General features: G+C 35.2%; 43 protein-coding genes, 16 tRNA genes and 2 rRNA genes (2 of these 61 only partly in view). 6 read left to right on the top strand and 55 right to left on the bottom strand.

Going from position 1 to position 57,671, the window contains the following annotated elements; translation table 11 throughout:
* On the top strand, positions 1-754 hold the 3' portion of the coding sequence (locus tag F0362_RS03080; protein ID WP_149889639.1) for a HAMP domain-containing sensor histidine kinase. It extends 692 nt beyond the left edge of the window; 754 of the gene's 1,446 nt are visible here — the last part of the coding sequence; its start codon lies off the left edge, out of view; the stop codon is at positions 752-754.
* Between the two features lie 293 nt (positions 755-1,047).
* Positions 1,048-1,560: a GNAT family N-acetyltransferase gene (locus tag F0362_RS03070; protein WP_000351211.1), complete on the top strand. Its 513-nt coding sequence runs from the start codon at positions 1,048-1,050 to the stop codon at positions 1,558-1,560.
* Between the two features lie 34 nt (positions 1,561-1,594).
* Here F0362_RS03070 and F0362_RS03065 read toward each other — a convergent pair whose 3' ends face one another.
* On the bottom strand, positions 1,595-2,995 hold the full coding sequence (locus F0362_RS03065) for a MocR-like pyridoxine biosynthesis transcription factor PdxR (protein WP_000891910.1): 1,401 nt from the start codon (positions 2,993-2,995) through the stop codon (positions 1,595-1,597).
* Between the two features lie 120 nt (positions 2,996-3,115).
* On the opposite strand from F0362_RS03065, the gene F0362_RS03060 reads away from it, so the two are divergent.
* Positions 3,116-4,042 carry a DMT family transporter gene (locus F0362_RS03060; RefSeq protein WP_001039213.1) on the top strand — a complete coding sequence of 309 codons (927 nt, stop codon included), beginning with the start codon at positions 3,116-3,118 and terminating at the stop codon, positions 4,040-4,042.
* 116 nt (positions 4,043-4,158) lie between these two features.
* Positions 4,159-4,683 (top strand): DUF4871 domain-containing protein, encoded by a 525-nt coding sequence (locus F0362_RS03055; RefSeq protein ID WP_000719667.1) that lies wholly within the window; start codon positions 4,159-4,161, stop codon positions 4,681-4,683.
* A gap of 141 nt (positions 4,684-4,824) precedes the next feature.
* On the opposite strand, the gene F0362_RS03050 is transcribed toward F0362_RS03055, so the two are convergent.
* The 19 genes from F0362_RS03050 to F0362_RS02960 form a co-directional block, all read right to left on the bottom strand.
* Positions 4,825-6,027, bottom strand: a complete 1,203-nt coding sequence (locus F0362_RS03050) for an NAD(P)-dependent malic enzyme (protein WP_000892430.1) — start codon at positions 6,025-6,027, stop codon at positions 4,825-4,827.
* Between the two features lie 59 nt (positions 6,028-6,086).
* Positions 6,087-7,433, bottom strand: a complete 1,347-nt coding sequence (locus F0362_RS03045) for a 2-hydroxycarboxylate transporter family protein (RefSeq protein ID WP_149889638.1) — start codon at positions 7,431-7,433, stop codon at positions 6,087-6,089.
* Between the two features lie 122 nt (positions 7,434-7,555).
* On the bottom strand, positions 7,556-8,263 hold the full coding sequence (locus F0362_RS03040) for a response regulator (RefSeq protein ID WP_000598683.1): 708 nt from the start codon (positions 8,261-8,263) through the stop codon (positions 7,556-7,558).
* On the bottom strand, positions 8,260-9,864 hold the full coding sequence (locus tag F0362_RS03035; RefSeq protein WP_000746368.1) for a sensor histidine kinase: 1,605 nt from the start codon (positions 9,862-9,864) through the stop codon (positions 8,260-8,262). The genes F0362_RS03040 and F0362_RS03035 overlap by 4 nt, the downstream gene beginning before the upstream one ends.
* A gap of 78 nt (positions 9,865-9,942) precedes the next feature.
* Positions 9,943-11,925, bottom strand: a complete 1,983-nt coding sequence (locus tag F0362_RS03030) for a methyl-accepting chemotaxis protein (protein ID WP_001179453.1) — start codon at positions 11,923-11,925, stop codon at positions 9,943-9,945.
* A gap of 296 nt (positions 11,926-12,221) precedes the next feature.
* Positions 12,222-12,968, bottom strand: a complete 747-nt coding sequence (locus F0362_RS03025) for a C39 family peptidase (protein ID WP_000619781.1) — start codon at positions 12,966-12,968, stop codon at positions 12,222-12,224.
* Between the two features lie 13 nt (positions 12,969-12,981).
* Positions 12,982-13,803 carry a hypothetical protein gene (locus F0362_RS03020; RefSeq protein ID WP_000728558.1) on the bottom strand — a complete coding sequence of 274 codons (822 nt, stop codon included), beginning with the start codon at positions 13,801-13,803 and terminating at the stop codon, positions 12,982-12,984.
* A 354-nt stretch (positions 13,804-14,157) separates the two neighbouring features.
* A complete protein-coding gene (locus F0362_RS03015) occupies positions 14,158-15,393 on the bottom strand; it encodes a sensor histidine kinase (protein WP_033657392.1) in 1,236 nt (411 codons plus the stop codon).
* 11 nt (positions 15,394-15,404) lie between these two features.
* Positions 15,405-16,076 (bottom strand): response regulator transcription factor, encoded by a 672-nt coding sequence (locus F0362_RS03010; protein WP_001238627.1) that lies wholly within the window; start codon positions 16,074-16,076, stop codon positions 15,405-15,407.
* Positions 16,077-16,288: 212 nt separating this feature from the next.
* Positions 16,289-16,993: a metallophosphoesterase family protein gene (locus F0362_RS03005; RefSeq protein WP_001079919.1), complete on the bottom strand. Its 705-nt coding sequence runs from the start codon at positions 16,991-16,993 to the stop codon at positions 16,289-16,291.
* A gap of 418 nt (positions 16,994-17,411) precedes the next feature.
* Positions 17,412-18,788: an ABC transporter substrate-binding protein gene (locus F0362_RS03000; protein ID WP_000054808.1), complete on the bottom strand. Its 1,377-nt coding sequence runs from the start codon at positions 18,786-18,788 to the stop codon at positions 17,412-17,414.
* 27 nt (positions 18,789-18,815) lie between these two features.
* Positions 18,816-19,637, bottom strand: a complete 822-nt coding sequence (locus F0362_RS02995) for a carbohydrate ABC transporter permease (protein ID WP_000635953.1) — start codon at positions 19,635-19,637, stop codon at positions 18,816-18,818.
* Complete coding sequence (locus tag F0362_RS02990; RefSeq protein ID WP_000573572.1) at positions 19,634-20,566, bottom strand: carbohydrate ABC transporter permease; 933 nt, start codon at positions 20,564-20,566, stop codon at positions 19,634-19,636. Before F0362_RS02990 ends, F0362_RS02995 begins: the two co-directional genes overlap by 4 nt.
* Positions 20,566-21,663, bottom strand: a complete 1,098-nt coding sequence (locus tag F0362_RS02985) for an ABC transporter ATP-binding protein (RefSeq protein WP_000571195.1) — start codon at positions 21,661-21,663, stop codon at positions 20,566-20,568. Before F0362_RS02985 ends, F0362_RS02990 begins: the two co-directional genes overlap by 1 nt.
* Positions 21,660-22,226, bottom strand: coding sequence for a glycerol-3-phosphate responsive antiterminator (locus F0362_RS02980; protein ID WP_000471996.1), 567 nt, complete (start codon positions 22,224-22,226; stop codon positions 21,660-21,662). The genes F0362_RS02985 and F0362_RS02980 overlap by 4 nt, the downstream gene beginning before the upstream one ends.
* Before the next feature lie 308 nt (positions 22,227-22,534).
* Complete coding sequence (locus tag F0362_RS02975; RefSeq protein ID WP_001212342.1) at positions 22,535-23,215, bottom strand: GNAT family N-acetyltransferase; 681 nt, start codon at positions 23,213-23,215, stop codon at positions 22,535-22,537.
* 180 nt (positions 23,216-23,395) lie between these two features.
* On the bottom strand, positions 23,396-24,268 hold the full coding sequence (locus F0362_RS02970) for an ankyrin repeat domain-containing protein (RefSeq protein ID WP_149889637.1): 873 nt from the start codon (positions 24,266-24,268) through the stop codon (positions 23,396-23,398).
* 440 nt (positions 24,269-24,708) lie between these two features.
* Positions 24,709-25,212, bottom strand: coding sequence for a nitrous oxide reductase accessory protein NosL (locus F0362_RS02965; protein WP_001220934.1), 504 nt, complete (start codon positions 25,210-25,212; stop codon positions 24,709-24,711).
* Positions 25,213-25,346: 134 nt separating this feature from the next.
* Complete coding sequence (locus F0362_RS02960) at positions 25,347-25,601, bottom strand: hypothetical protein (RefSeq protein WP_000450026.1); 255 nt, start codon at positions 25,599-25,601, stop codon at positions 25,347-25,349.
* A 255-nt stretch (positions 25,602-25,856) separates the two neighbouring features.
* On the opposite strand from F0362_RS02960, the gene F0362_RS02955 reads away from it, so the two are divergent.
* Positions 25,857-27,161, top strand: a complete 1,305-nt coding sequence (locus F0362_RS02955) for a CitMHS family transporter (protein WP_000880435.1) — start codon at positions 25,857-25,859, stop codon at positions 27,159-27,161.
* 43 nt (positions 27,162-27,204) lie between these two features.
* Here the strand turns inward: F0362_RS02955 and F0362_RS02950 are convergent, their stop codons facing one another.
* From F0362_RS02950 to F0362_RS02865, 18 genes are all read right to left on the bottom strand, one after another.
* Positions 27,205-27,897 carry a response regulator gene (locus tag F0362_RS02950; RefSeq protein WP_000503458.1) on the bottom strand — a complete coding sequence of 231 codons (693 nt, stop codon included), beginning with the start codon at positions 27,895-27,897 and terminating at the stop codon, positions 27,205-27,207.
* Complete coding sequence (locus F0362_RS02945) at positions 27,897-29,501, bottom strand: ATP-binding protein (protein WP_000669467.1); 1,605 nt, start codon at positions 29,499-29,501, stop codon at positions 27,897-27,899. Before F0362_RS02945 ends, F0362_RS02950 begins: the two co-directional genes overlap by 1 nt.
* 160 nt (positions 29,502-29,661) lie before the next feature.
* Positions 29,662-31,638 (bottom strand): methyl-accepting chemotaxis protein, encoded by a 1,977-nt coding sequence (locus tag F0362_RS02940; RefSeq protein WP_000487736.1) that lies wholly within the window; start codon positions 31,636-31,638, stop codon positions 29,662-29,664.
* A gap of 254 nt (positions 31,639-31,892) precedes the next feature.
* Positions 31,893-33,467 carry a flotillin family protein gene (locus F0362_RS02935; protein WP_000155031.1) on the bottom strand — a complete coding sequence of 525 codons (1,575 nt, stop codon included), beginning with the start codon at positions 33,465-33,467 and terminating at the stop codon, positions 31,893-31,895.
* Positions 33,468-33,479: 12 nt separating this feature from the next.
* Positions 33,480-34,028 (bottom strand): NfeD family protein, encoded by a 549-nt coding sequence (locus tag F0362_RS02930; RefSeq protein WP_000478273.1) that lies wholly within the window; start codon positions 34,026-34,028, stop codon positions 33,480-33,482.
* A gap of 246 nt (positions 34,029-34,274) precedes the next feature.
* Positions 34,275-37,172, bottom strand: a complete 2,898-nt coding sequence (colA, locus tag F0362_RS02925; protein WP_149889636.1) for a collagenase ColA — start codon at positions 37,170-37,172, stop codon at positions 34,275-34,277.
* A gap of 298 nt (positions 37,173-37,470) precedes the next feature.
* On the bottom strand, positions 37,471-40,524 hold the full coding sequence (locus F0362_RS02920) for a leucine-rich repeat domain-containing protein (RefSeq protein ID WP_149889635.1): 3,054 nt from the start codon (positions 40,522-40,524) through the stop codon (positions 37,471-37,473).
* Between the two features lie 110 nt (positions 40,525-40,634).
* Entirely contained in the window at positions 40,635-41,810 is a 1,176-nt protein-coding gene (gene yhbH, locus F0362_RS02915) for a sporulation protein YhbH (protein ID WP_001288242.1), read from the bottom strand.
* 454 nt (positions 41,811-42,264) lie between these two features.
* Complete coding sequence (locus F0362_RS02910) at positions 42,265-44,160, bottom strand: PrkA family serine protein kinase (protein WP_000353271.1); 1,896 nt, start codon at positions 44,158-44,160, stop codon at positions 42,265-42,267.
* 395 nt (positions 44,161-44,555) lie between these two features.
* Positions 44,556-46,625, bottom strand: coding sequence for a sensor domain-containing protein (locus tag F0362_RS02905; RefSeq protein ID WP_000664279.1), 2,070 nt, complete (start codon positions 46,623-46,625; stop codon positions 44,556-44,558).
* A 125-nt stretch (positions 46,626-46,750) separates the two neighbouring features.
* Complete coding sequence (gene trmL, locus F0362_RS02900; protein WP_000538149.1) at positions 46,751-47,239, bottom strand: tRNA (uridine(34)/cytosine(34)/5-carboxymethylaminomethyluridine(34)-2'-O)-methyltransferase TrmL; 489 nt, start codon at positions 47,237-47,239, stop codon at positions 46,751-46,753.
* A 58-nt stretch (positions 47,240-47,297) separates the two neighbouring features.
* Positions 47,298-48,185 (bottom strand): amidase domain-containing protein, encoded by an 888-nt coding sequence (locus tag F0362_RS02895; protein ID WP_000260517.1) that lies wholly within the window; start codon positions 48,183-48,185, stop codon positions 47,298-47,300.
* Positions 48,186-48,229: 44 nt separating this feature from the next.
* A complete protein-coding gene (gene queG / locus F0362_RS02890) occupies positions 48,230-49,372 on the bottom strand; it encodes a tRNA epoxyqueuosine(34) reductase QueG (RefSeq protein WP_000345226.1) in 1,143 nt (380 codons plus the stop codon).
* Between the two features lie 200 nt (positions 49,373-49,572).
* A tRNA-Gly gene (locus F0362_RS02885) sits at positions 49,573-49,646 on the bottom strand.
* A 115-nt stretch (positions 49,647-49,761) separates the two neighbouring features.
* The gene (locus F0362_RS02880) at positions 49,762-50,412 is read right to left on the bottom strand and encodes a DsbA family protein (RefSeq protein WP_000841321.1); all 651 of its coding nucleotides are present in this window, start codon (positions 50,410-50,412) and stop codon (positions 49,762-49,764) included.
* 187 nt (positions 50,413-50,599) lie between these two features.
* The gene (locus F0362_RS02875) at positions 50,600-51,376 is read right to left on the bottom strand and encodes a transglycosylase domain-containing protein (RefSeq protein ID WP_000664700.1); all 777 of its coding nucleotides are present in this window, start codon (positions 51,374-51,376) and stop codon (positions 50,600-50,602) included.
* 440 nt (positions 51,377-51,816) lie between these two features.
* A complete protein-coding gene (locus F0362_RS02870) occupies positions 51,817-52,278 on the bottom strand; it encodes an NUDIX hydrolase (protein WP_000400461.1) in 462 nt (153 codons plus the stop codon).
* A 144-nt stretch (positions 52,279-52,422) separates the two neighbouring features.
* A complete protein-coding gene (locus F0362_RS02865; RefSeq protein WP_000532958.1) occupies positions 52,423-53,142 on the bottom strand; it encodes a YebC/PmpR family DNA-binding transcriptional regulator in 720 nt (239 codons plus the stop codon).
* 642 nt (positions 53,143-53,784) lie between these two features.
* Between F0362_RS02865 and F0362_RS02860 the strand changes: the two genes are divergently transcribed.
* Complete coding sequence (locus F0362_RS02860) at positions 53,785-54,105, top strand: DUF3884 family protein (protein ID WP_000149352.1); 321 nt, start codon at positions 53,785-53,787, stop codon at positions 54,103-54,105.
* A gap of 177 nt (positions 54,106-54,282) precedes the next feature.
* On the opposite strand, the gene F0362_RS02855 is transcribed toward F0362_RS02860, so the two are convergent.
* The 17 genes from F0362_RS02855 to F0362_RS02775 form a co-directional block, all read right to left on the bottom strand.
* Positions 54,283-54,364: transfer RNA gene (locus tag F0362_RS02855), tRNA-Leu, on the bottom strand.
* Positions 54,365-54,374: 10 nt separating this feature from the next.
* Positions 54,375-54,445: transfer RNA gene (locus F0362_RS02850), tRNA-Cys, on the bottom strand.
* A 14-nt stretch (positions 54,446-54,459) separates the two neighbouring features.
* Positions 54,460-54,534: transfer RNA gene (locus tag F0362_RS02845), tRNA-Gly, on the bottom strand.
* Positions 54,535-54,539: 5 nt separating this feature from the next.
* Positions 54,540-54,614: transfer RNA gene (locus F0362_RS02840), tRNA-Gln, on the bottom strand.
* 63 nt (positions 54,615-54,677) lie between these two features.
* A tRNA-His gene (locus tag F0362_RS02835) sits at positions 54,678-54,753 on the bottom strand.
* A gap of 19 nt (positions 54,754-54,772) precedes the next feature.
* Positions 54,773-54,846, bottom strand: a tRNA-Trp gene (locus tag F0362_RS02830).
* Positions 54,847-54,853: 7 nt separating this feature from the next.
* Positions 54,854-54,937: transfer RNA gene (locus tag F0362_RS02825), tRNA-Tyr, on the bottom strand.
* 10 nt (positions 54,938-54,947) lie between these two features.
* A tRNA-Thr gene (locus F0362_RS02820) sits at positions 54,948-55,023 on the bottom strand.
* An 18-nt stretch (positions 55,024-55,041) separates the two neighbouring features.
* Positions 55,042-55,117, bottom strand: a tRNA-Phe gene (locus F0362_RS02815).
* A gap of 12 nt (positions 55,118-55,129) precedes the next feature.
* Positions 55,130-55,205: transfer RNA gene (locus F0362_RS02810), tRNA-Asp, on the bottom strand.
* A 3-nt stretch (positions 55,206-55,208) separates the two neighbouring features.
* Positions 55,209-55,285 (bottom strand) — tRNA-Met (locus F0362_RS02805).
* A gap of 26 nt (positions 55,286-55,311) precedes the next feature.
* A tRNA-Val gene (locus F0362_RS02800) sits at positions 55,312-55,387 on the bottom strand.
* A 4-nt stretch (positions 55,388-55,391) separates the two neighbouring features.
* Positions 55,392-55,466: transfer RNA gene (locus F0362_RS02795), tRNA-Glu, on the bottom strand.
* An 18-nt stretch (positions 55,467-55,484) separates the two neighbouring features.
* Positions 55,485-55,576: transfer RNA gene (locus F0362_RS02790), tRNA-Ser, on the bottom strand.
* Between the two features lie 2 nt (positions 55,577-55,578).
* A tRNA-Asn gene (locus F0362_RS02785) sits at positions 55,579-55,653 on the bottom strand.
* 8 nt (positions 55,654-55,661) lie between these two features.
* Positions 55,662-55,777, bottom strand: a 5S ribosomal RNA gene (rrf, locus tag F0362_RS02780).
* 102 nt (positions 55,778-55,879) lie between these two features.
* A 23S ribosomal RNA gene (locus tag F0362_RS02775) occupies positions 55,880-57,671 on the bottom strand (it continues 1,130 nt past the right edge of the window).

The following is a 57,671-nucleotide window of genomic DNA, read 5'->3' as shown; positions in this document are numbered from 1 at the left end:
AGGAATTAAACGAAATGATGAACTTGGAAGTTTAGCAAAAACGATTGAAGATTTATCGAGTGAACTTACGTATATGAAAAAAGAACGAAATGAATTCCTCGCTAGTGTTGCTCACGAATTATTAACTCCATTAACCTATATGAAAGGTTATGCAAAGGTAGCAAAGAGAGACTCTTTAACGAAAGAAGAACGCGAAGAATATTTACAAATCATTGAGGACGAAACGGATAGTGTAACCGATCTCGTACAAGATTTATTTATGCTTGTACAATTAGAACAACACCAATTTGTTATTAAAAAACAAACGATGCTTCTTCAACCATTTTTAGAAAGAATGGTTGAAAAAACAAAAACAACATTAACGAACAAACAAATGCAACTTCATGTATATTGTAAAAACGATTTAGAAGTTTGCATAGACGAAAGACGCATGGAACAAGTTATGTTAAATTTATTGCATAATGCTTATCAGCATTCACCAGAAAACACTACTATAACAATACGTGTACTAACGGAAGCAGATTATTTTACAATCAGTGTACAAGATGAAGGTGAAGGTATTCCAGAAGAAGATATCCCGCATATTTTCGATCGCTTTTACCGTGTTGATAAATCCAGAACAAGGGCTACTGGAGGAAAAGGTATCGGACTGGCTGTTGCAAAGGAAATTGTAGAATTGCATAACGGTTCCATTCTGGTAACAAGCCAATTAGGAGTGGGGACAAACTTTATAATCGAGATTCCTTTTGAATAAGATGCGTGTGAAAACACCAGTAGTAGTAAACACTACTGGTGTTATTTTGTTCATAAAATCTGCCCTTAGAAGCTAAGCTTTTGAAATTATTCTTATTTCAATATAAAATAAAGTGAAACTTTAATCCATGGAAAGGTTCACTCCATGGATTATTAGTTGAACCAATCGGGCATTTACGGGCAGTTACCTCCCACCTAACTTCCGCGCATTCGCCGAATTTTAAAATTGGAGCCTTACTGCCCGCGAATAGCGTGGTAAAGGTACATTTGTCAAAGATCTGGAGGGTGATATAATTGGATATCCATGTATTAACAAAAGACGAAGCAGAAATTTACTTAGAACTTCGCGTAGAAGGATTAAAGCAAAACCCTGAAGCTTTCAGCTCTTCTTATGAAGATATTATTAATAAAGAGTGTGCTATTGAATATAAAGCACAAAAACTAGCACAAGACGAAAACTATACACTAGGTGCATTTAAAGACGGAAAATTAATCGGAGTTGCTACACTGGAAACGAAACCATATGTAAAACAAGAACATAAAGCAAAAATTGGTTCCGTATATGTGTCTCCAAAAGCACGCGGACTTGGAGCAGGAAAAGCACTTATTAAAGAATGTCTTGAGCTTGCTAAATCTTTAGACGTAGAACAAGTTATGCTTGATGTTGTTGTCGGAAACGATGGTGCGAAGAAACTTTATGAGTCATTAGGCTTTAAAACGTTTGGTGTACAAGAACGTTCACTGAAATATAACGGACAATATTGGGATGAAGAGCATATGGTCTTATTCCTAGATGAAAATAAATAATAAAAAACATCCTCTCATATATGAGGATGTTTTTTTACTTTTTTATAAACCATGCCTTATTTAATAATTGAATCGCTTTCGCAATTTCTTCTTCTGATAAAATCGCAAATCCAAGTAGTACTATATTTTCAGGTGCAGTACCGTCTTTATAGTACGTAGACACAGGGTATATTTTGATACTATGTTTCGCAGCTTCTTTAATTAATTCTTTTTCCCGCATTCCATTATGCACCTTTAATAAAATGTGCAATCCTGAATCTTCTCCTATCACTTCAACACGATTTGAGAAGTACTTTTCTAGTTCAAAAACAAGTCGATCTCTCTTCTTTCGATAGACGACACGCATTTTATGAATATGTTTTTCCCAATATCCTTCATTTAAAAACCTTCTAATCACTTCTTGGTCCATTCTTGAAACACTTTGTGTATAAAATAAATATTGTTGTTGATACTTTTTAATCAATTTCTTTGGTAACACCATATAGCTCATCCGTAATGATGGCAACAATGCTTTCGATAGCGTCCCCATATAAATAACTTTCCCGTCTGTATCTAACCCTTGCAGTGCCGGTATAGGTTTTCCCGAATAGCGAAATTCACTATCGTAATCATCTTCAATAATATACCTACCTTCTTCTTTCTTCGCCCATTGTAAAAGCTGCATCCTTCTCGTGATAGGCATAATCATTCCGCATGGGAATTGATGGGATGGAGTTACAAATACAATATTTGCATCGCTATTTTCTAAATCTGCCATACAAATTCCGTCCCTGTCTAAAGACAACATTTGAACCTTCTCTTCTCCCTGTTCAAAAACAACCATTTTCCTATGATAACCTGGGTTTTCAACTGCATAATTACTTCCTTTTAATAATTGAAACAGTAATTTCACTAATATTTGTGTTCCCGCTCCTAATACGATTTGACTAGCTGCACAACGCACACCTCTAGATTCATACAAATAGTTCGCAATTTCTTCTCTTAAGCTCCATTCTCCTTGTGGGTGACCAAGAAAGAGCAACTCATTATTATGAGGCTGCCATACATCATTTATAATTTTCCGATACATGTTGAACGGAAAAGCATTTGTATCGACTCCTGTTTGTGTGAAATCAAATTTATAATCCCTCTCCTGAAAGGGTACTTCTTCTATTCTCTCTTCGTTTTCTTCTACATGAACCATTTGCTCAATCTTACATACAAAATAACCTTTTCTCGAAATTGATTCAATATAACCTTCTGCAAGTAATTGCTCGTAAGCTGCCTCTACTGTATTTTTACTTACTTGTAAATGTGTTGCTAACTTTCGCTTAGCCGGTAACTTCGTAAAAGATAGAATCGTTCCATTTTTAATTTCTTTTTTTATATACTCATACAACTGCACATACAATGCCTTCTTACTATTCATATTTAAATTAGGCGTTAATTCTAACATAATATCTGACCCCTTAATAAAACTAAAATCTGATACTTTTTACAGTACCAGATTTTATATATAATTCCTTTTATCATGTCACACAAAAAAAATCAAATACTAAAGAGGAGATGCATGATCATGAACAAAAATAGACGTATTGGACTCATTATGATTATTACAGGAGCCACATTATGGGGATTATCTGGACCGATGATTCAATGGCTATTTCAACATACAAACGTATCATCAATTGATTTTTTAACAATTCGCTTGTTGCTTGCAGGAGTATTTATTTTGTCTATCTTACTAATAAAGAAACAAAACATATTTCAAATTTGGAAACATCCTAGACATTCTATACAGCTTATTATTTTCTCTATTCTTGGCATGCTCGGCGCGCAATATGCCTTTATCGAAACAGTTCATATTAGTAATGCTGTCACAGCAACACTCTTTCAATTTCTAGGCCCTGTTCTTATTACAATGTATGTTGCATTTCAGAAAAGAAAATTCCCTGCTTCTATGCAACTACTTGCAATTATAACTGCGCTAACAGGAACATACTTTATTATTACAAATGGCTCAATCGAAAATATTGTTTTATCTAAATCAGCCATTATTTTCGGACTATTAACGGCAATTGGATTTGCATTTTATACCCTTCATCCAGCTTCTCTCATTAAAGAATGCGGAACAACTGTAGTAATTGGTTGGGGGATGTTAATCGGAGGAATTGCACTACTTATTTATAATCGTTCATTTGGATGGAATCAATTTTCACAAACTCTTACACTAAAAACTTTTTCTATGCTTATTCTTATCATTATTAGTGGGACCCTTTCTTTCCTTCTTTATATTGGTAGTCTTAAATATTTAGCAGCAACAGAAACAAGTATTTTATCTAGTATTGAACCACTTGTAGCAGCCATCGTTTCAATCACTTGGCTAAATGAATCGTTTGGATCATATCAATTATTAGGCGGCGTATGTATCGTTCTGTCTGTTATTTTTTTGACGATGCCTCAAAAAGAGACCGAGCCAACCTACACAACTGAACAAATATAAAAAAATGTCAAAAGAGGTCGTACAAAACTTACGACCTCTTTTTATACTTTAAAGGAATTGTCCCGCTATCTAGCAAATACAATTACACTAACAATAATAATTAGGAGCGTGGCACCATGAAAAAAATCGGAACTATGCTACTTTTCTCCTTTCTCATCACTGGATGCACACAGGCTCAACCTGATTCAAAAGCACTAAAAAAAGAAGCCATAGTAACATCATCATCTCAGGTTAACGCACCTTCCTTTTTTCATCTTAGTGTTTTAAAAGATGTAAATTGGGAAGAAGCGCCCTCCTTCGTAGACGGAAAGATACCTTTAAAGGGGATTGAAAGAAGAATTGCAATTGCTGATACATCTATTGTCGCAAATGAACAAAATGAAATTATGTGGTACTTTCTAGATCCTGAAATACCAACTGGAAATGTATCTATTATCGCGCTAAAACAGGGATCTGTAACTCCAACACCAATACTCTATCAACAAGAAACTTCCAAACAAACTTGGACTACTTCAAATACAATCGATTCTACTACAAACGAACTCCCTCTCACTATATCGCTACCTTCATCCGGATTATGGGTATTAAATATATATGTGAATGAAAAATATTATGATCAATTTGTAATCACTGTTGAGTAAGTTGTCAAAACTAATCTACTTCCTTGCATCCACTGAATTTTGGGCGGGATAAATAATGCGGGAGCACGAATAACTCTACACTTCTTCATTATTTTGATTTCTTACCTCAAAAAAGCAGTGCCTTGAAGGCACTGCTTTTTACTATTTATAACTTGGCATTTTCGTAATTTGTGCCACACCTGAATCTATGGCTGCTTTCGCTACTGCTTCTGCAACATTCGGAACAACTCTTTTATCTAATGGATTTGGAATTACATAGTTCGCACTACGCTCTTCGTCCGTAATTATGTTAGCGATCCCATATGCTGCCGCTAATTTCATCTCTTCTGTAATATCAGTCGCGCGTACATCTAAAGCACCACGGAATATACCAGGGAACGCTAATACATTATTTACTTGATTTGAATAATCAGAACGACCAGTTCCAACTACAGCAGCTCCAGCTTCTAATGCATCTTCTGGGAATATTTCTGGAATTGGATTTGCCATTGCAAACACAATCGCTTTCTCATTCATCGTCTTTACAAATTCTTTCGTTAATACGTTAGGCGCAGATACGCCAATAAAGATATCAGCCTGATGAATCGCTTCTTTTAATGTTCCACGCACATATTCTCGATTTGTCTTCTTTGAAACTTCAATTTGCGCTTCGTTCATCCATGTTTCACCTTCACAAACAATACCTTCTAAGCTAACTAACGTAATGTGTTTTGCACCAGCTTTTAATAATAATTTTCCAATTGCAATTCCTGCCGAACCCGCACCGTTAATAACAATTTTCACATTATCCATTTGTTTACTTACAACTTTTAATGCATTAATAACAGCTGCTAAGACGACAATAGCTGTTCCATGTTGATCATCATGGAATACAGGGATATTCGTTTCTTCTTTTAATCGTTTTTCAATTTCAAAGCAACGTGGTGCTGCAATATCTTCTAAATTAATACCTGCAAATGTAGGTTCTAAATTTTTCACAAGGGTAACGATTTCATCCACATTCGTCGTCCCTAAACATAACGGGAAAGCATCTACATTCGCAAACTTTTTAAATAAAATACTTTTCCCTTCCATAACAGGCATAGCCGCTTTCGGTCCAATATTCCCTAAACCAAGTACTGCTGTTCCATCTGAAACAACTGCAACCATATTCCCTCTTGCTGTATAGTCATACGCTGTTTCTTCATCTGCTGCAATTGCTTTACAAGACTCCGCTACACCTGGTGTATAAGTCAGGCTTAAATCATCCGCTGTATTAACTTCTACCTTACTTGTAATCTCAATTTTCCCTACCAACTCTTTATGCAATAACAATGATCTTTCATTAATTTGATTTTCTAACATACTTATAATCTCCCCTTAATTTGACAAGCTAGCTATATGAATATAGCTAGCTTGTTTGATCATGAAAACATTGTTAATAAGATTGTCGCTGTTACAACCATTGCTGCCCCGCCTAAACGCGTCGAAATTTGTGCGAAAGGCATTAATTCCATACGATTTGAAGCTGATAAAATAGCAACATCTCCAGTTCCGCCTAAACCGCTATGACATCCAGTTACAATTGCTGATTCAACTGGATACATTTTCATCACTTTTCCTATAAGAAAACCTGATGCTACCATTGTAAGAACAACCGATGCACAAACAACAACATATCCCACTGAAAGAACTGCCGCTACGTCTTTTAACGGAATATATAGCAATCCTAATCCGACCATTAACGGCCAAGTTAAATTCTTTGAAATAAATTTATATAAATGGAATGCTCCTTGCTCCATTTTTGCTGGCATTAGTTTAAAGTATTTCACAAGTGCTGCTGAGAAAATCATAATGATTGCCCCAGGAATACCGATGAACTTAGAAGCAAACCCTCCGAAGATAAAGAACGTACATGCAATTAATAAACCTGCTCCCATTAATGAGAAATCAATTGGCTTCTCTGTATTTTGTTCTTTTAATAATTCTGCTTGATTGTCTGTTTTCACTAATACACCATTACCACTAAGCTCAGGTCTCTTCTCGCCTAAACGCTTCATATACCCTGCACTCACGATTGCAAACATATTCCCAATAATAGCTGCCGGAATAAGCTGTGATACGAATGTTGCTGATGATTCATTTAAAATGTCACTGTATGCTAATGACAATGGTAAAATCCCTTCTCCAATACCACCGCTCACAATTGGTACGATAATAAAGAAGAATGTATGCTTCATTTCAAACCCGAATAGTGAACCGACCAATAATCCTACTGCTACAGAAGCTAATGTTCCTACTACTAAAGGAATAAACATACGAACGAAACCTTGCACTAACACTTTACGATTCATTCCTAAAATACTTCCGACTACTAAACAAGAAATATATAAATATAAAAAGTTCGATTTTTTCATTAACATAGTCGCAGCTTCCATTGAAGCTGGATTCATCCAGTTAAAAAATACAAGTAATGATGGAATAAATAATGAGAGAATTGCTGGACCACCGATATTTTTTAAAATTGGAATTCTCATCCCAATGTCACCTAAGAAAATACCCATGATCATAATAACTGCAAAACCACCAATCATGTCTGCTGGCAATTTATTATATACAGATGCCCCATAAATAATAGCAGCCAATACTACATATAACGGTAAAGGTATAACACCGATTTTAACGTTTATAATTTTAGAAGCGAAAGATTCATTTTTCAATTCATTTCCTTCAGCAAATGATACCGCTTCCACATTCTTTTGAATTCCCATATGGCACCCCCTTGTTTTCTTAATAACAATATTAAAACGCTTTCAATAGTAAAAATAGTTTTTGTAAGTTTTGTAATTGGTTTTGTAATTAAAAAAAGTATAAGCGACTTATAATAAGTCGCTTATACGTAAAAACCTATTTTATTTTGATCAACACATCTTAATTTACTTACAGGTCTTCCCACATGCTGATACACCATTTCGTTTTCTAACACTCCAATTTCAGTCAAAAACATTACATACTTTCGAATAGAAACTCTTGAAATTCCTACTAATTGTGCCATTTCATCTGTTGTAAACGCTCGTCCATTCAGCGACTCGATCTTCTGCCAAATTAATTGCAACGTTTGCTTCGTTAATCCTTTCGGGAGCTCTTTATTGACAGTAGGCTCTCTTTTTTCTTTTTGTAAAATTAACGAATCTAATTCCGATTGACTAATTTTTTGTTGTTCTTTCATGAAAGTAAGTTTTTCTCGATATATAGTTAATGCATCTTTAAATCGTTCAAATGTAAATGGTTTAATTAAATAATCTACTACGCCATATTGTAATGCTTTTTTAATACTCCCCATATCATGTACAGCTGAAATCATCATAATATCGATTTCTTTTTCTTGGTTCCGAATATACATTAAAAGCTCAAATCCAGTCTCTTCAGGCATAAAAATATCAAGTAAGACTAAATCTATTCGTGATTTCTCTAATACTTCTATCGCCGATTTTACTGAGTTAACTGCTTGAACAAGTTCGAATCCTCCTACTTGCTCTAAATAATGTGTATTTAACATTGCTACCATCGGGTCATCTTCTACAATTAAAACTTTAATCATATTTGCTTCTCATCCCTACCTTTAGGTATTTCAATTGTTATCGTTGTTCCCTCTCCTAATAAGGAGGAAATGTGAATCTCCCCATTTATTCGCTGTATACTTTCTTTTACAAGATACAAACCATAACCGCGATTATCCCCTTTTGTGGAATAACCTTTTGTAAATAATGCATCCACTTCGTCTTCTTCTATACCTTTCCCCGTATCTTGCACTGTAATAGTTAATGTATTCTGATATTGCACCCCAATTTCAACTTGTTTCTTTTTGCAATGTATCACTGCCTCTAATGCATTATCTATTAAGTTCCCTACAATCGTAATAAGTTCATGAGTAATACTTTCATCATATATTTCCGGCAAGTAAGAATCTTCACTTATAATTAACTTAATATTTTTCTCCCTAGCATAGCTAAGTTTACCTAGTAAAAAACCAGCAAATACTGGACTTTTTATTCTTTTCATAACTCCACCAATTTCATATTGATGCTCTGATACCATGCCACTTATATATTTTTGTAATTCTTCATATTGTTTCATATGTGTAAGCCCTAATACAACATGCATTTTATTCATAAACTCATGAGATTGTGCCCGTAATGCTTCCGCATATAGCCTAATACCAGTTAGTTCCTCTGCTAGTTTTCTAATCTCTGTTTTATCACGAAATGTTGCAATTGCGCCAACTATTTCTCCTTTTACATATAAAGGAACACGATTCGTCACAATCGTAATTCCGTAAATATTTTGTTCTTCGTTTAATTGTACCTCTCCCGTTTGCAATACTTCTTTTATACGCGAATTCGGCATATATAGCTCAACGTCTTTACCTATAAAATCTTCTTCAAGTCCACTTTTTTTAAATAGACGTTTCGCTTCATTATTAATTAACGTTACTCTCGCCTCTTTATCTACAGCAATAATGCCTTCCTTTACAGATTGTAACATCGTATTTCTTTCTTCAAGAATTTTCGCTATCCTGTGCGGCTCAAGACCGAATAAACTTTTCTTTATATGTCTAGCTAGCAATATTGCTCCTATAATTCCGACTAGTACTCCAACTCCGACACCGATATAAATAATATGTCTACTTTCCTTAACTCTCTCTTTTACATTATCTGCCGAGATACCAACGGCTACCGCTCCAAGTTGTTCACCTGTTTCAGAAAATATAGGTACAAACACTCGCATTGAAATACCTAACGTTCCTTCTGCTAGCGATACATGTTCCTTTCCTTTCAATGCAGGCCCTTCATCTCCTCCAATAAAATGATGACCTATTTTTTGAGGGTTTGGATGTGATTTTCTTATTCCATTCATATCCATAACTACAATAAATTGAACACCTGTGTTTTTTAATATTCTATTTGTATACGTTTGAATTGCAGAAGTATCTGCTTTTCCAATCAAACCATCGATTACAATCGAATCATTTGCCACAATATGGGCAATCGTTTTTGCTTTCTCTGCCTGGCTATCCTCCGTTGTCCGCTCTACATTATGACTAATTAATATATCTGTAACAAGTAAAGAAAAAATTACAACTGTACAAACTAGCAATGTAATCGTTTTCCATAAATTCCATAGTTTTTTTCTTTTTTTCATCCCACTAATGACTCCCCTAATTGCTGAATAGAAAAATAAGTAAGGTGATATTATTTTCACCTTACTTATTTGCTGTTATTATACTTTAAATTTACTAGTCATTGCTTGTAGTTCTTCGGCCATCTCAGCTAAGTTTTGCGAAGCTGAACTAATTTCTTCCATCGAATTTACTTGTTCTTCTGTTGACGCTGCAACACTTTGCATACTAGCTGTATTTTCTTCTGCAGCCGCTGCAATTTCATCAATAGCATTTGTCACTTCATTTGCATCTCCAGCGATTCTCCTCGTTGTTTCTACCATTTGATTAACTTGAGAAACAATATGAGTAGTAGAACTTAAAATTTCTGTAAAACTTACTTTCGTTTTTGTTACAACATCTAAGCCTTGTTGAACTTCCCCACTCACATTATCCATTGCCTTAACAGTATGTTCAATATCAGCCTTAATTTCTGCAATTAAATTTGCAATCTCTCCAGATGATTCTCCTGATTGCTCTGCTAATTTTCTAACTTCATCGGCTACAATAGCAAATCCTCGTCCCTGTTCACCTGCTCTTGCTGCTTCAATAGCCGCATTTAAAGCTAATAAGTTTGTTTGAGTTGCAATGTTTTGAATTGCTTCAGAAATAGCTCCTACTTGCTTTGACTTCTCATCAAGAAGTTTAATAATAGCATCTGAATCGGATACCGATCTAGAAATAGACTGCATTTGTTTTGCGGTTTGTTCAACTAAATCTTCTCCCTCTTCAGCTCTTTCTCGCGCATGTAATGAGGAAATAGAAATTGACTCTGCGCTTCCAGTTACATCTTGAATTGCTGTATTTACTTGTTGTAATGTAGCCGCGCCTTCTTCAACACCTTGGCTTTGTGACTCAGCCCCACCTGATACTTGTTCCATTGCAATTGTAATTTGATCTGTCGCATCATTCGCTTGCTGTACGCTCGCTGTTAACTCTTCTGCCGATGCTGCAACATGCTCTGCCGAAAAGCTAATTTGGGTAATCACATCTTGTAAAGACGTAGACATTTCATTAAATGAATTCCCTAGTTTCCCTATATCATCCTTGGAGTGGATTGTAATTTTCTCGGTTAAATCTCCCTTACTAATTTTATGTGCCGATTCAGCTATTTTTCGTAATGGCCTTGTAATAGAATTTGTAATGAAATAAATTAATACACTACCAAATGCAATAGCGATAGCTATGACAATCAAAGTCTTATAAAACACTGGACTGGCAGCTTGCATAATTTCTTCGTCAAACATAACTCCAACTATTTTCCATCCTGTTTTCTCATTTGTTGCAAAGATTAAATTCTTTTTATCATCTTGTTCTGTATAAGATACATTTCCTTGTTTGTCTTCATAAATTGGTTTAATCCAAGGATCAGTAACCTTTGAACCAGGCTTTCTAGACGGATGACTAACAATTTGCTTATTTTGATCTAAAATAACTGCATAGCCTTTTTCACCAATATTAATCATTTTTGAAATCTTTAGGATGTTATCCAAATTCAAGTTAATACCTATAACACCTTTACCATCTTTTACTTCTTTAGCAATTGTTACTACCATATTTTTTGTAGATGCCGATTGATACGGTGCAGTAACAATTACCTTTCCTTTATTTTCCTGCGCTTCTTTATACCATGATCTATCTGTTGGATTATAGCCATCAGACATTTGAATAAATGGTTCTCTTATAAACTTCCCCGTCTGCGCTCCAATATAAATACCTTCTACTTCTGGATGAAGCTTTATATATTGTGCTAACTTCGTTCTTACTATTTCTTCTTGTCCATTTGGATATGTATCCTCTGTTAAGATGTCTGCAAAGTACGTCGCATCAACAAATTTCTCTTCTATATTTTGAGAAATAACAGTATTTAAAACTGAAATATTCTCCTTTGCTTTATCTGTCATTTGATGTTCAAAATTTGTTTTGGCAGTTTGATATGAAACACCACCGATAATAAGTCCTGGTATAGTTAAAATAATAAAAAATGAAATGATTAATTTTTTCTTGATACTCATACATTTAACCCAGTTAAATATATTTTGCATAATAAGCCTCCTTTATGTAATGTGAATACTTGTGTAATTTTATACAATTAACATACATAAAACAATATATAATGATAAAATGTATTTTTTTCGTCGATTATGCATTTTTACATATTCACTACTTCTAAGCATTTTAATCATAAAAATAAGAGAACTTTAGCATTATATATGCTAAAGTTCTCTTATTTCTTAACAGCTTCTATTCTAAACAAAACACCCTACAAAACTTTTCTTATAATTCCTTAAACCTCTATCCTTCACCTTATAGCTATATTGTTAAAACTCTCCGTCCTAATTTATTTAGAGCTCTTTACATAACTAATTGCCTGACTCCCCATTTGCACCCATGCCTGTTCAAAGTTTTCTCTTGGTACTTTCACATCTAAGCTATCATCAAGCGGGTCTCGAATATATACAGATTCCTTATCGTACCCAATAAGTACAACACAATGTTCATTATATGTAATAGAAACATCCCCACTATTTGTTTTCCATGTAGTAAATTCATCTTCATCTAAAGGAGCATATGTTGCATTTGTAATCATGACTACCGGTTGCCCTGCTTTTACACTCTTATATATTTCCTCTATACTCTTTCCTGTTAAATCCACAGCTTTATTAGATAAATATTTTTTCGCTAACTGAAAAAGTGGCCCATGATATACACCATAACCGGATTCAGAAAAGGTATAAATATTTCCTACAAACCCTTCATTCGGATTTCCGCGTACACCATCAACCATAAAATCAACTTTTTTTATTTCATTTGCTAATTTCATCTTATCTACTGAAACGCCTGCGTATTGTAACATCATTGCTAAACTTGTCACTTCACACCCTCTATCCAGCTCTGGTAACTGCTGAATTAAAGGAACATTTGATAAGAGGATCTTTTCATCATTATTACTAAACTCCGTTCTTTTTCCGCTTTGTATGAAGGATGTTAATTTCTCCATATACTTTGTGATTCCATTTGTATATACACTCCATACTGCTACGCCAAGTAAAGCTATGCATATATACCACTTCAATTTTCGTATCACTCTCACGCCCTTTTTAATTCGTTAAATAAGAATAAAACGCGTCAGCATCCGTTCGAACCATCGGTACAAAATTTAGTTCTTTTCCTTTTTCAGGCTGATCTCTTTTTATTTTTTCTGCTAATTCTTGAATGTTCATATTCATTTTGTCCATATTAAGCTCATCTGCCAATTGTAGCACTTTTTGTTCATTAATTTCTCTTAATACTTGATATATATCTTTACCATACAAATCAATATGATATTTTTTTGCTTCTGCCTGTACTTTTTGTTCGTACACTTCTTGCGCTAACTCTTCTATCTCTTTTCCTTTTTGAGAAATATCTAACTTTCCTGCTTCTTCTCTTACTTTCGTTCCATAAATTTCTTCCGCAACCTCTTCTATTTCTTTTCCTTCAGTCGAAACGCCTAATTTCTCTGCTTCCTTATTAATTTTGATTGCATTGATTTGGCTTATTAAATCCACAATCGATTTGTTCTCTACAGATATCCCTAAGTTTAACGCTTCTTGCTTCACTTTTGTTTCATAGATTTCTTCTGAAAGAATTCCAACATCTTTTCCTTCAATCGAAATTCCTAACTGTTCTGCTTCTCTGCCTACTTCTGTTTCATGAATTTCTTTTTCTAGCGTAATTTGTTCTTTTCCTTCCGTTTCAATACCTAATTTCTCTGCTTTTTCTTCTGTATTTATTACATGTATCTTTCCATTGTTTAATTGCTCTTTACTGCGCTGCGCATAGTCTGTCTTTCCTTTCGATGTTTCAGAAGGAGAGGCACCGCCTAATATACTTAAACTCATTACTCCAATAGTGAATACCATCATCATTTTCTTTTTCAAAATTAATTCCTCCCTCTTATACTTTCTTTCCCATCATTCCCATAAAGTGAAACTATACTCAATGGGAAGCTTCATCTTCCACTGAATATTAGCCTTCACCAATCGAGTATTTCCGGACAGCCCGACTCCAGCCGAGTTTTACTGTCCAGAAAATAGCGGGATCATTTTTTAAATACTATACATACATCTCATCACTGCCTGAGATAACATTATGATCGAGAAAATTTACTCACATACACCTCTATAATCTCTTCTTCATGTAACAATTTTTCTTTATGCAATACATAATATAAATAGTTTCTTAACTTTCCCTTAAAAAAAGACGACCTTGTAAAAACAAGATCGTCTTCTTACTTATATTTTTTGATTTTTAGGGAGAACTACTTCAAAACAAGTACCCTCTCCCCATTTGCTCTCTACTAATATTTTTCCGTAATGCTTTTCTACAATCCACTTGGCGATTGAAAGACCTAATCCAGCTCCCTCTGATGTACTCCTTGCTTTATCCCCTTGATAAAAACGATCAAATAATTTTGGGATATCCTCTACTTTCACGCCTATCCCATCATCTTTCACCTGTATACAAATCGAGCTGCTCGTTTGCGTGCAATCAATTCGAATATGACCGCCTTCATTCGTATATTTCATCGCATTATCTAACAATATGACCATCATTTGATGAATCCGTTCTCTATCACCCATAAAAGACATGTTACGTTCTACTTTTAATATCATCTCTTTTTCTTGATAAGAAGCAATTTCTTTATATGGATCTACTATTTCTTCTAACAATTTACCCATTTCAAATGTTTTTTTATCCATCTCAATTTGATTTGAATCCGAACGTGCTAACAACAATAAGTTGCTAACTAGTTTCGATAACCGCCTGCATTCTTTAGATATTGTAGAAATGTCCATCGCTTTTTCTTCTATCGTAGCGGAGGGGGACTGAAATAACACATCCGTCTTTGATTGAATAACTGCAAGTGGCGTTCTTAATTCATGCGATGCATCGGAAACGAACTGCTGCTGTTTCTCCCATGAATTTTGAATCGGTATGAGTGCTCTGCCAGCTAGGAAAAAGCCGATACCTATTGCACAGAGACTTCCTATACTACAACCTATCACGAGAATTAAAAATAAAGTATTTAACATTCCTTCTTCCGCTGTTATATCTCGCACGATTTGAACTATTTCTCCATCTTTTTGAAGCGAAAATGCTCTAAAATATCGTCCTTGCACTTCAATATCTTGCAAATCCTCTAACTTTTTTGGAGAAAACTTTTCCAAATTCTCTTCAAAAATAGAACGGAATTTACGATTATCGCCCTCTATTTTCACTATTTTCCCATTCCAAGTTATTCTAGTTACCCGCGGATCTCCAATTTGGATTTTCTCCATGCGTTTTCTTGGTGGTATTTTAACATCTAGTTTTTCTCCATACTGAGCCATCATTTTTATAGATTGATCCACTTCATTATAAATACGCTTATATGTGTACGAATAAACAATACTACCTAATACTCCTATTAATAGGATAAATACTAATGAGTTCACTATAGTCAGACGAATGCGTGTTTTTTGAAACATACTTCCTTTTTTCATTTCTCTTTTAATATATATCCAATACCACGAACAGTTTGAATATCTTTCTGATAACCGAATGGCTCTAATTTTTTACGTAAATGATGCACATACACTTCTACAATTGCTACTGTCGTATCTGAATCAAATCCCCAAACACGATCGAAAATTTGTTCACGCATTAAAATCTTTCCGCTATTTTGAATGAGATACTCTAAAAGCTCATATTGTTTTAATGTCAGCTTAATATCTTGTCCCTCTACTTGAACATCTTTATCTTTTCCAAACAATTCAATTCCTTTATATCGAATTGTCTGCTTTGTTGTTAAACTACCACTTCTGCGTAATAAAGCACGAATTCTCGCCTTTAGTTCTGGTGCTTGAAACGGCTTTACGATATAGTCGTCTCCGCCAAAATCCAATCCTTTCACTCGATCTTCTAAAGAATCTCTCGCTGTTAAAAACAGGACTGGCGTTTCAATTCTTTCATCACGTATTTTTTGAATTACTTCAAACCCGTCCATTCCTGGCATCATCACATCAAGTAAAATTGCATCATAAATGTTTTGCATTGCCAAAAACAATCCATCTTCTCCATTTAACGCTGTATCTACTTCAAATTCATCACGCAAAATTTGTACGATAGACTCTAATAACGAAGCATTATCTTCTACTACAAGTAAGCGCATATTCTCACCTTCCATACTATAGTTCAATTCTATTTATTATTACATTTCTGCTCTTCATAACGAAAGAATGTAATCCTATTATGTAATTTCATTTTCAACTATTTCCTTCTAAGTTTTTGCTAGATATAAAATTTTGAGCCTTTATTATAAAAACTCTTTCTTAAATTTTGCTTAATAAAAAATTGAAAGAAATAAGATTCCCCTTATCTCTTTCAATTTTTTACTACGTACACCTTTTTACTCGGCAACTCCAAACAATTTAATTGACCGCCATACACAGCCCCGCCATCAATTCCAATAATACGATTACTACCAAAATATACTCCGCAATTCTCACTACCATGAAGCGTTTTTGTTTCCGTATGGCCAAATACAACAACCTTTTCGCCACTATATCCACTATGAAATTCATTACGGATCCACATTAACGTATATGGTTCAGATTCAGAAACTCGTTTCATTGGCTCAACACCAGCATGTACAAATATATACTCTTCTGTTTCAATGTAATGATCTAATTCTTGAATAAATTTTACATGTTCCTCTAATACGTGAGATTGTAAAATTGGCTTTTGGAAGTCCCCTTCATTAACTGCAATATCTTCTTCTACAAATCCATAGCTATATAACGTTTTATCTCCACCATTTCTTTTTACCCAATGGTTCCATGAGCGTTCCTCATCTGTCGTTAGCGCTTTAATCATCATATCTTCATGATTTCCCTTTAAAACGAATGCTCCTTCTTCTTTTAGCTCTTTCACCTTTTCAAGTACAGCACGTGCATTCGGACCACGATCCACATAATCCCCTAATAGAATTAATTGATCTTGTTTTGCGTTGTATTGTATTTCCTCAAGTAACTTTTTAAATTTATCAATCTCTCCATGAATATCACTAATGACAAGTATCCTATTCATTTTTCTCCTTCTTTCTAAATAAAGTTATTTCTAATTATAACTTTATTTAAAGGAATTTTCTGAACTCAACTACTAGAAAGTATTATTATTACAAATGCAGCTAATTTCCTTACAACACTGTAAGTCTCTTGTCATTCAATTCGATAGTTGTAATTACTATATTTCCTTATACTAAAAGTAAGAAATGAAACAAAAAACAAGGAGAGATGAGATATGAAAAAAGTGATGGAAGTTGTAGTAGCGGTGGTAGAGGTTTTCGTAAATGGTAAGCAAGTTGCAATGGAGTTAAATAAATAATGAAAAGGACAATATTCATTCTAGACCCTTTACTCATATAAAAGAGATAAGAGTTCATCATTTCTTTGATCCCTTATCTCCCTATAAAGAAAGCCGTATCCCTTTAGGATACGGCTTTCTTTTATTTTTGGCTCGTACGAGCTGAAATGCTAATCGCTCTATCTGTTGCTTTTGCAGCTTCATCCAACGCTTCTTTACTATTCTTTCCGTCATACATTGCTTCTAATGCTTTTACAACTGCATCTCGTGATTCTGGGAATACACTAATTAATGCACCTTGAGTTGCTGGAGATTGCTTCGTCGCTTGTAATTGTTCTACTGTTACTTTTAACTGTGGATATTTTTCATATTGCTCTTTTACTAACGATTCATTATATGCATCTGGATTAATTGAGAAATATCCTGTTGCAGTATGCCATTTTGCTTGTACGTCTGGCTTCGTTAAATATTTCATAAAGTCCCATGCACCTTGCTGCGTTTCTTCTGAAACCATATTCGTCATCCATAATGATGCACCGCCAATAACAACACCATTTCGCTTTGAATCTTCTGGATACGGAATATACGAAACACCTACATTAAACTTAGATGCATCAATTAAATCACGAACACCTGCTGAAGAATCTAAATACATAGCAACTTGTCCAGATTGGAACGCGGCACGAATATCATCCCAACTTGCTCCATACTTTCCTAGTGCACCAGCTTTATTCAATTCATCTAACATTCCAAATACTTTCTGTCCTTCTTTACCGTTAAATACCGCTTTCTTTGCAGCATCTTTACGGCCATTTTCATTATCTACATATAAAGCCCCTTGTGTCGCTAACAATTCTTCAAAGAACCAACCATAATTGAGCATAGAAAATCCATATTGTTTTACATTTCCGCCTTCTTTAAACGTTAACTTTTTCGCGGCTTCTTTTAATTCAGCATATGTTTGTGGAGCTTTCTCTGGATCTAACCCAGCCTTTGCAAAAGCATCTTTATTATAAATTAATACTGGCGTAGATGAATTAAATGGCATAGAATACATTTTTCCATCAACTGAATAATAATTTGTAATTGCTTTTTCTAATTTTGATGTATCGTACTTATCTTTTTTAATCCAACTATCGATAGGCGTAATCTTTTTGCTATCAATCATATATTTCGTTGTAATTTCACTCGATTGAACAAGAGCTGGAGCTTCTTTCGTAGCAGACATCGTTTTAAACTTCGTTAAAGACTCTTCGTATGTTCCTTGAAACTCTGCCTTTATCTCGTACTTATTCTGCGATTTATTATAGTCTGCAACAAGCCCATCTAGTACACCTTGTGTTTTTCCACCCATCGCATGCCAAAAACGAATTACAGTTTTATCACCATTTTTTTCAACTGGTGCTACTTTTGCCTGCGCTTCAGGTTTCCCCTCTGTTTTACTATTTGAACAAGCAGCCCCAGTTAATGCCATTGTGGCTGCCATTAAAAGAGCAGCACTTTTTTTCAATAAACTCATCTCAATCCCACCTTTTCCTATGTATGCTTATTTAATTGCACCTTTTGTTAATCCTTGTTGTAATTGCTTTTGCCCTAAAAATAGTAAAATCAACGTTGGAATGACGATAACCGTAACACCGGCCATTACGCTTCCCCAATCAGTTGCAACTTCTTGAGATTGAAGTTGCTTCACACCAATTTGAACTGTTCTGACTTTTTCATCAGTGGTCACTAAGAGCGGCCACAAGTACATATTCCATGTCGTTAAAAAGCTATATACTCCAAGCGTAATAAAACTCGTTTTACAATACGGAATTACAACGCTGAATAAAAACCTTACATTTCCAATCCCTTCAATAAAAGCAGCTTCTTTCAATTCATTCGGAAGCGTCATAAAATGTTGGCGTAATAAGAAAATACCGAAAGCTGTTGCAAAAAATGGCACTGTCATCCCAGCAAAGCTATTGATCCAACCAAAGTTTTGAATCGTTAAAAAGTTCGGTACCATCGTTGCTTCCCACGGAATAAGCATCGTTGAAATAAACAAGAAGAAAATTACGTTTCTCCCTTTAAACTGAAGAAAAACAAAAGCATAAGCTGCTAAACTGGATACGATAAGTTGTCCAATCATAACAATCGTCGATACAATTAAACTGTTGTACAAGTATGTAAAAAGCGGTACTTTTCGAAAGATATTCATAAAATTATCGAAAGTAAATTGGGTCGGAAATAACCTTCTCATTTGAATATCATCTGGTGTCATAAAGCTTATTAAAAACGCATAGAGTACAGGAAAAAACACCATTACTGCACTAATAATGAGCAGCATGTATAATAGGAAATTTTGTTTCCACTGTTTAACGATCATTTATAATGCACCTTTCTCTCAGCAAACTTAAATTGAAGTAATGTAGCAATAAAAATGAAAACAAATAATACCATCGCTTGTGCACTTGCTGTTCCAAATTGATGATTCACAAATGCCTCTTTATAAATCGAATACACAATTAAATTCGTTGCATCATTCGGTCCACCGTGCGTTAAAATATCAATTTGTCCAAAACTTTGGAATGCACTAATTAACGTTACTGTCACGATAAAGAATAAAGTTGGTGATAGCATCGGTAATGTAACGCGGCGAAGCTTATATAAATAACTAGCACCATCTATAGATGCACTCTCATATAAAGACGTATCAATATTTTGCAAACCACCTAATATAACTAAAAATGCAAATCCTGTATTCACCCAAACCGTTGTAACCGATACAGAAAACAGTGCCCAGTCCGGACTCGTTAACCATGCGATTGCCGGAAGATTCATAGCGGCTAATATATTATTAAATAACCCTACACTTGGATGAAATAAAAATAGCCAAATCACTGCGCTAGCAGCTACTGATATTCCCATCGTTGAAGAAAAGAGAACACGGAACAATCCAATACCTCTTACTTTTTCATTTGCAATTAATGCAAGAAATAAGGCGAATACAATACTAGTAGGCACTGTATATAAAACAAATAATAAAGTTGACTTTATACTTTTGTAGAAAGCAGGATCAGAAAATAAATATTGATAATTTTCTAAGCCAACGAAAAGATTGGCTTCTCCGTGTATATCTGTTAAATAAAAGCTATAGTAAATCGTCCTAAACAATGGATAGAAAAGAAAAATTGAAAATAACAAAATAGATGGAGCCAAAAACAATAATCCTATTCTTAAATCTTTCGTTCTGCCCCATAAACTCTTCTTTTTTGACACTGCTGTTTGAACTGGTAACTTCCCTACTTCAATCATTATTTCGCCACCACTTTCAACTCTTCTTCAGCCACCACTTTTAATCGTTCATTCTTATTTTGGTGAAAGAAACATAGTTTTTCTTGCGAGAATAATAATTTTACTTTGTCACCTTTGTTCAGGATTAACTGTCCGATGACTTTCGCACTCCAAGTTGTTCCATTTACCGCAAAGTTTAATATAGACTCATTCCCTAATACTTCTACAGATTGCAGCGTAACTTCTTGTCCTGCCTCAGACAATGCAATATGCTCAGGACGCATACCTATTCGAATTGTCCCTGCTGGTAATTGCTTTAACTGTCCAATAGATAATGGAATTTGCAATTGCCCTATATGTAATACGCCTTTTTCTTTATCCACTTCTCCATCATTTATATTCATAGAAGGAGAACCTATAAAACTTGCAACAAATTCGTTTGCTGGTTCGTTGTATATATCAAGAGGTGTTCCAACTTGTTGTATACTTCCTTTATTCAAGACCATGATACGATCTCCCATAGTCATCGCTTCTATTTGATCGTGAGTAACGTAAATCATCGTAATTCCGAGTCGTTGCTGAATTTCTCTAATTTCAATCCTCATTTGCGCACGTAATTTCGCATCTAAATTCGAAAGTGGTTCATCCATTAAACAAATCGGTGCTTGACTCACGATCGCCCTGGCAAGCGCAACACGCTGTCTTTGTCCGCCTGATAATTGGCCCGGTTTCATTTTCACATACTCTTTCAGCCCTACCATTTCAATAGCTTCTATTAATCGCTTTTGTCGCTCTTCTTTTTGTACCTTCCTTACCTTAAGTCCAAATAAAATATTTTCTTCTACAGTTAGGTGTGGATATAATGCATAATTTTGAAATACCATTGATAAATTACGGTCTTTCGGCTCTAAATTATTTGCAACACGTTCATTAATCATTAAATCTCCCGAAGAGATTTCTTCTAAGCCAGCGATCATTCGTAGTAATGTACTTTTTCCACATCCCGAAGGTCCAACTAAAACGAAAAATTCTCCCTTCTTAATATGAACCGATACATCTTTAACCGCTGTCTCTTCCGCATTTATATATATCTTTGAAACATCTTTCAATTCGATCACAAGGTTGCACTCCTTTTTTCTTCTTGTATCCATACTTCATAATGACTCGTTGAAATCGCACTTGCTCCCGCACGAATGGCAATTTCCGCATCTTCCCGCGTTTGAATCAATCCACCTGCAATAATAGGAAACTCTATTTTCTCTGCTAGCTGTTTTATAATAGAAGGCATAATTCCAGGCATAATCTCTACCGCATTTGGTTTAGTCGTTTTACAATTTTCAATTGATTTTGTAAGAGATAAAGTATCGACAATAAAAATTCGTTGAATCGTTTTTAATCCAATTTTATTGGCATTTCGAATTGTCGAACCTTTTGTTGAAATAATACCTTGTGCTCCGATAACATCTTGAATATACAAAAGGGCTTCCTCTGTGTTCGTATTTAAGCCTTGTATAAAATCACAATGAAGAAATACATCATGTCCATGTTTCTGTAATTCGTATACACGCTCTGGTAACTCCAGCATTGAACCAGTCATAAGAAAAACTGTTTTCGGTAATTTTTTGTATGCTTTATACCCTTTCCAATCCTTTATCATCGCGATATGAGGTTCTTTAAACATTTATTCCACCTAGCTTTTCTATTTTTATCCAAACTAAAAACACCTACTTACATAGAACACCCTTCTCCTTATTTGAACTCTAGGGAATAGAGCACACCTAAGAAAGTGGCACGTTATATGTAAGCGGGTGTTCTCAAATGTTCTCTACCCTAGTTATTTTGTTACCTTTACTATATTACGCATTTATTAAGTCAGTTTTGATAAATTGTTAATTAGGTGTTAATCGAATGTTAATATTCACCATATTGTTTTTTACAATAATCCAGATATACGAATAAACTCTAACAGAACACAACAATATTTACATTTCAATCAATATGTAAATTCATTCCATAGTTAATAAGTTTTAGTTTTCTCGCCACTGCTTGTGAAGCACAATTATCCCAAGAGGTACTATAAAGCGGAATACGTTTTTCTTCTTTTATTGACATTTCCCAAGCTTTAACGACATCAGCACCATATCCCTTTCCCCGGAAGCCCTCTACAGTTTCCACACTTGCCTCAGCAGCTATAGGCGTACTTCTTGCACTGCAGCATATAGAAACGACTTGTTCATTTTCAACAATTGCAAAATAAGGTTGCCTCCATTCCATCTGTTCTATTAGATTAGGAAAATTTTCTCGCATGAGCTCTTTATTCTTCTCTGTTATTTGTATCACCCTAGTCGGCTCATTTGAATTATTTGGAAACATGTAAGCAGGACCCATCCAAATATTCTCTACCGTTCTCTCTTCATTTAATACTTTCATGATCTTTGCTATCTCTATGTGATTTGAACGTTCTCGAATTAATTTCTCAATCTTACTTATTATTTCACCATCCAAATTACAATGATATCTCGTTATATTCCCTTCACGAGTTTTGCTAAGAAAAAAACGTGGTGCTTTCGGATTTCCCTGTTCATTTACACTCTTTATTCTTCCCACTTGATTATGAACAAATAAAACCTCTGCCTGAATTACTATTAACTCAAGTTCTGAAAATCGCATTTATGCCCTCCTTCATTACCCTGTGTAGCCTCCATATACCATCCATTCATACTCTATTTTCTGATGTTCAAAACAAAAATCCCATTTAAATACACATTACTGAATCAATCATACTAAAATGACTTCTTCATTCTGTCTATCTAAATGGGATTATTTCGTACTCTTTATGTCTTTTTCTTATTATTCCACCGGTTGTGGTTGCGGCTGCACTACTTCATTCGCACCAGCTATTCTCAACACATTCGCAATATCTTTAAAACCTCTTTTTTCAGCATATTGCAGCGGCGTAATATTTTCCTTATTGGCCATATTTACATCTGCCCCGTGGTTAATAAGCATTTGAATTACTTTCTTATGGCTTTCACTACCATTTCCCAATACAATTGCTTCTATTAAAGCTGTACCACCACGTTCATTTTTATAATTCACATCAATATCTGTATGCTCTAATAATTCTTTAACAACCTCTACATGACCACGCTCAGATGCAGAAATGAGTGCTGTGCCACCTGACTTAGTCGTTTCTTTCGTATTAACTCCTGCATTAATTAATACTTTTACAATATCCGTATACCCTTCTCTACTTGCATAAAGGAATGGATTGCTTTGTTTCTCATCTTTGACTTCAATATTTGCACCTGCACCAATTAATGCTTTAACTGTCTCTACATGATTTTGGTACGTTGCTGCAAGGATAGGGGTTTCTCGGTTGTCACCTTCTACGTTTATATTCGCTCCATCCTGAATCAACTTCATAGCTGTCTCTGTGTCTCCAAGAGTCGCTGAAAGTAACAACTGTTTGTCCAGTAAATTTATACTTTTTTCTTCTTTAACTTCTTCTTGTTCTTTATGCTTTTCTTTTTTCTTTTCGTTTTTCACATGAACCGGTTTCGATTCTGGTTCCTCTTGCTTATCGCAAGCCACTACCGTCATTAAAAGTCCTAATAACATACATAATAAAATTTTTTGTTTTCTCACAACTACAGCTCCTATGAAAGATAATGTTTTCTTAACCATTCCTCCATCACATACAATAACTCTTCTTGAGTACATTTATCCATAAGCCCTTTATATTCCTTCTTTAATCGGATTATCTTAAGCTTATCCTATGTTTCTCAACCTATTGGAATGATACGCCTGATGGCCTCATCATTAACATTATGAAGCAATTAGTTTAGCACGTTTTAACCGCATTTGTATACATTTCTAAAAAGTACATAAAGTGAAACTTTAATTAGTGGGGGTTTTGTTCATCTACCACTAATTATTAGTTGAACCAATCGGGCTTTTACGGGCAGTTGATCTCCACCTAACTTCTTTGCTTTCACTAAATTTTGAGGTGGGGATCTTACTGCCCGTTAATGCGGGATAAATGATTGCTTTAGGTCACTATACTCCATTGTAACCGTTCTTCTAAAAATTTTACACCTTTTCTATATTTGCACCTGAGTAATGCTAGAAAAAGACAACTATATAGTTGTCTTTTTCTAGTATTAATGATGCCCACCGTGATTCCCTGTTTTCGGTTTCCCCATCATTTCTTTATTCATTTCCCATTTATGCTCTGCTAGCTCTTTATACGAAAGAACCTTACCCTTATAGTTAGATACAAAGCTCTCTGCATCTTTTTTATTTTTAAATGAAATGACATTATAAGCCATTGGTGTCGTTATTGTTTTATCATATACGTAAGTAGCGTCTTCTAACGAAACCCAATCTTTCGAATCATAATCTCGAACAAATTTTTCTTTCGTCTTTTCGCCTGGATTAATCTCCATCCATTTATACATACAACCAATATCATCAAACTTTAACGCTTTTCCATTTTCTAAAATGATTTCTGTTGCAAATTGATTATCCGTTACCCCAATTTGGCAAATATCACACTTATCATGTTTCTCATCAATTGCCACAGCTGTTGTTCCCTTTTTCCCACACCCCACTATCGTAAATAAGAAACATAAACATATAGCAAGCACAACATACTTTATTCTCATCACTATTCCTCCCTAAAAACCGTATACTCCACAAGGAGAATATCAAAAACTTGTGTGGGATTTGTGAAAAAACAATGTGCTTTTTGTAATATAGAAAACAAAAAAGATGTGTAGCTATTTCTACACCTCTTTCATCATTCACAGCCTGTAATTAATAAATCATCTTCTAACTTAACTAATAATGTATCTGTATTAATTTTCTGCCCAACTTCTACATTTACTAATCTTATATTTCCACTGATACCGACCGCGACTTTTTCAAGCTCACCATTATTTTTTCGGACCATCATTAATTTTTCCCACTCATATACATAAGAAGATTCATTAACAAAAATCTCTTCTATCTTCCCCTCATAAGAACTATAAACTTCTTCTATTCTCGTTTCCATTCAAAATCTACTCCCTACTTCGCACTTCACTATTTTCACCTTATTCTATCACTCTTGTTAGAAGTAAATTATATTTTTAAAAATTCAAAATTACCTTCGTGAACAATATGACCAAAATAAAAATTATGCTTCTAATGGTGTTATTTTTCAAATTATTTACCATTTGGATAGATGCTTTTATGATAAACAAAAAACATTGTTCTGAATTTTTACTTTGTTTTGAAAGCGCAATCATTTTTTTAAGGGGGAGATCGGATGTTAGCTCTACTTGGATTTGCAATGGTATTTGTCTTTATGTTTTTAATCATGACGAAACGTATGTCAGCATTAGTAGCATTAATATTAATTCCAATTACTTTCGCATTAATTGGCGGATTTTATGCAGACATGGGTCCTATGATGTTAGAGGGCATTCAAAAATTAGCACCTACCGGTATTATGCTTATGTTTGCCATTTTATATTTTGGAATTATGATCGATAGCGGTTTATTCGATCCTGTCATTAGTAAAATATTAAAATTTGTAAAAGGGGATCCTTTAAAAATTGTTGTTGGTACAGCCATTCTTACTATTATTGTTTCATTAGATGGGGATGGAACAACAACGTATATGATTACTGTTTCCGCAATGTACCCATTATATAAACGTCTCGGAATGAATCCACTTATATTAGCTGGGGTTGTTATGTTAGGGGCAGGTGTGACAAATCTTACACCTTGGGGTGGACCAACTGCTCGAGTTATGAGTGCACTTGGACTAGATGCATCAGAGCTCTTTACACCACTTATACCAGGAATGATTGCTGGTGCAATTTGGGTAGTTTTCGTTGCCTACTATCTTGGAAAAAAAGAAAGAAAACGTTTAGGCATTATGGATGTGCAATATTTAAAACAAATGCAAACAATGGATGAGCAAGCTGCCACAGTAGAAGCTGCCGTGCATAAACGCCCTAAACTTCTATGGATTAACTTTTTATTGACCGCTACATTACTTGTCTGTCTCATACTAGAAGTTATGCCGTTACCTGTTCTCTTTACAGTTGCTTTCGCTATTGCTGTTATGATTAACTATCCAAACTTAGAACAACAAAAAGAACGTATTGCCTCTCATGCAGGAAACGTATTAGCTGTTGTTTCACTCGTATTTGCTGCTGGAATTTTCACTGGTATTTTATCTGGAACAAAAATGGTAGATGCAATGGCTCAAAGTGTAGTAACTCTTATACCAGATGCACTTGGACCACAGTTGCCAATTATTACAGCTCTTCTTAGTATGCCGTTCACATTTTTCATGTCCAATGATGCATTTTACTTCGGGGTATTACCTATTTTAACGAAGGCTGCTGCTACTTATGGAATTAGTGCAGCTGAAATGGGACGCGCTTCCTTACTCGGTCAACCCGTTCACTTATTAAGTCCTCTTGTCGCTTCCACTTATTTATTGGTCGGAATGGCTAAAGTTGATTTTGGTGAACATCAACGCTTCACTTTATTGTGGGCCGTTGGAACGACAATGGTGATGTTGATTACTGGAATTGTAATTGGGATTATTCCAATATAAGACGCAAAAAACAGTAGAAGAAATAAACCCTCTACTGTTTTTGTTATGAAGAAACGAGAAAATACCTTCTCTCTGGTCTCCCTACACTTCCATATATAAGCTCTGCATGTACTTTCTTCCCAGATATTAAATACTCTAAATAGCGTCTCGCTGTTGATCGACTTACTCCAACCATCGAGCTTAACACTTCTGCGGTAATTCCTTCTTCATTAACTGTTAACATATGCTTTTTTATTTTCGCTAAAGTTAAAGGATCTATTCCTTTTGGAGCATATTCAACTGTATTTCCCTTCACACCTCTTTGAGACCATAAGTGTTCAATTTGTTCTGTAGATAATTGATTGCTTTTCTTTAACTGCCTAATCTTTTTTTGATAACTTTCTAAACTCGCTTTAAAACGGTCAAACATAAGTGGTTTTACGATATAATCAGTTACTCCACCACGTAAAGCATGCCTTACTACATCAGTTTCCGATGCAGCTGTAATCATAATAATATCTGTATCATGCAAATTATGCCTAATATATGTGACAAGTTCTGTTCCTTGTATATCAGGTAAGTACACGTCTAATAAAACGAGTTGTGGCTTCACAAGCTCTAGCCATTCCTTCGCTTGTTCCCCAGTCGTTGCTGTTCCAATTACTTTAAATCCTTCAATTTTTTCAGTAAAACGCCGATGAATGTCCGCAATCCGAATATCATCTTCTACAATTAATACTTCAATCTCCTCACCCATTACAACTCGCCTCTCTCTTTCGGTAATGCAATAATGAACAACGCACCACCTAAATCCCCTTTTTCAATTGCAATGCTTCCATTTAAATCTTCTACTAACTCTTTCACTTTTGCTAATCCATATCCTCGCTTCTCTCCTTCTTTCGTTGAAAAGCCTTTATAAAATATGCTAGTAATTATTTCATCATGAATCCCTTGCCCCGAATCTTCCACTTCAATTAATATTTCTTCTCCGATATCTGTTACAAACATTCTAACTTTCTTATCATGCTCTTGATTTTTTTCAATTGCTTCAAATGCATTCGTAATTAAATTCCCTAAAATCGAAACGACATAATTACTCTCAATATGCGGACTTAATGTTTCTAAACTACTTTCTCGATCTAGTACAAAATCAATCTTCAACTCTCTTGCCCTATTATAAAATCCAATTAAAATTCCACCTAGCCATGGATTTTGAATTCGCTTCATAATAAATTGAACAAAATCTTGATATACCGCCGTCTCCTTATGAATGAGCTCTAGAGCATCTTCATATGACTCTAATTGGATAAGACCTGAAAGCGTATACAATAAATTGTTGTATTCATGGGTTTGTGCTCGTAACGCCTCTGTATATTGCTTCGTCTGAGATAATTCTGCTGTTAACTGGTCCATTTCAGATTTCAAACGTAAGCTCGATACGACGCCGGTTACTTTATTATTTACTTTAATAGGTAGACGATTAGCAATAACAGCCTGCCCTTTTATATTTAATTGACGATCAAACTGTTCTTCACCAGTTTGAAGTACATCTAGTATGGATGAATTAGGAATTATATTTAAAATAAATGATCCAATGATATTTTTTCGGTTGTCTAGTGAAAGAATATCGTAGGCTGCTTGATTGACTAAACTAATCATGCCCTTTTTATCAATTACGATAATCCCTTCTCGTACAGATTGAATCACTGTACTATGCTCTTCATATAAAGATGAAATTTCTTCTGGTTCCATCCCAAACATCATTCTTTTTATACTTGCAGCTAAATATATGGAACCAATTATTCCCATTAACAAACCGATTATTGTAATCCAAAATACACGCTTTCCATACACTTCTACCGCTCCATGAATATCATCCATTGAAAATCCAACAGATACTACACCAATAATTTTATTATCCTGATTACGGATTGGAACTTTTCCGCGTAAGGAAGGTCCTAATGATCCCGTTGCTTTCGAAACGTAAGATTTCCCTTCTAATAGCACTCCTTTATTATCTCCACCAACCATTACTTCTCCTATTTTGTCTTTCTTGGGGTGTGCATAACGAATCCCTTCTTTATTTCCAACCACAATAAAATCAGCATCTGTATCAATTCGAATTTTTTCTGCAATCGGTTGAATAATAGAAGCTGGATTTTCTTTTTGAAAAGCTTCCGCGATTTCCGGTATAGCTGCAACTGTTTTCGCAACATGCAAAGCTCTTTTACCAATTTGCTCTTCTACTGTTTCAGATAATATGTAGTAAAACAAATAACTTGTTAACAAAAGCACAACAAGAATAAGTGTACTAATAGTTAATGTAATTCTCGGTTGTAGTTTTAATTTTTTAAATTTCAAAACCATTCCCCTAACATGGATAAAGATAGAATTTAAAGAAAATACAGTTTTTTCAATTGTTAAACTTAATCATAACACGGTTACTACACATTTCTTTATTTTTATCTCCATAAAAAAAGAAACGAAGTAAAATTACTACCTCGTTTCTTAATATTTTTTATTACACTTTAAACTTGCCAATCATCTCTTGCAATTCTTCTGCCATTTGTGATAAGTGAACTGCTGCTCCATTAATTTCATCTACTGAAGCTAATTGCTCTTCAGAAGAACCAGCAATATTTTGAACACTTGCTGCATTTTCTTCAATCGTAGCTGCAATTTCATTAATAGATGCACTTACTTGTTTGGCATCTACCGTCATTTGTTTCGCTACTTCTACCATACTATCAATTTGCACAACTGTATCATTTGTAGATTTCAATATTTCAGCAAAGCTTTGCTTCGTTTCATTTGCAACTACAAGACCTGATTGTACTTCTGTTCCAACTTGATTCATAGAGCTTACCGTTTCTTTTATATCAAATTGAATCTCTTTCACTAGTTTTCCAATTTCCGTAGAAGACTGTCCTGATTGTTCAGCTAATTTTCGCACTTCATCCGCTACAATTGCAAATCCTCTTCCTTGCTCCCCAGCTCTTGCAGCCTCAATTGCAGCATTTAATGCTAATAAATTTGTCTGCTCTGCAATATGTTGAATCACTTCCAGAATTGCTCCGATTTGTTTCGACTTATCATCTAATAAAGCAATGACTTTATCTGAATTTGAAACTGACTCATGAATTAATTGCATTTGATTCACAGTTTGCTCAACTAACTTCCCACCATCTTCAGCTTTTTTCTTCGTATACATAGAAGCTGTTGATACTAATGAAGAACTATCAGCAACACGCTGAACTCCTTCTGTAACTTCTTCTAATAACGTCGCTCCTTCTTCAACTTCTCTCGTTTGTATTTCAGCCCCACTCGACACTTGCTCTATAGCTTGTGTAATTTGTTCTGTCGCTTCACTTGTCTGCTTCATGCTAGCTGTTAATTCTTCTGAAGATGCTGCTACATGACTTGCTGAAATATTTATATTGGAAATGACATTATGTAATGATGATGCCATCTCATTAAAACTTTCTCCTAACTGCCCGATTTCATCTTTAGAATGAACTGTAATAGATTCTGTTAAATCACCTTCACTAATTTTCCTAGATGATAGAACAAGTTGTTTTAACGGTTTAATAATAGAAGCAATTATGAAGTAAATTAAAACCCCACCAATCATTAATGAAATCCCAATAACAGTTATCGTTTTATAGAAAATAGGTTCAGCCGCTTGAATAATTTCTTTTGAAGGCATTATCCCCGCTATTTTCCATCCAGTTTTCTTATTCGTTTTAAAAGTAATGTTACGATCTTCACCATCTAATGAATAATGAAAATCACCAGCTTCCTGTTTATAAAATTCCTTACTAAGTTTCTCTTCTAACTTCACACCCGGCTTCAGTGTCGGGTGTGCGACTACATTTTTATCTTGATCAAATATCGCTACATAACCTTCCTTACCGATATTAACCATCTTGGAAGTAGTTACAATATTATTGATAATTAAGTCAATCCCAAGAACGCCACTTTTATCCTCATTTTGTTTTGCCAGTGTGATAACAGTATTCCCTGTCGTTTTTGACTTATATGGAGCAGTTACAATTACTTCTCCGCTTTTTTTCACTGCCTCTTTATACCAATCTCTTTCTGTAGGATTATATCCTTCCGGCATTTGAATTGCCGGTGATTGAATAAATTGCCCGTTGCTAGACCCAGTATAGATAGCTTCCATTTCCGGATGTAACTTATTATATTCTTCTAGTTTATTTTGGATATTTTGTATTTGATCCGCTTGGTAACTTGATTGTGTAAATAATTTCGTAAAATAAGTTGCATCTACTTTTTTACTATCCAATTCCTTATTAATTACATTATCCAAAATTTTTATATTATCTTTCGCCGAGTTTAAAATCGTTTCATTAAAATTTGTTTTCGCCTGCTGATAAGACGTCCAACCAATTACAATACTTGGAAGAATTAAAATGATAATAAATGACACAAGTAACTTTGTTTTTAAACTACTACTCCTTAACTTCCTTTGAAACATATTTCTACCCCTCCATACCGTTTTACATGCAATAAATTACAATTAATCTATTTATAAAAATTATAAGATATAAATAAATTGACGAGACTCTCTATTTCTTTTTACTCATCATTCTAAATTTAAAGGATTATTGCATACTTACTTCATTCTATAAAAATTAAATAATTAAAACAATGTATAAAAATGTATATTATTCGAAATATTATGATTCACAGAAGAACCTCTAGCACATGCTAGAGGTCCTGCCTACCTTACTATTCTTTATCTTTTTCTACTTCTTTTTTCTTATCTTCTACTACAGATACAACCGGTTTATCACTTGATAATTGTTGTACCGCTCCTTTTCCTGCAAATCCTTCTAATAGCTCTTTTAAGTCAATTCCAGAAGAAGCTTTTAAAGTTTCTTGCATCGTTGCCATTAAATCGGTCGCATAGCCCGCAACTTTTCCGGCCCCGCTATTTTTACCACCGCCGCCTGTATCGACAACTGTGATTTTATCAATGTTACTAAGCGGACTTGCAAGTTCCTTCGCATAACTTGGAAGCATTTTAAGAACCATATCCATAATTGCCGCTTGACCATATAATTCAAATGCTTCTGCAATTTTTTGTTTCGCTTCTGCTTCTGCTAAACCTTTTAACCTAATAACATCTGCCTCTGCTGTACCTTGTGCTTTTTGTACTTCCGCTTTCGCTTGACCTTGTGCTTTCTCAATCTCTGCTTTCGCTAAACCTTCTACACGAACTTCTTCTGCACGTGCTCTTGCTTCTGCTTCAATCTTATATTGATCCGCATCTGCCTTTTTCATTTGTTTTACTTTTTCCGCTTCTGCTGATTGTTCGACAGCATAGCGATCTGCATCTGCTTTTTTCTTCACTTCTGCATCATATTGCTTTTCACGACGTGCAATCTCTTTTTCTTCTAATTCAATTTGCTTTTCACGCTCAATGATTTTAACGCGCATTTGCTCTTCTGTAACACCTTGTTGCGCTTTCGCTTGTTGTAATTCGTAAGAAAGGTCCGCATCTGCACGAGCTTGTTCTTGATCTCTCTTATAGGACTGCACTTTTAATTCCTTATGTTTTTCAGCTTCAGCGATTTGTGCATCACGTTGATATTCTGCTTCTTTTGCTTCTTTCTCAGCACGAGCTTTTTCAATTCGTGCCTCTTTTTCACGCTCTGCATTTGCAACTGTTGCATCACGCTTAACCATTGCAATTTGCGGCTGTCCAAGCGCATCTAAGTATCCGTTTTTGTCCATTATTTCTTTAATTGTAAAAGAAACGATGCGAAGACCCATCTTCTTTAAATCTGTAGAAGCTACTTCATGCACCTTTTGAGCAAATTGCTCTCTATTACTATACGCATCTTCTACTGTCATAGAAGATAAGATAGCACGGAGATGCCCTTCTAAAACTTCTTTTGCTTCTATTTTTAACTCTTCCGTTTCTTTTCCTAAATATTGTTCAGCTGCTGTAGAAACTTCTTCAATTGTCGATCCTACTTTAATAATAGAAACACCATTTACTGTAATTGGTACACCTTGTTTCGTATACGTATCACGTGTACCAACTTCTAATTTGTAGTTTAATAGACTTAAAGGCTCTGCTCTTTGCATAATTGGAACTACAAAAGTACCGCCACCGCGAATAATCTTAATCTTCTTTCCATCATCAGTGGTAACAACATTTTTCCCACCACCAAGCCAGTTCCCTGTAACAATTAACGCTTCATCTGGACCAACTGTTCGATACTTCGTAATGAATACTAAAATGAGTAGAATTAAAATTGCGAGTAAAACTCCACCGACAATTAATGGAATCGTCATGTAAATTCCCCCTTATAATTTTGGTTTCTTTAAAGAATAAGCGATGTTTTGTACAAGCAAAACACCATCTTGAACTCCCTCGATAATAACTTCAGTTCCTTGTGAAATATCTTTCTTTCCAATTGTTTTAGCTGGGATTGCATTACTTCCAAATTGGGAGGAGATTAATACTTCACCAAATCCTTCTGTAGGAATTGTCGTAATGACTTCTCCCTTGCAACCAATGAATTCATCCATACGTTGTACGGTATTTTGTTCTGCTTCTGCAATCGGTTTTAAAATTAATATTTTCATTATGAAAACACCGATAAAAGATATAGCAAATGAACCAGCGAAAATAATAGTACTATTAAAGGAAAATAAATATTCTCCTATATAACTAAGTCCACATAACATAGCGAAGAAACTAAGTAGTAAAGTAACAACGGATACAGATCCGCCCCCAAAACTAAATATTGATTCAAATATATCTCCAAAGAAAATATAAATAACAGTGAGTATAGTAGCAATAATAAATCCATATAAATAAATTGTTTCAAGTGGATAACCAAACAAGAACATTTCTTATCCCCCTTTCTTAAACAATCCCTTTTTTGTTATGTGTATGCCTCACCTCTTTCAAAGATTATTAATCTCAATTTTCAGTTATTTACCCTTTAAAGAAAAACCTGTAAGACAGGTCTCTAAAAAAGAACAGGAGAAACCTATTGTGACAGGCTCCTCCTAGAAAATAACCGATATATTATATATCTATATAATACACTATTTTCCACAAAAAGTAAAGTTAAACATACATTGGAAAAGCACTTATTTTAGTGATAATGAGTACGTTCCATCGCCATTATCATATTTATATACATACAAGTAATACTTACCTGGTTTTGCATTTAATTTTGCTTCTATATGATTTCCATTAGCTTGACCGTAAGCAGCATAATTTTGCATATCTGATTCATGGTGAAGTACCCACGTCATCCCAATTCCATACTCATTTAAAACAGAAATATCGATATCTTTCGCTGATGCTACATTAAATGTATAAACATCGGTGTGATTCCCGCCGATAAGGCTACCTTTTATAGTAGTGTTTAGTCCGATACGATTTGCTTCCTCTTTACGATTATTTGGTTCAGATTCTGTTAAACTTCCATCTTTAATCGTAACAGTTGTTTCACTTCTACTCTCTTTTCCTTTATCATCTTTTACTCTTAACACTACTTTATAAGTTCCTTCTTTTTCATATGCATGTACTGGATTAACTTCTGTACTTGTTCTTCCGTCTCCAAACTCCCATGAATAAGAAACGATTTTTCCATCTTCGTCGTTTGATCCATCACTTTTGAATTGAATTCCTTCTTTTACAAGCCCATTATAAGGACCGTTTATATGAACTGTCGGAGCTTTATTTTCTCCGTCATCTTTTGCGATACCATGGAAGACTACGTCATATTCAAATTCATTGGAACTATTCACACGGTAATTGACGAAATATGCTGTAACCGTTTTGTAGCCGCTCCATTCTTTTTGCGCCAATTGTTCTAAAGCTTCATTTACTCTTTTACCCATTGCATTCCAGTCTTCTGATTCACCTTTTGTTACACTACCTGTAAACGTACCTTCTAATGTAAATGTATTAAAGAATTGAGACTCGTGTTTTGTCATTTTTGCATCTTTCATAGACAACGTCTCACTAATTTCTTTCTTCACTTCTGTTAACGACTTTGGTGCATGTTCAGCTAAATAATCATCTGCTACTTCCGGTACAGTGTACTTATCTTGATTATTAATTAACTGCTGCATATACTCTTGATACTCTTTATTTAGCTTAGAATCTTTACTTAGGTTTTCACGATATGCATCATAATTTTTCACGTCATTCGCACGAATTAAATCTTGAATTTTATCAAATGTTTCAAACTGATGCGTATATAAGTAAGACTGCAATGCGAACGAGTAGTTATAGAAATCCCAAGAACCATATTTAGCAAATAGTGTGCGCTCTGCTGTATAACGGCTTGCAGGATCAGATGATAATCCGCTAATGATGCTCTTTCTTGGTACAACGTTATTCGTACGAGTAGATCCTGCGAAAAACTCTGCATTTCCTTCTTGGAACCAAGTTAACCTTTCATTTTGATACATATCTCCTCTTCCAAATAGACCTGGTACTTCATATCTTCCTTGCAGGTAATGAGTAAATTCATGACGGAATAACTCTTCTAAACTATAAATACTTTGCTCTGGTGTACGCTCATATGTAAAGAATGTACCTGTCTCTTCAATATAAATTCCACCATTGTTTGTTTCATATCCATACAATTGTCTATTTAACTGATATTCATCTGGACTATTATAAATTACAATCGTTAATACATCATCCGCATTTCCTGGCTCTAACGCTTTGTCATTTCCAATTACACGATGATACTGTGCCTTTACTTCCTTCGCAGCCCAATATAGTCTCTTAATTTTTTCTTCTGATACTTTATCTCCTGTTTTGAACACAATTGATCCATCGTCGAATGTATACGTTTTTGGTAAGTATTGCTCTTTTCCTTCTTTACGTATTTTCTCTAAATCTACCGTATTCCCGCTATAATCTTTCCCATTATAATTTGTTGTAATTTGTTCTACCGCAACAAAATACGGTTCACTTAAACGCGGATACATATGCATCGCTTGTGTAACAACCTCTAGTCCTTTATTTGGATTGCTATGAAACTTCCCTAAACGGCTAGCAAAATAAATTCCATTATTAACGAGCCATTTATTTTCTGACGTTACTTCATTTAGAAGAGCAATACGATTTATTTCATTAATAAACCCATCTACTTTTCCATACCACATCGTTTCATTCGCTTCTTTACGGGCCTCATTTAAGTAAGACTGTATATCATAATCAATGCCTTGCATCATATCGTATACAGCTTGTCCTTTCATACGATCGTCTACATATGCATTAAAATTATCATTATATTGTTTTAAAATATTCGATGCGTATTGCACTGTTTCAACATCACTTGATGCATTACTAATTAATTTACCGTATGCAGATACTACTGTATCTTGCTCATTTGTTCCAAGCTTAAAGTTTGGATTTTTTGCGATTGCTTTTAAAGCCGGTAAGCATTTGTCCTGGAAGCTTCTTTCATTTAAAGCGCTTAATTCATTATTATAAAATGCAAGATAAAAAGCTGAACGTAACACTTCAGTAAACGTTTGAATTCCTTTTGAATCATCTTTCGTAAATGTACTACCTCTATGAGCTAATTCATCTATAATGACTTGCATTTTTCCGTTATCTTTATAAAAGGCTTTTGCATCTTCATTAAACTGGAATAAGTCTGTAATTTGATGCCACTTAATACTGCCTAACGTTTCAACTAACTCTTGATCATTCATTTTGTTTAAATCAGCCATTGAATAGCTGTCTTTAGCTTGCTTTACTGCCAAGTTCCTCGTAATAGATGCTGGTCGCTGTGAAAAATCTCCTACTTTTAAACGTTCTTGAAATGATAATGTTTCTTCGGCTTTAGAAACGTGTCCGATCTCATCTACTGGTTTTTCAATTCCAACTGGTTTCGAATGCAATACATTATATGGCACCTTTTCTTCTGCTGATACATTCGTTTGAATTGCCCCTAACGATAGCGCCATTGTACTAATACTAAGCATCATTTTATTAATTTTTGATTTCTTGTTCATATCATTGCCCCCTATTTATATATTCCATCCACGAAATTAACATATTATCCGGATAAAAAGATATAAAATGCAATATTTCATATTATTTCTTGATACAATTTGAACGTATCGTGAACGAAAAGTACTTACAATTTTCGCTACAGCTTCTCCATTATTTTATTGATTAAAACATCCTCGTATCCATATCCTTCCCCTATTCAAAAAGACCTTATCATAAGCATATTTCAACATGAAATTGCTATGATAAGGTCTTCTCAAATAATTATATATTTTTTGTAATAATAAGATAAAACGTTATTTATTTCTTAAATACTCTCTTTCTAAATACAAACATACTTAATGCTGAAAGAACAAATGCTAATCCAGAAAGTAAACTCGATGTGTTAGCTTGACTACCAGTTGCTGCTAAAGACTTCTGATTTTCCTCTTGCTTATTAACTTGTTGCTTATTTGAAACTTTTTCTTGCGTACTCTCTTGTCCTACCACCTTCACCGGCCCAACTTGATTATCCCCTTTTGGCTCTTGATTCAATCCAGTTGTTGATTCTTTTACCTCTTCTTTTGTACCTTCAACTTCTTTTACTGGTTCTTTCACTTCTTCTTTTGTACCTTCAACTTCTTTTACTGGCTCTTTTACTTCTTCTTTCGTTTCTTCAACTTCTTTTATCGGCTCTTTTACTTCTTCTTTTGTTTCTTCAACTTCTTTTACTGGCTCTTTTACTTCTTCTTTTGTTTCTTCAACTTCTTTTACTGGTTCTTTCACTTCTTCTTTTGTACCTTCAACTTCTTTTACTGGTTCTTTCACTTCTTCTTTTGTACCTTCAACTTCTTTTACCGGTTCTTTTACTTCTTCTTTCGTTTCTTCAACTTCTTTTACCGGCTCTTTTACTTCTTCTTTCGTTTCTTCAACTTCTTTTACCGGCTCTTTTACTTCTTCTTTCGTTTCTTCAACTTCTTTTACTGGCTCTTTTACTTCTTCTTTCGTTTCTTCAACTTCTTTTACCGGTTCTTTTACTTCTTCTTTCGTTTCTTCAACTTCTTTTACCGGTTCTGTCACTTCTTCTTTTTCAACTATATTTTGGATTACCGTTCCGTTAAAACTTATACTAATTTCATCAGAATCTAAATCAAATTTATATACCTTTTCACCTGGGGTACTCCATTTTATTACTCCGTTATTAAGCGTTCCGCCCTCACCTGTCATTTTGATATTGTCAATAGCTTCTCCTTCTAAGTCATATACAGGAACTTGAATTTCTTCATTTACTTTTGCTTCATCTAAAATGATTGTTTGTCTCCCGACATCAATTGAAAACCACTGCCCTAATTGTATTAGCGGTCTTACATCACAAATCTCATTCCCTGCTAAATTCAAGCTAAGTAAGTCCAGCATTGAACCAATAACCGTTACATCTTTAATATGATTGTCTGCAAGATTTAACCACTGTAAGTTTTTTAATGAAGATAACGGTGTTATATCTTCAATTTGATTATGAGATACATTCACAATATTTAATTGTTTCAAATTTGAGATGAACTCAATATTTTTCAAGCCTACTCCTTCTAAAGTGAGGTTTTCTAAGTTCGTCATGTACTCTAAACCTGTTACATCTTTTATCTCTTTTCCTTTTTCTTTAAGTATCTCTAATGTTTTAATCTGTAATAAATCTTCTTTTGTTATAGGAGCGTTTAAATTCTCTCTACCTAAATTCTCTTTATTAATATGTTGTTGTAAATGTTTATCCAGGATTACATTTTGACTTTCTTTTTGTTTTTCAACTATTTTCTGGACAACCATCCCATTAAATCTTATTTTACTTTCACCAGAGCTTGTATCTAATCTAAATTCATATGTTTTTTCTCCAGGACTATTCCATTTTATAAATCCATTATTCAGAATGGCCCCCTCACTTTTTAAATTGATATTTTGAAGTGGCTCCCCTTTAAGATTGTATATTGGAATTTGTATTTCTTCATCTACGCTTGCTTCACCTAAAAAGATTTTTTGTCGTTGAATATCAATTGAAATTCGCTTACCCAATTCCTCAACAGGCCTTACGTCAGCAATTTCATTCGCTCCTAGGTTCATCTCATGTAAATCTGTTAAATTACTCAGCGGTGATATATCAGAGATATAATTCTCTTCTAAATTCAGTACTTGTAATTTTCCTAATTTAGATAATGGTGATATATCTTTTATTTCACTATCAGCAATTTCTAGTTCAATAAGATTACTCATTTTACTAATAGATTCAACATTACTAATTTTATTGTTCCCTATCCATAATAGTTCCACATTACTTAATTGGTTAATTCCAGTAAGATCACTGATTTGATTATTGGCTAAGTATAACTGTTTCATAGTTGATAATGTAAATAATGGCTGGATGTCTTCAATGTTATTACCAACTAAATCTAATGTTTTAATTTTTTTCATTTTACTTAATGGTGTAAGATCAGAAATTTTATTATCTCTTAAAAAAAGCATATTAAGATTCTCTAACTGCTCAATTGGATGAATATTTTTAATTGGATTAGAAGTTAAATCTACGTACTTCAAATCTCTCAGTTTCGAGATGGCTGATATATCTGTTACATTAGATTCTCTTAACGTCAACTTCTCTAAATTTGTCATATGTTCTAAACCAGCTATTTCATTTATTCCTTCACCTGAATAAATGGATAATGTTTTAATCTTTAATAAATCTTCCTTAGTTATTGGATCATTTATATTTTCTCTATTTAAATTATGTTTATTAATATGCCTTTGTAATTGCTTATCTAATATTACATTTCCGCTTTCATCTTGTTGTTCCACTTTATCCTCTTTATTTTCCTTTTCTGGAGCATTGTTTTCTAAATTTAAAGCATTTACTTCAAACTGCACTTGATATTTATTATCATAGGCCATCGTTGGAATATAAATATGCATTTTCATATTATATCTTTTTCCCAATTCCCCAACTTCAAATTGAATAACCTTCGTTCCATTTTTCTTTTTGTCTTCTGATATAACCTTTACATCATGAAACACACCAGGAGTATGAATATCCTCTGTTTTCAAGTATTGGAAGAAATCGCTATCACTTAACGTTGCTGTTACAATTTTCTTTCCATTCTCAATTGTTAATTTCGGATCCTTTATATAAACAGCTGCCATAGACTCTTCATTCGTTTTATCTTTATATGCTTTAATAACAGCGTCATATGTACCATCTTCTAAACCTTGTCCCGTTTTATTCGCCTCAATTGCTACCGCCGCTAAAGCAGGTTTCGAATACACAGCAAATGGAAGTGATAACGCCGCCGCTATAATCATTGCATTTATATGTTTTTTTTTATTTTTTTTCAACTTTACATCTCCTCCAATATATATAATTCAAAATGTAATCATTTCTTGAATAAATGATAATGATTTTCATTATCATTGTCAACTAAAAAAATAATCCCTTTTAAAAGGGATTATGCCATTTTCTCTCCTGATTCTTCTTTAAAAAAGCTCTTCATCGCATGGAATACGTCTGCTTTTTGCTTTAAAATATAATATCTAAAGTTCTCATCTTTAATATTTTTATAGGCTGACATAAGCGTACTATGGCGGTTGTACTGATTCACTTCCCCATACCCAAACATATTACATTTCTTCATCAGCTCCTCAACAAGCTTTACACATCTCGCATTATCTGATGTTAAATTATCACCGTCTGAAAAATGGAATGGATAAATATTATAGCGGTCTGGTGAATATTTATTATCGATAAGCTCTAATGCCTTTTTATACACGGAAGAACATATCGTTCCGCCACTTTCTCCTTTTGAGAAAAATTCTTCTTCTGTAACAACTTTCGCTTCTGTATGATGAGCAATAAATTCAATATCAACTGTTTCATACTTTGTACGTAAAAATCTTGTCATCCAGAAAAAGAAGCTACGTGCCATATACTTCTCCCATATTCCCATCGATCCACTCGTATCCATCATCGCTAATACAACAGCTTTTGAATCTGGCTTTAACACTTCATTCCAAGTACGGAACTTTAAATCCTCTTGGTGAATTGGATGGAAAGATGCTTTACCACGCATTGCATTTCGTTTATATGCAGATATCATCGTTCGTTTCTTATCAATATTTCCCCATAGTCCTGTTTTTCTAATGTCATTAAATTCAATATGTTCAATCCGGTTTTCATCCATTTCTTTTCTCTTTAAATTAGGAAGCTCTAGCTCTTTGAAAAACGCTTGCTCTAATTCTAAAATAGAGACTTCAGCTTCATAATAATCTTCTCCAGCTGCATCTCCTGCACCTTGACCTTTTCCTGGGCCTTTTTGCTTTTGACCACCTGATCCATCTCTCGCAACGACATCACCAACTTTGCTATCACCAGTTCCTTGCCCAACGTGTTTGTTTTTATCATAATTGTACCGAATCTTATATTCATCTAAAGAACGAATTGGTATTTTTACAACATCCTTGCCATTAGACATAACAATGCTTTCTTCTGTTACAAGATCGGGTAAATTATTCTTAATTGCCTCTTGTACTTTTTCTTGATGGCGCTGTTGGTCGTCATATCCTTTGCGATGGAGGGACCAGTTTTCCTGTGAAATCGTATAATTTGGTTGATTTTCTTCGCTCATTCCTTTCCCTCCTTACTGTAATTGTCTTTCTCTATGAACAGCAATCTATAAATTTTGTTCTATAATGTTCAAGCTAAAATATTTGAAAGGTAACTGCCCATCGAAAATCACCCCATAAACATATATAACGTTTTACATACAATACTCCGAGCATCCTAAACAAAATTTTGCCACTCACATAATAGAAAGAAATATTCAGCCTCTGATAAGAAAGAAAGAAACACAATGCATTGTTGCACACATTTTCACTTTGCAACATATTGTATTGTGTTGGCTTTTTTCGTATGAATGGTTGGTTACTCTATCATATGCATATTGTAAAAATAATTGACAATAAATTCATGAAATTGCATCTTAATTTATTATATTTGGACAAGGTATGACACTTTACACATATGAATGGATAATAAAACGCTGTCCCGCAAAAAACAAGAGACAGCGTTTTGTTATCAAACTATCGATTTAGCAAGCTACCTACATAGCGTAATAATTCATTTGCCGAAGAAGAATTATAGCCATGCTCATCAATTAAACGTGCAACAACATCGTTGATTTTCTTAAGCTGATTTTCATCTGGTGTTTTCGTTGATGTTGTGATTTTCACGACATCTTTTAAATCAGCAAATAGCTTCTTCTGAATCGCTTCGCGAAGACGTTCATGCGAGTTATAATCGAAACGTTTTCCTTTACGCGCATAAGCAGAGATGCGAATTAAAATTTCTTCACGGAATGCTTTCTTCGCGTTTTCTGAAATTCCAATTTGTTCCTCAATTGAGCGCATTAGTTTTTCATCTGGGCTCATTTCTTCACCTGTTAATGGATCACGTAATTTCGATTTATTGCAATATGCTTCAACGTTATCTAAGTAATTATCCATAAGTGTCTTAGCCGATTCTTCGTATGAATATACGAATGCTTTTTGTACTTCTTTCTTAGCAATTTCATCATATTCTTTTCTTGCTAATGAAATGAAGTTCATATAGCGCTCACGATCTTCATTACTAATGGATGGATGCTGGTCTAATCCATCTTTTAAAGAACGAAGTACGTCTAGTGCATTAATAGATGGTACTTCTTTTCTAATAATTGTAGAAGAAATTCGGTTAATAACATAACGTGGGTCAATACCGCTCATACCTTCATCTTGGTATTCCCGTTGCAATTCTTCTACATCAATCGCATTATAACCCTCTACCATTTCACCATCATATAAACGCATCTTTTTGTTTAAATCAATATCTGGACGCTTCGGATCTTTTAAGCGAGTTAAAATTGTAAACATCGCTGCAACACGAAGTGTGTGTGGTGCAATATGCACATTCGATACATCACTTTCATGAATCATCTTCTCATAAATATGTTCCTCTTCACTCACTCGTAAATTGTATGGAACTGGCATTACAATAATTCTTGAATGCAATGCTTCATTTTTCTTATTTGCTATAAATGAGCGATACTCTGTTTCGTTCGTATGCGCTACAATTAATTCATCTGCTGAAATAAGCGCAAACCTTCCCGCTTTGAAATTACCTTCTTGCGTAAGCGATAATAAATGCCATAAAAACTTCTCATCGCATTTTAACATCTCTTGGAATTCCATCATCCCTCGGTTCGCCTTATTTAATTCTCCATCAAATCGATACGCACGAGGATCTGATTCTGAACCATATTCTGCAATTGTTGAAAAGTCTAGACTACCTGTTAAATCGGCAATATCTTGTGATTTTGGATCAGACGGGCTAAATGTACCAATCCCTGTACGACGATCTTCCGAGAAGAAAATACGCTCTACAACTACATCCTCAATTCTTGACCCATATTCTTGCTCTAGACGCATTACATTTAATGGTGATAAATTCCCTTCAATTCTCACTCCATACTCATCAAAGAAATCATCCCGTAAATGATGTGGAATTAAATGCAGTGGATCTTCGTGCATCGGGCAGCCTTTAATTGCAAAAATCGCTCCACGATCTGTACGTGAGTATGTTTCTAATCCTCGTTTCAACATCGTAACTAATGTTGATTTCCCTCCACTAACAGGACCCATTAATAATAAAATACGTTTTCTAACATCTAATCTTTTTGCAGACGGATGAAAATATTCTTCAACAAGACGCTCTAGTGCATCCTCTAGTCCAAACAGCTGATTACTAAAGAAATTATATTTTCTTCTACCATCAACTTCTTCGATTCCGGCATCTTTTATCATATTGTAAATGCGAGAGTGTGCTGTTTGAGCCACCCATGGTCTTTCTTTCACAAGCTCCAAATACTCCGCAAACGTACCTTCCCATTGTAAACGTTCTTCTGCTGCTCGATGCTGTTCAATCTTTTTTAGAATATCCATTATAGCTCCTCCCCCATCTCCTTGTTCAATCGGATTATTATAAAAGGTATGCTAGGATGTCCTTAAACATTCTTTAAATCAAAACGAAATATATAGTAGTGCTATAAAATTCTCTCCAAAATTCAAAGAAAATTCTGTATAATATAGGTATTAAAGTTTTCACACTGCTATTCATTATAAATAAATTCTTTTCTTCTAAGAACCTTACATACATTTCAATTCATAAATAGAATTCGTAAATCGAAAAAGTAGGGGGAGTATTAATATGAAATTATTATTAATTTTAGGTGTATCACTCACATTTCTTACAGCTATTTTCACATCTGGTTACAACGATAAACCAGGTACACATAAAAAGTGATGTGCTTTTAGCACATCACTTTTTTCTTTATACATCATGTATAATACATATTTTCCACATCATATTTTGATAAAGGGCGACTATAATAATAACCTTGTACAATTTCTACATTTTTTTCCTTCAAAAACTGTATTTGTTCTGCTTTTTCTACTCCTTCTGCAATTACATTCAATTCTAATGTATGAGCTAAATGAATAATTGCAGCCGTAATATTCGTATCACGTTCATCTACATGTATACCTTCCATAAAAGAGCGATCAATTTTCAAAGTATCAATTGGATATGTTTTCAAATAACTTAAAGACGAATACCCTGTTCCAAAATCATCTAAATGAATCTTTAAATTTTGTTCTTTTAATTGTAGCAACACTCTCTTTGATATGTCTTTATGTATAAGGGCTCCTTCTGTCACCTCTATCGCTAATAGATGAGCTGGTACATTGTACTTATTTAAAGCACGTGTAATCATCTCTATTAATGTAATAGATCGAAAATGTCTAGCTGAAATATTAACTGCAATCGGAACCACTTCATACCCTTTATTTAACCATTCACGTATTTGCTGACACACTTGATCTACTACCCACTCATCAAGCTTAATAATAAAACCTGTTCTTTCTGCCAGTGGAATAAATTGATTGGGAGGGACAAATCCTAATTCTTTATTCTCCCATCTTATTAAAGCTTCCATACTAGCTATTTTTTTCGTTTCAATATTAACCTGCGGCTGGTAATATAAGAAAAATTCATTTTTCTCTATAGCACGATGTAACTGATTTTCCATTACAAACCTTTTCTCACGTTCACAATCTAATCCTTTACAATAAAAATGATAATGCCCTTTTCCTTTTTCCTTTGCTTTTTCCAAAGCAGCATCAACTCTTTGAAAAAGTATTTTTTCATCGGCTCCATCTGTTGGTGCCATTACAATTCCAATTGATACACTTAAATACACGTCCTCTTCTTCAATTACAAAATGTTCACTAATCTTTTCTAATATGTTTTTTGCAACTTCCTCTACATATTCTTTCGTTATATTTTCTATTAACATAACAAATTGGTCATCATGTTCTCTAAATAAATGCATACCTTCTATTTCTAGATTGCTTAAACATTCTGTAACTTTTTGTAATACTTTATCTCCTTCTTTATGACCAAATGTATCATTAATAAGATGAAATTCATCCAAATCCATGAAAACTAGTGCAAGCTCTTTATTTTCATTTAAAAACTCATTTAGCTTGTTTGTGCATGAAATTCTATTCATTAAACCTGTTAATTGGTCATAATAAGCTAAGTATTCCGTCTTCATCTCATTTAATACTTGCCTTGTAACATCCCTCGTAACAATATACACCCCAACAATTTCACCGTTCACAATAATCGGGATCGTTCTCAAAGAAATATATAGTTCATATCCTTCTTTATGAACATATTTCTTTGAAACAATTTGTTTTGCTCTCCCCTGTAAAGCTTCCTTAAATATAATTTGAAAGTCTTTTTCATATTCTTTAATAATAAAGTTAAAAATAAAGTTATTATTTAACTCTTCATATCGGTATCCAAATATTTCATACGTTGCCGGATTAGCATATGTAATTCTACCTATAGAATCTATAGATATAATGGAGTCATTATTATATTCTAGTAATGACTTAAATAACATTTGTTTTTCCTCTATCTCTGCTTTCTCCTCAATCTGAGCTGTAATATCCCTTGTAATACAAATAATAAATTGACATACCCCTTCTTCATCGTATACAGGATTAACTGAAGACTCATAATGTAAATTACCAGTTGGGAAACTGATTACATCACAAAATGTGTGTGCTCTCGCCTCTCTCACCACTTTTGTATATTGCTCTTGTAATATTTTCACCTTATCTCCTGATAACACTTCTGCAAATGTTTTTCCGTAACATTCTTCACTTAATCCAGCATAGTCCATCCCTATTTTATTTATATAAATATATTTAAAGATCTCATCATCAATAACTTTCACAATAAATACTAAATCTTGAATAGCATGTAATAGTCCTTGTCTTATTAAATCCATATCTATCATACTTAAAAAGGTATTTTGATTGTTATATTGTTCCTTCATATTTATCTCAACCCGTCTTATCTATTTTTAATCATATATCCCATTCTATATGAATATGTACCTTTTTTAAAATGTATGACTACATATTATTTTTATTTATAAAAAAAGCCGCCTAATGGCGACTTTTAATAAACGATTTCTAAATCTAATCCTGGATAATTTTGTTGACGAAACGCTTCATAAATTAAAATTGCTGCTGTATTAGATAAATTTAATGAACGTACTTTATCCGTCATTGGAATACGTAAACAATGATCGAAGTTTTCTTCGATTACATTAGCTGGTAAGCCATTTGTTTCTCTTCCAAACACGAAATAATAATCCTTCTCACGTTTGCTATAATCAAATGCTGTATGAGCTTTCTCACCATACTTTGTTAAATAGAAGAATTCACCGTCTTTATTTTTCTCATAAAACTCTTCAATTGAATCGTAATACGTAACTTTTACGTGCTGCCAATAATCTAATCCTGCACGCTTTAACATTTTGTCATCCGTTGAAAACCCAAGCGGTCTAATCAAATGTAATTCTGTTCCAGTTGCTGCACAAGTACGTGCAATATTTCCTGTATTTGCTGGAATTTCTGGTTGATATAAAACAACATGTACACCCACGCGATATTCACCTCTGTTTTTTGTCTACTACGTATTATACCACTTGAACGAAAAATCTCTACCCATTAATAATATGAAAGAATTTATATTTCATTTGTGGTGTGTATTTACTAGAGTCCTCATAACTCCAATAACGCCGCCGGCTATTTGCTGAATGTGCATTTACAAGTGGCATACCATCTGCGTCTTTTGCTACTACAATCGTCGTATGATTCCACCTACCGTCATCTTCGAAATCGTAAGCAATGACATCACCAAGAATAAGGTCTTCCGGCTTTTCTACAGTTTCTCCTCGCAGGCCAACTGTAGAACCTGACAAGTACCAGTAAAAAGAGTGTGCGACAGCCCAGCTCCAACTCCACTGGTTCTCCCTTTGCCACCAACCTTTACGAATATTAGGATATCCGTTCATTGGTACTTCTCCAGTATGAAGACATTGAGAAATAAAATTTGTACAATTATCAGGAAAATTGCGATACACTGGGTTTCGATCATCCCACCAACGCTCTGCATATTTTACTGCCTCTAAACGATTATACTGATAAGAACCGTATTTCTCTTTCGCAACTTCTCTTTCTAATGTCTCACCTATTCCAATCTCTTCTGGCACTTCAATAGCATAATCACCTATTATCCGGCTATTATTTAAACAAACTCTTCGTTTTAATTGTTCCTCTTCGATATAAAATAATTCTTTATGCTTAATTAAATATTTAAAATGTACTTGATAATCAATTTCTTGATAATCACTACTATTTAGCTGTCTAATGAAAGAAACATCTGCTGTTGCTTTCACTATATCTGCACTACGTTTTTGAAACAATTGTTTCTTTCTTTGTGCTAGTTGTAATAAATCTTTAGCAATACCATCCACATTTGTTCGTTTCTCTGTTACATATGCTAAAAACTGTTGTACTTGTGTTTCAATATTTTCTTTTACAACCATTTCATCTCCCTCCCATATTACAATATGAAAAAGGGAGATATTATCTACTCTTTTTTCTGCGCTAACAATGCAAGCCCGCGATTCATTTCATGAAGAACTTCTTCATCCTTTTCACGTTCCATCGCTTTCTCAATGGCTTCGCCTACTCCATCTCCACCAATTTTCCCAAGTGCCCACGCTGCTGTTCCGCGTAGCACTGGTCTTGGATCATCTTTCATAACACCGATTAGATCAGGAATTGCTGATGCTTCTTTAAAATGCGCCAATGCTAAAATCGCATTTCGTTGCAATGGCTTTTTACCTCTCCATGACCCTGACATAATCCCATATTTCTCTTTAAAATCACGATTACTAATTGTTAAAAGTGGTGTTAAGAGCGGTTTAACTAATTCAGGATCTGGCTCCATCTCAGGATGATTATGAAAATCCATTCCTTTATTTTTTGGACACACAGTCTGACACGTATCACATCCATATATACGATTTCCTATTTTATCGCGATATTCTTCAGGTAGGAACCCTTTCGTCTGTGTTAAAAAAGCAATACATTTCTTCGAATCTAACTGTCCACCCTGTATTAAAGCACCTGTAGGACAAACATCAATACATTTTGTACAGCTTCCACATTGATCTTCTATCGGCTGATCTGGTGGAAATGGAACGTTTGTAATTATTTCTCCCAAGTATACATACGAACCAAATTCAGGTGTAATAATAGCGCAGTTCTTACCACTCCATCCGATACCTGCACGTTCTGATACAGCACGATCGCTTAACTCACCTGTATCAACCATTGACTTCACTTCTATATCTGGAAGCTTTTCAATTAAATATGCCTCTAACTTTTGCAAACGATCTCGTAAAACAAGATGATAATCTTGTCCCCAAGAGGCACGACAAAAAATCCCACGGCGTTCTCCACGTTTACTTAATGGTGCGTTTTTTAATTTTGAAGGATACGCTAAAGCAATCGCAATAATTGATTTTGCACCTGGTAATAAAAGCTGTGGATTCGTTCTTTTTTCTATATCAGACTCTTCAAATCCAGATTGATAATTTAATTGTTGCTGCTGGATTAACCGCTGCTTTAGCTCCTCAAATGGGGAAGCACTCGCAAAGCCTATTTTATCTATACCAATTGTTTTACTATATGCAATTACATCTTGCTTTAATTGTTCAAAATCCATTCTTAATCGCCTCCTCAGATGAACCCATCCCTTATGTAACGACTATATTGGTTAGCAATTCACTTTTGGAATACTATTCTTTACTTCTATTTTCGCATACTATTACGCTTTTCAAACATTAAAAAACGCAATGCCTCGTTTATCTCAGAAACGAAACACTGCGTTGATCACAATTTATTAGAAAAACATTAAATAAAATTTGGAGCGGGTGAAGAGAATCGAACTCTCGACCAGAGCTTGGAAGGCTCTTGTTTTACCACTAAACTACACCCGCAAATATGAAATACATATAAGATATTAGAATAACTTATGTAAAGTAGTATAGCATGTAAAAAAAACGGAAGCAAGAATTTTATCGAAAAAAGTCGAAAAAGTGATGAGAGACCTCATCACTTTTTCAATTCTTTATCAATCGCCTTCTTCATACTATCGAAATCAGGATTTGCAAGATTCCCGTTTATATATACTGAAGGAGCACCTTGAACTTTTAACTTTTGAGCACGATCTGAATCTTTACGTACTTTTTCTTTTATTTCTTTACTGTGTAAATCTTTTTTAAACTGTTCTACATCAACTTTTGGAAGTTTCTCTTTCACAATGCTAAGAAGTAATTCTTCTGTAATCCATTCTTCCGTATCTTTCTTTTGACTTTGATAAATCTCATCATAGAAAGTCCAGAATGAATCTTTATCTTGTTTATAAATTGCTTCACCAGCTGCTGCGCCTAAATCAGAGTCTTTTCCAATAAATGGGAAGTTAATAAAATATAACTGCACTTTACCTTTATCAATATATTCTTCTTTTAATCGTGGTAATACCGTTACATCCCAAGTACGACATGCTGGGCATTTGAAGTCTCCAAATTCAACTACCTTAACCGGAGCATCATCTTTACCTAAAGATTGTTGCGTAGAATAAGCAAACATCTCATTCCCTTTATCTTTTTTGTCATTTATGATGCTATACGCAATTGTTCCGATTACAATCAATACTGCGATAGAAAAAACTACACCAAGAGCCATGAGTTTATTTGATTTCATATACATTCCTCTTTAAATTCATATTCTGTATACAGCATTGTACACAATACACATAATATCAACACTTATATACGTCACGCAATGAACACGCTCACATAAATTACAAAAACACAATAATTGTGACGATATTGTGTCACAATTTGTCACAATTTATTCAAAAAAAGAAGCTCCTATGCAAGAGCTTCTCTTAACTTACTGCTTTTTCACGCGCATTATTTAACATCGACTGCTCTGTTTTTATATCATGGCGAATTACTAATTTCTCACTAACTGCTTGCACATACTCATCATGATTGATATATCCTTCTTTTTCCATTAATCTCAAAACTACATTTCGTCTCTCGACCGCTTTATCATAATTTTGCGCAGGTGAGTAATAAGCAGGTGCTTTCACTACAGCAGCCATCATCGCACTTTCAGCCAACGTTAATTGGTTCACCGTTTTACCGAAGTAAAGGTTGGCTGCTTTTTCAATTCCCCATGCTCCTTCTCCGTAATAAATATTACTTACATACAATTTTAAAATTTCATCCTTCGTAAATGTACGTTCAATTTTTTTTGTATAAAAAATCTCTTTCCACTTACGAGAAAATGTACGTTCATTCGTTAAAAAAGCATTTTTCGATAATTGCTGTGTAATTGTGCTTCCTCCTTGCACAACACCACCAGCTTTTATATTCTCAACAGACGCCCTAATAATTGCTATATAATCTAAACCATTATGATGATAAAACCTTTTATCTTCTGTCGCGATAAATGCATGTGTTAATGATTCTGGCACCTCTAACTTAGGCGGTACATGTAATTTACTAATATCACTTTTCTCGATCATTATATTTCCAACGAATAATAACGTACAACTTAACAATAATAATAAAATAATGGCTTTATAAAAGAATTTAGTCATTGGATTTAATGCAACTTTTTGATGATAGTTCACTCTAGATAATACTCGTTCTTTCATCTTGAACACCTCTTTTCCACACAGCATATATATCTCTTAACTTAAGAATACCTTGTTGTAAAAAAATATCCCATCGATTTCTCTTACACCTACCTTACATCATTGTAAGGTATAAAAATGTATTGTATCACAGTCTTTTTTTATCTACTATTCATCTGAAATATTGAATATACATTATTTTAAAACATTCATAACAAACAGCAGCGTAGAAATTAAGAGCGTTATACTTCCTTGATTCCACTTTATTCTTTTATTATATCATCTATAAATTTCTATTTTTAAACATCTAGTAATCTAATTATATATGATATATCATAATTATACAGAACTAATGTTCTCGAAATCAATACTAGCTTTATTATCATTTTGACCTTTTTCTGAAGTAATATACATAAGAAAAGGGTAGCTATTTGAGATACACTCAAATAGCTACCCTTTTCTTACAACCTGCCTATAAGGTTATATGGCTGTACTTCCCACGTTTCGTATGGGATGAAATGCGTTGCTCTCATCGCATCAACTGTTCTTGATTTCATATGAGGACGCGTTATATACTCATCGATGTTCTCTTCATTTAAAGCAATAAATTTAGCCTCTTGTATTTCTTCAGGTTGAATTTTTATATCACCACTCACATATGCCACTTTAAACACAACAGCTAAAATATGCATAGAAGCATTATAATAGACCCCTGTAATTCCGATAGGCTTCACCGATAATCCTGTTTCCTCTTTTATTTCCCTACAAACAGCTTGATCGAGTGCTTCTCCTTCTTCTACCTGTCCCCCAGGCATTTCCCACGTATCCGCTCGCCAATGTACTTTTGTTAAAAGCACCTCATTCTTTTCATTTGTTAAATAGCCTGCTACAGCAACGATATGCTTTGGTGTTTTATGCTCCATAGAAATACCTCCTAGAAATACAATCATTTAAAATACTATCTATGATCCTATTCCATAACTATAACAAAACACCTTTAAAACCTTATCATCTTAATTATTTCAATAAAAAAGACCCAGTTCGTTAAACGAAAGGGTCCTTTTTTATTATTCGCCTAAGTCTACGTTATGGTAAACTTGTTGTACATCTTCTAAATCTTCTAATGCATCAACCATTTTTTCAAATTGTACTTGAGCATCTTCAGGAAGTTCTACATCATTTTGTGCAAGCATTGTTAATTCTGCAACTGTAAATTCTTCAATACCAGCATCTTTAAGTGCAGATTGTACTGAGTGGAATTGATCAGGTTCAGCATAAACGATAACAGAATCTTCTTCTTCTAGAATGTCACGTGCATCTACATCTGCTTCCATTAAAATTTCAAGAACTTCATCTGATGTTTTACCTTCAAGACCGATAACAGCTGTCGCATCGAACATGTAAGCTACAGAACCATTTACGCCCATGTTACCACTGTTTTTGCTAAATGCAGCTCGTACATCTGCTGCAGTACGGTTTACGTTATTTGTAAGTGTATCTACAATTACCATAGATCCATTTGGTCCAAATCCTTCGTAACGAAGCTCATCATAGTTTTCTTCTGAACCGCCTTTTGCTTTTTCAATTGCACGATCGATAATTGTTCTTGGTACATTGTATGTTTTCGCACGCTCTAATACAACTCTTAACGTTTGGTTTGATTCAGGATCTGGCTCGCCTTGTTTTGCTGCCACATAAATTTCACGTCCAAATTTCGCGTATATACGGCTTGTATTTGCATCTTTTGATGCTTTTTTGTCTTTAATGTTGTTCCATTTACGGCCCATACTTTCCACTCTCTTTCTCGTTTTAAATCTACATAAAAATATTAATATGAAATATAATGTGTATTCAACACATTTTTAAAAGAAATATAAAAAGTTCACTTTTGATTCATATTACAGACATAATATAAATCATTATCATTTTGTTCTTTCGACAAGTTATATTATACATGAATTTTTACGTTTATTACGAATTTTAGCATCACATAATATAATTTAACAAAAAAGACTCTAACATTTCTGTTAGAGTCTTTTTACATCGTCGATACCGATTGTCCGGGCCGCACCGACACTCCCGAAGGAACACGATTTTGAGTCTTTCTAGGTGACATTTATATAGTTATATAGAGTGTTCCCCCTAAAATCCTTTATTTTAAAGTATTTTAAAAATTTTGAGCTTCTTTAAACATGATGAATTAAAATGAAACGAAGCCAAAATGGAATCACAATAAATAACTGATACTTTTTACTTTCATTTCTCTCTTGATTAAAATTATCATATTTCATTTATTACTTTATTTCCCGCTAAACAATAAGGAAAAGGGAAAAATTACCACAACCTCCCCCTAATTACTTTTTATTGCTGTATAATTAAAACAGGAAAATAATTTTGGAATTCAAAGATTTGAAGGATGGGAGAGAATTATGACACATTTAAATGAAAAAAAAGCACATGGTCTTAAAGGGATAGGAGAAAAGCTAAACCCAACTATCTATCAAGTGAGATTCATGAAATTAGATGAACCAATTCAATTTGAGTCATTCCCTAAATTAAAGGAATTAGGGGAATGGTTGAGTACTTCAACGCAAATGTGGTCGTGCCACTCAACTATGTACAAGTACAACAGAGAAGAGTTTGAAAAGAAGTTTTTAGAAATTACAAAGTTAACAGTTGATAATGTGCTAATATCTACTGGTGGTGTCGGATTTAACTTCATGTCACCAGGGTGGAGAGATTCTCTATAAAATGAAACACTAAAGGGATAAAAATGAATGTTCATTTTTATCCCTTTAGTGTTTCACAGTTTGCTTTAACTGTATAACATGAGCTTTGATAGTATTAGTCCTTATTTTGTAGTGCGATGAAAACACAAAAAAACTCTACACAACTAGTGTAGAGCCTTGATGTTACGCCGTTCGTGATACCGATGGTCGGGGTCGAACCGACACTCCCGAAGGAACACGATTTTGAGTCGTGCGCGTCTGCCAATTCCGCCACATCGGCACAATAATAAAGGCGGCAACCGGATTTGAACCGGTGATAAAGGTTTTGCAGACCTCTGCCTTACCACTTGGCTATGCCGCCATATTTAATTTAATTGGAGCGGAAGACGGGATTCGAACCCGCGACCCCAACCTTGGCAAGGTTGTATTCTACCACTGAACTACTTCCGCAAAAATGGCTGGGCTAGCTGGATTCGAACCAGCGCATGACGGAGTCAAAGTCCGTTGCCTTACCGCTTGGCTATAGCCCATCGAATTCTTACTTAATTATATGTAAGTATCAATTAGATTATTTGTAATTTTTAAAATAAAAATGGGGCGACTGATGGGAATCGAACCCACGAATGCCGGAGCCACAATCCGGTGCGTTAACCACTTCGCCACAACCGCCATGTTGTGTAAATATATTTGGCAGGGGCAGTAGGAATCGAACCCACACTGGAGGTTTTGGAGACCTCAGTTCTACCTTTAAACTATGCCCCTATGTAAATGGTGGAGGGGGGCAGATTCGAACTGCCGAACCCGAAGGAGCGGATTTACAGTCCGCCGCGTTTAGCCACTTCGCTACCCCTCCGAAACTTACATGGTGCCGGCTAGAGGACTTGAACCCCCAACCTACTGATTACAAGTCAGTTGCTCTACCAATTGAGCTAAGCCGGCGTATTGTATTAAGATAAATGGTGGCTCGGGACGGAATCGAACCGCCGACACGAGGATTTTCAGTCCTCTGCTCTACCGACTGAGCTACCGAGCCTTATTAAAAAAATGGCGGTCCCGACCGGGGTCGAACCGGCGATCTCCTGCGTGACAGGCAGGCATGTTAACCACTACACCACGGGACCATTTGGTTGCGGGGACAGGATTTGAACCTGCGACCTTCGGGTTATGAGCCCGACGAGCTACCGTGCTGCTCCACCCCGCGATAATACTATTCATATAAAATTTATATGGTGGAGGATGACGGGATCGAACCGCCGACCCCCTGCTTGTAAGGCAGGTGCTCTCCCAGCTGAGCTAATCCTCCAAAGTGGTGACCCGTACGGGATTCGAACCCGTGTTACCGCCGTGAAAGGGCGGTGTCTTAACCACTTGACCAACGGGCCAAATATTATAAATCCTTATGGCGGAGAGCAAGGGATTCGAACCCTTGATACGCTTGTGACGTATACACGATTTCCAATCGTGCTCCTTCGGCCAACTCGGACAGCTCTCCAATGGCTCCGCAGGTAGGAATCGAACCTACGACCGATCGGTTAACAGCCGATAGCTCTACCGCTGAGCTACTGCGGAATAATATTGCCTGGCAACGTCCTACTCTCACAGGGACAAGGTCCCAACTACCATCGGCGCTAGAGAGCTTAACTTCCGTGTTCGGTATGGGAACGGGTGTGACCTCTCTGCCATCATTACCAGACATTATTCTTTTGAGACAATCATTATTATAACTTATTCACTTTAAAAGTCAACAAGTTTTTTTATGTTCTCTCAAAACTAGATAACATTTGCTACATATTATATGGTTAAGTCCTCGATCTATTAGTATTCGTCAGCTCCACATGTCACCATGCTTCCACCTCGAACCTATCAACCTGATCATCTTTCAGGGATCTTACTAGCTTACGCTATGGGAAATCTCATCTTGAGGGGGGCTTCATGCTTAGATGCTTTCAGCACTTATCCCTTCCGCACATAGCTACCCAGCTATGCCCTTGGCAGAACAACTGGTACACCAGCGGTGCGTCCATCCCGGTCCTCTCGTACTAAGGACAGCTCCTCTCAAATTTCCTACGCCCACGACGGATAGGGACCGAACTGTCTCACGACGTTCTGAACCCAGCTCGCGTACCGCTTTAATGGGCGAACAGCCCAACCCTTGGGACCGACTACAGCCCCAGGATGCGATGAGCCGACATCGAGGTGCCAAACCTCCCCGTCGATGTGGACTCTTGGGGGAGATAAGCCTGTTATCCCCGGGGTAGCTTTTATCCGTTGAGCGATGGCCCTTCCATGCGGAACCACCGGATCACTAAGCCCGACTTTCGTCCCTGCTCGACTTGTAGGTCTCGCAGTCAAGCTCCCTTATGCCTTTGCACTCTACGAATGATTTCCAACCATTCTGAGGGAACCTTTGGGCGCCTCCGTTACACTTTAGGAGGCGACCGCCCCAGTCAAACTGCCCACCTGACACTGTCTCCCGGGTCGATAAGACCCGTAGGTTAGAATTTCAATACAGTCAGGGCGGTATCCCACCAGCGCCTCCACCGAAGCTAGCGCTCCGGTTTCAATGGCTCCCGCCTATCCTGTACAAACTGTACCAAAATTCAATATCAGGCTACAGTAAAGCTCCACGGGGTCTTTCCGTCCTGTCGCGGGTAACCTGCATCTTCACAGGTACTATAATTTCACCGAGTCTCTGGTTGAGACAGTGCCCAAATCGTTACACCTTTCGTGCGGGTCGGAACTTACCCGACAAGGAATTTCGCTACCTTAGGACCGTTATAGTTACGGCCGCCGTTTACTGGGGCTTCAGTTCAGAGCTTCGCTTACGCTAACCCCTCTCCTTAACCTTCCAGCACCGGGCAGGTGTCAGCCCCTATACTTCGCCTTACGGCTTCGCAGAGACCTGTGTTTTTGCTAAACAGTCGCTTGGGCCTATTCACTGCGGCTTTCCGTTAAGAAAGCACCCCTTCTCCCGAAGTTACGGGGTCATTTTGCCGAGTTCCTTAACCAGAGTTCTCTCGCACACCTTAGGATTCTCTCCTCGCCTACCTGTGTCGGTTTGCGGTACAGGCACCTTTTATCTCGCTAGAAGCTTTTCTTGGCAGCGGGGAATCAAAGACTTCGCTCCATAAGGAGCTTCCCCATCACAGCTCAGCCTTCACGATAAGCGGATTTGCCTACTTATCAGCCTAACTGCTTGGACGTGCACAACCAATCGCACGCTTCTTCTATCCTTCTGCGTCCCTCCATTGCTCAAACGATAAAGAGGTGGTACAGGAATATCAACCTGTTGTCCATCGCCTACGCCTGTCGGCCTCGGCTTAGGTCCTGACTAACCCTGAGCGGACGAGCCTTCCTCAGGAAACCTTAGGCATTCGGTGGACGGGATTCTCACCCGTCTTTCGCTACTCATACCGGCATTCTCACTTCTAAGCGCTCCACCAGTCCTTCCGGTCTGACTTCACTGCACTTAGAACGCTCCCCTACCACTGATACCATTGGTATCAATTCGCAGCTTCGGTGGTGTATTTAGCCCCGGTACATTTTCGGCGCAGAGTCACTCGACTAGTGAGCTATTACGCACTCTT

Source organism: Bacillus sp. BS98 (genome assembly GCF_008432245.1).
In the GTDB taxonomy this organism is placed as follows: Bacteria; Bacillota; Bacilli; order Bacillales; family Bacillaceae_G; genus Bacillus_A; species Bacillus_A toyonensis.
This window is presented reverse-complemented; position numbering and strand designations above follow the sequence as displayed.

What these genes read in the sequence shown, in the direction of transcription:
- F0362_RS03065 (WP_000891910.1), bottom strand. Translation starts at nt 2,995, where the DNA reads ATGTTAGAATTAACGCCTAATTTAAATATGAATAGTAAGAAGGCATTG.
- F0362_RS03060 (WP_001039213.1), top strand. Translation starts at nt 3,116, where the DNA reads ATGAACAAAAATAGACGTATTGGACTCATTATGATTATTACAGGAGCC.
- F0362_RS03055 (WP_000719667.1), top strand. Translation starts at nt 4,159, where the DNA reads ATGAAAAAAATCGGAACTATGCTACTTTTCTCCTTTCTCATCACTGGA.
- F0362_RS03050 (WP_000892430.1), bottom strand. Translation starts at nt 6,027, where the DNA reads ATGTTAGAAAATCAAATTAATGAAAGATCATTGTTATTGCATAAAGAG.
- F0362_RS03045 (WP_149889638.1), bottom strand. Translation starts at nt 7,433, where the DNA reads ATGGGAATTCAAAAGAATGTGGAAGCGGTATCATTTGCTGAAGGAAAT.
- F0362_RS03040 (WP_000598683.1), bottom strand. Translation starts at nt 8,263, where the DNA reads ATGATTAAAGTTTTAATTGTAGAAGATGACCCGATGGTAGCAATGTTA.
- F0362_RS03035 (WP_000746368.1), bottom strand. Translation starts at nt 9,864, where the DNA reads ATGAAAAAAAGAAAAAAACTATGGAATTTATGGAAAACGATTACATTG.
- F0362_RS03030 (WP_001179453.1), bottom strand. Translation starts at nt 11,925, where the DNA reads ATGCAAAATATATTTAACTGGGTTAAATGTATGAGTATCAAGAAAAAA.
- F0362_RS03015 (WP_033657392.1), bottom strand. Translation starts at nt 15,393, where the DNA reads ATGTTTCAAAAAACACGCATTCGTCTGACTATAGTGAACTCATTAGTA.
- F0362_RS03010 (WP_001238627.1), bottom strand. Translation starts at nt 16,076, where the DNA reads ATGCGCTTACTTGTAGTAGAAGATAATGCTTCGTTATTAGAGTCTATC.
- F0362_RS03005 (WP_001079919.1), bottom strand. Translation starts at nt 16,993, where the DNA reads ATGAATAGGATACTTGTCATTAGTGATATTCATGGAGAGATTGATAAA.
- F0362_RS03000 (WP_000054808.1), bottom strand. Translation starts at nt 18,788, where the DNA reads ATGAGTTTATTGAAAAAAAGTGCTGCTCTTTTAATGGCAGCCACAATG.
- F0362_RS02995 (WP_000635953.1), bottom strand. Translation starts at nt 19,637, where the DNA reads ATGATCGTTAAACAGTGGAAACAAAATTTCCTATTATACATGCTGCTC.
- F0362_RS02990 (WP_000573572.1), bottom strand. Translation starts at nt 20,566, where the DNA reads ATGATTGAAGTAGGGAAGTTACCAGTTCAAACAGCAGTGTCAAAAAAG.
- F0362_RS02980 (WP_000471996.1), bottom strand. Translation starts at nt 22,226, where the DNA reads ATGTTTAAAGAACCTCATATCGCGATGATAAAGGATTGGAAAGGGTAT.
- F0362_RS02975 (WP_001212342.1), bottom strand. Translation starts at nt 23,215, where the DNA reads ATGCGATTTTCAGAACTTGAGTTAATAGTAATTCAGGCAGAGGTTTTA.
- F0362_RS02970 (WP_149889637.1), bottom strand. Translation starts at nt 24,268, where the DNA reads ATGTACTCAAGAAGAGTTATTGTATGTGATGGAGGAATGGTTAAGAAA.
- F0362_RS02965 (WP_001220934.1), bottom strand. Translation starts at nt 25,212, where the DNA reads ATGAGAATAAAGTATGTTGTGCTTGCTATATGTTTATGTTTCTTATTT.
- F0362_RS02960 (WP_000450026.1), bottom strand. Translation starts at nt 25,601, where the DNA reads ATGGAAACGAGAATAGAAGAAGTTTATAGTTCTTATGAGGGGAAGATA.
- F0362_RS02955 (WP_000880435.1), top strand. Translation starts at nt 25,857, where the DNA reads ATGTTAGCTCTACTTGGATTTGCAATGGTATTTGTCTTTATGTTTTTA.
- F0362_RS02950 (WP_000503458.1), bottom strand. Translation starts at nt 27,897, where the DNA reads ATGGGTGAGGAGATTGAAGTATTAATTGTAGAAGATGATATTCGGATT.
- F0362_RS02940 (WP_000487736.1), bottom strand. Translation starts at nt 31,638, where the DNA reads ATGTTTCAAAGGAAGTTAAGGAGTAGTAGTTTAAAAACAAAGTTACTT.
- F0362_RS02935 (WP_000155031.1), bottom strand. Translation starts at nt 33,467, where the DNA reads ATGACGATTCCATTAATTGTCGGTGGAGTTTTACTCGCAATTTTAATT.
- F0362_RS02930 (WP_000478273.1), bottom strand. Translation starts at nt 34,028, where the DNA reads ATGTTCTTGTTTGGTTATCCACTTGAAACAATTTATTTATATGGATTT.
- colA (WP_149889636.1), bottom strand. Translation starts at nt 37,172, where the DNA reads ATGAACAAGAAATCAAAAATTAATAAAATGATGCTTAGTATTAGTACA.
- yhbH (WP_001288242.1), bottom strand. Translation starts at nt 41,810, where the DNA reads ATGAGCGAAGAAAATCAACCAAATTATACGATTTCACAGGAAAACTGG.
- F0362_RS02910 (WP_000353271.1), bottom strand. Translation starts at nt 44,160, where the DNA reads ATGGATATTCTAAAAAAGATTGAACAGCATCGAGCAGCAGAAGAACGT.
- F0362_RS02905 (WP_000664279.1), bottom strand. Translation starts at nt 46,625, where the DNA reads ATGAAGGAACAATATAACAATCAAAATACCTTTTTAAGTATGATAGAT.
- F0362_RS02895 (WP_000260517.1), bottom strand. Translation starts at nt 48,185, where the DNA reads ATGGTTGTAAAAGAAAATATTGAAACACAAGTACAACAGTTTTTAGCA.
- queG (WP_000345226.1), bottom strand. Translation starts at nt 49,372, where the DNA reads ATGGATTTTGAACAATTAAAGCAAGATGTAATTGCATATAGTAAAACA.
- F0362_RS02880 (WP_000841321.1), bottom strand. Translation starts at nt 50,412, where the DNA reads ATGAAATCAAATAAACTCATGGCTCTTGGTGTAGTTTTTTCTATCGCA.
- F0362_RS02875 (WP_000664700.1), bottom strand. Translation starts at nt 51,376, where the DNA reads ATGAAAGAACGAGTATTATCTAGAGTGAACTATCATCAAAAAGTTGCA.
- F0362_RS02870 (WP_000400461.1), bottom strand. Translation starts at nt 52,278, where the DNA reads ATGGAGCATAAAACACCAAAGCATATCGTTGCTGTAGCAGGCTATTTA.
- F0362_RS02865 (WP_000532958.1), bottom strand. Translation starts at nt 53,142, where the DNA reads ATGGGCCGTAAATGGAACAACATTAAAGACAAAAAAGCATCAAAAGAT.
- F0362_RS02860 (WP_000149352.1), top strand. Translation starts at nt 53,785, where the DNA reads ATGACACATTTAAATGAAAAAAAAGCACATGGTCTTAAAGGGATAGGA.